48 protein-coding genes and 2 pseudogenes (1 of these 50 running past the window's edge) are annotated in these 57,671 nt (G+C 65.6%); 29 read left to right on the top strand and 21 right to left on the bottom strand.

What is annotated here, in order from left to right:
- Positions 1-220, bottom strand: the start of a protein-coding gene (locus ACLBYB_RS20975) for an ABC transporter permease (protein ID WP_447699941.1). Its footprint begins 740 nt before the window's first position; only the first 220 of its 960 coding nucleotides appear in the window; the start codon lies at positions 218-220; the stop codon falls past the left edge of the window.
- 16 nt (positions 221-236) lie between these two features.
- Complete coding sequence (locus ACLBYB_RS20970) at positions 237-2,027, bottom strand: peptide ABC transporter substrate-binding protein (protein ID WP_331298048.1); 1,791 nt, start codon at positions 2,025-2,027, stop codon at positions 237-239.
- 321 nt (positions 2,028-2,348) lie between these two features.
- Between ACLBYB_RS20970 and ACLBYB_RS20965 the strand changes: the two genes are divergently transcribed.
- Positions 2,349-3,770 carry a M20 family metallopeptidase gene (locus ACLBYB_RS20965; protein WP_447681950.1) on the top strand — a complete coding sequence of 474 codons (1,422 nt, stop codon included), beginning with the start codon at positions 2,349-2,351 and terminating at the stop codon, positions 3,768-3,770.
- Between the two features lie 12 nt (positions 3,771-3,782).
- Here the strand turns inward: ACLBYB_RS20965 and phnE (ACLBYB_RS20960) are convergent, their stop codons facing one another.
- The 6 genes from phnE (ACLBYB_RS20960) to ACLBYB_RS20935 form a co-directional block, all read right to left on the bottom strand.
- Positions 3,783-4,598: a phosphonate ABC transporter, permease protein PhnE gene (gene phnE, locus ACLBYB_RS20960; protein ID WP_020091220.1), complete on the bottom strand. Its 816-nt coding sequence runs from the start codon at positions 4,596-4,598 to the stop codon at positions 3,783-3,785.
- The gene (gene phnE, locus ACLBYB_RS20955; protein ID WP_447699940.1) at positions 4,595-5,413 is read right to left on the bottom strand and encodes a phosphonate ABC transporter, permease protein PhnE; all 819 of its coding nucleotides are present in this window, start codon (positions 5,411-5,413) and stop codon (positions 4,595-4,597) included. The genes phnE (ACLBYB_RS20960) and phnE (ACLBYB_RS20955) overlap by 4 nt, the downstream gene beginning before the upstream one ends.
- The gene (phnC, locus tag ACLBYB_RS20950; RefSeq protein ID WP_447699986.1) at positions 5,410-6,204 is read right to left on the bottom strand and encodes a phosphonate ABC transporter ATP-binding protein; all 795 of its coding nucleotides are present in this window, start codon (positions 6,202-6,204) and stop codon (positions 5,410-5,412) included. The genes phnE (ACLBYB_RS20955) and phnC overlap by 4 nt, the downstream gene beginning before the upstream one ends.
- A gap of 35 nt (positions 6,205-6,239) precedes the next feature.
- Positions 6,240-7,262, bottom strand: coding sequence for a phosphate/phosphite/phosphonate ABC transporter substrate-binding protein (gene phnD / locus ACLBYB_RS20945; protein WP_427508526.1), 1,023 nt, complete (start codon positions 7,260-7,262; stop codon positions 6,240-6,242).
- 202 nt (positions 7,263-7,464) lie between these two features.
- Entirely contained in the window at positions 7,465-7,977 is a 513-nt protein-coding gene (locus ACLBYB_RS20940; protein ID WP_447699939.1) for a cytochrome P460 family protein, read from the bottom strand.
- 65 nt (positions 7,978-8,042) lie between these two features.
- Positions 8,043-9,092, bottom strand: coding sequence for an alpha/beta fold hydrolase (locus ACLBYB_RS20935; RefSeq protein ID WP_091927924.1), 1,050 nt, complete (start codon positions 9,090-9,092; stop codon positions 8,043-8,045).
- 203 nt (positions 9,093-9,295) lie between these two features.
- Between ACLBYB_RS20935 and ACLBYB_RS20930 the strand changes: the two genes are divergently transcribed.
- Positions 9,296-10,873: a winged helix-turn-helix domain-containing protein gene (locus ACLBYB_RS20930; RefSeq protein WP_447699938.1), complete on the top strand. Its 1,578-nt coding sequence runs from the start codon at positions 9,296-9,298 to the stop codon at positions 10,871-10,873.
- Between the two features lie 12 nt (positions 10,874-10,885).
- Here ACLBYB_RS20930 and ACLBYB_RS20925 read toward each other — a convergent pair whose 3' ends face one another.
- A complete protein-coding gene (locus ACLBYB_RS20925) occupies positions 10,886-11,782 on the bottom strand; it encodes a LysR family transcriptional regulator (protein WP_447699937.1) in 897 nt (298 codons plus the stop codon).
- Positions 11,783-11,899: 117 nt separating this feature from the next.
- On the opposite strand from ACLBYB_RS20925, the gene ACLBYB_RS20920 reads away from it, so the two are divergent.
- From ACLBYB_RS20920 to ACLBYB_RS20890, 7 genes are all read left to right on the top strand, one after another.
- Positions 11,900-12,850, top strand: a complete 951-nt coding sequence (locus tag ACLBYB_RS20920; protein ID WP_447699936.1) for an ABC transporter substrate-binding protein — start codon at positions 11,900-11,902, stop codon at positions 12,848-12,850.
- The gene (locus ACLBYB_RS20915) at positions 12,847-13,707 is read left to right on the top strand and encodes an ABC transporter permease (RefSeq protein ID WP_447699935.1); all 861 of its coding nucleotides are present in this window, start codon (positions 12,847-12,849) and stop codon (positions 13,705-13,707) included. The genes ACLBYB_RS20920 and ACLBYB_RS20915 overlap by 4 nt, the downstream gene beginning before the upstream one ends.
- Positions 13,700-14,482 carry an ABC transporter ATP-binding protein gene (locus ACLBYB_RS20910; protein WP_091979593.1) on the top strand — a complete coding sequence of 261 codons (783 nt, stop codon included), beginning with the start codon at positions 13,700-13,702 and terminating at the stop codon, positions 14,480-14,482. Before ACLBYB_RS20915 ends, ACLBYB_RS20910 begins: the two co-directional genes overlap by 8 nt.
- Entirely contained in the window at positions 14,482-15,396 is a 915-nt protein-coding gene (locus ACLBYB_RS20905; RefSeq protein ID WP_447699934.1) for a polysaccharide deacetylase family protein, read from the top strand. The genes ACLBYB_RS20910 and ACLBYB_RS20905 overlap by 1 nt, the downstream gene beginning before the upstream one ends.
- A gap of 15 nt (positions 15,397-15,411) precedes the next feature.
- A complete protein-coding gene (gene atzF, locus ACLBYB_RS20900) occupies positions 15,412-17,220 on the top strand; it encodes an allophanate hydrolase (RefSeq protein ID WP_447699933.1) in 1,809 nt (602 codons plus the stop codon).
- Between the two features lie 115 nt (positions 17,221-17,335).
- Entirely contained in the window at positions 17,336-18,343 is a 1,008-nt protein-coding gene (locus tag ACLBYB_RS20895) for a dienelactone hydrolase family protein (RefSeq protein ID WP_447699932.1), read from the top strand.
- A 696-nt stretch (positions 18,344-19,039) separates the two neighbouring features.
- Entirely contained in the window at positions 19,040-19,540 is a 501-nt protein-coding gene (locus ACLBYB_RS20890) for a hypothetical protein (protein ID WP_427508533.1), read from the top strand.
- Between the two features lie 247 nt (positions 19,541-19,787).
- Here ACLBYB_RS20890 and ACLBYB_RS20885 read toward each other — a convergent pair whose 3' ends face one another.
- From ACLBYB_RS20885 to ACLBYB_RS20875, 3 genes are all read right to left on the bottom strand, one after another.
- A complete protein-coding gene (locus tag ACLBYB_RS20885) occupies positions 19,788-20,300 on the bottom strand; it encodes a hypothetical protein (protein WP_139215721.1) in 513 nt (170 codons plus the stop codon).
- A 1,134-nt stretch (positions 20,301-21,434) separates the two neighbouring features.
- Positions 21,435-21,659 (bottom strand): hypothetical protein, encoded by a 225-nt coding sequence (locus ACLBYB_RS20880; protein ID WP_447699931.1) that lies wholly within the window; start codon positions 21,657-21,659, stop codon positions 21,435-21,437.
- A gap of 156 nt (positions 21,660-21,815) precedes the next feature.
- Complete coding sequence (locus ACLBYB_RS20875; protein WP_020091236.1) at positions 21,816-22,574, bottom strand: sugar transferase; 759 nt, start codon at positions 22,572-22,574, stop codon at positions 21,816-21,818.
- Positions 22,575-23,766: 1,192 nt separating this feature from the next.
- Here ACLBYB_RS20875 and ACLBYB_RS20870 point away from each other — a divergent pair.
- A complete protein-coding gene (locus ACLBYB_RS20870; protein ID WP_020091237.1) occupies positions 23,767-24,912 on the top strand; it encodes a glycosyltransferase in 1,146 nt (381 codons plus the stop codon).
- A gap of 118 nt (positions 24,913-25,030) precedes the next feature.
- On the opposite strand, the gene ACLBYB_RS20865 is transcribed toward ACLBYB_RS20870, so the two are convergent.
- From ACLBYB_RS20865 to ACLBYB_RS20840, 6 genes are all read right to left on the bottom strand, one after another.
- The gene (locus ACLBYB_RS20865; RefSeq protein ID WP_447699930.1) at positions 25,031-26,374 is read right to left on the bottom strand and encodes an FAD-dependent oxidoreductase; all 1,344 of its coding nucleotides are present in this window, start codon (positions 26,372-26,374) and stop codon (positions 25,031-25,033) included.
- Positions 26,375-26,941: 567 nt separating this feature from the next.
- Positions 26,942-28,417 carry a hypothetical protein gene (locus tag ACLBYB_RS20860; RefSeq protein ID WP_447699929.1) on the bottom strand — a complete coding sequence of 492 codons (1,476 nt, stop codon included), beginning with the start codon at positions 28,415-28,417 and terminating at the stop codon, positions 26,942-26,944.
- Between the two features lie 148 nt (positions 28,418-28,565).
- Positions 28,566-29,924: a polysaccharide biosynthesis/export family protein gene (locus tag ACLBYB_RS20855; protein ID WP_447699928.1), complete on the bottom strand. Its 1,359-nt coding sequence runs from the start codon at positions 29,922-29,924 to the stop codon at positions 28,566-28,568.
- Positions 29,925-30,204: 280 nt separating this feature from the next.
- Positions 30,205-31,620, bottom strand: coding sequence for a lipopolysaccharide biosynthesis protein (locus ACLBYB_RS20850; RefSeq protein ID WP_447699927.1), 1,416 nt, complete (start codon positions 31,618-31,620; stop codon positions 30,205-30,207).
- Positions 31,621-31,864: 244 nt separating this feature from the next.
- Complete coding sequence (locus tag ACLBYB_RS20845) at positions 31,865-32,926, bottom strand: glycosyltransferase family 4 protein (RefSeq protein ID WP_447699926.1); 1,062 nt, start codon at positions 32,924-32,926, stop codon at positions 31,865-31,867.
- A gap of 182 nt (positions 32,927-33,108) precedes the next feature.
- Complete coding sequence (locus ACLBYB_RS20840; protein WP_447699925.1) at positions 33,109-34,131, bottom strand: glycosyltransferase family 2 protein; 1,023 nt, start codon at positions 34,129-34,131, stop codon at positions 33,109-33,111.
- A gap of 624 nt (positions 34,132-34,755) precedes the next feature.
- Between ACLBYB_RS20840 and ACLBYB_RS20835 the strand changes: the two genes are divergently transcribed.
- The 6 genes from ACLBYB_RS20835 to ACLBYB_RS20810 all read left to right on the top strand — a co-directional run bounded on the left by ACLBYB_RS20835 (position 34,756) and on the right by ACLBYB_RS20810 (position 42,986).
- Positions 34,756-35,601: an HAD family hydrolase gene (locus tag ACLBYB_RS20835; protein ID WP_447699924.1), complete on the top strand. Its 846-nt coding sequence runs from the start codon at positions 34,756-34,758 to the stop codon at positions 35,599-35,601.
- Entirely contained in the window at positions 35,598-36,905 is a 1,308-nt protein-coding gene (locus tag ACLBYB_RS20830) for a glycosyltransferase (protein WP_447699923.1), read from the top strand. The genes ACLBYB_RS20835 and ACLBYB_RS20830 overlap by 4 nt, the downstream gene beginning before the upstream one ends.
- Before the next feature lie 269 nt (positions 36,906-37,174).
- Positions 37,175-39,205: a glycosyltransferase gene (locus ACLBYB_RS20825; RefSeq protein WP_447699922.1), complete on the top strand. Its 2,031-nt coding sequence runs from the start codon at positions 37,175-37,177 to the stop codon at positions 39,203-39,205.
- 1 nt (position 39,206) lies between these two features.
- Positions 39,207-40,871, top strand: a complete 1,665-nt coding sequence (locus tag ACLBYB_RS20820; RefSeq protein ID WP_447699921.1) for a Wzz/FepE/Etk N-terminal domain-containing protein — start codon at positions 39,207-39,209, stop codon at positions 40,869-40,871.
- 71 nt (positions 40,872-40,942) lie between these two features.
- Positions 40,943-42,055 carry a glycosyltransferase gene (locus tag ACLBYB_RS20815; protein ID WP_447699985.1) on the top strand — a complete coding sequence of 371 codons (1,113 nt, stop codon included), beginning with the start codon at positions 40,943-40,945 and terminating at the stop codon, positions 42,053-42,055.
- Between the two features lie 238 nt (positions 42,056-42,293).
- The gene (locus ACLBYB_RS20810) at positions 42,294-42,986 is read left to right on the top strand and encodes a class I SAM-dependent methyltransferase (RefSeq protein ID WP_447699920.1); all 693 of its coding nucleotides are present in this window, start codon (positions 42,294-42,296) and stop codon (positions 42,984-42,986) included.
- A gap of 300 nt (positions 42,987-43,286) precedes the next feature.
- On the opposite strand, the pseudogene ACLBYB_RS20805 reads toward ACLBYB_RS20810, so the two are convergent.
- Positions 43,287-43,897 (bottom strand): annotated as a pseudogene (locus tag ACLBYB_RS20805) (IS5 family transposase); the annotation flags it as partial.
- A 29-nt stretch (positions 43,898-43,926) separates the two neighbouring features.
- Entirely contained in the window at positions 43,927-44,871 is a 945-nt protein-coding gene (locus tag ACLBYB_RS20800; protein ID WP_447699919.1) for a glycoside hydrolase family 16 protein, read from the bottom strand.
- 433 nt (positions 44,872-45,304) lie between these two features.
- Here ACLBYB_RS20800 and ACLBYB_RS20795 point away from each other — a divergent pair, with 433 nt between their 5' ends.
- From ACLBYB_RS20795 to ACLBYB_RS20735, 13 genes and pseudogenes are all read left to right on the top strand, one after another.
- The gene (locus tag ACLBYB_RS20795; protein WP_447699918.1) at positions 45,305-45,619 is read left to right on the top strand and encodes an ATP-binding protein; all 315 of its coding nucleotides are present in this window, start codon (positions 45,305-45,307) and stop codon (positions 45,617-45,619) included.
- A gap of 316 nt (positions 45,620-45,935) precedes the next feature.
- Positions 45,936-46,988, top strand: a complete 1,053-nt coding sequence (locus ACLBYB_RS20790; RefSeq protein ID WP_447699917.1) for a glycosyltransferase family 2 protein — start codon at positions 45,936-45,938, stop codon at positions 46,986-46,988.
- 82 nt (positions 46,989-47,070) lie between these two features.
- Positions 47,071-47,873: pseudogene (locus ACLBYB_RS20785) on the top strand (IS5 family transposase).
- Between the two features lie 299 nt (positions 47,874-48,172).
- Positions 48,173-48,613, top strand: coding sequence for a hypothetical protein (locus ACLBYB_RS20780; protein WP_447699916.1), 441 nt, complete (start codon positions 48,173-48,175; stop codon positions 48,611-48,613).
- The gene (locus ACLBYB_RS20775) at positions 48,610-49,884 is read left to right on the top strand and encodes a relaxase/mobilization nuclease domain-containing protein (protein WP_447699915.1); all 1,275 of its coding nucleotides are present in this window, start codon (positions 48,610-48,612) and stop codon (positions 49,882-49,884) included. The genes ACLBYB_RS20780 and ACLBYB_RS20775 overlap by 4 nt, the downstream gene beginning before the upstream one ends.
- Before the next feature lie 23 nt (positions 49,885-49,907).
- Positions 49,908-50,441: a hypothetical protein gene (locus ACLBYB_RS20770; RefSeq protein WP_447699914.1), complete on the top strand. Its 534-nt coding sequence runs from the start codon at positions 49,908-49,910 to the stop codon at positions 50,439-50,441.
- Positions 50,438-50,668, top strand: coding sequence for a hypothetical protein (locus ACLBYB_RS20765; protein WP_447699913.1), 231 nt, complete (start codon positions 50,438-50,440; stop codon positions 50,666-50,668). Before ACLBYB_RS20770 ends, ACLBYB_RS20765 begins: the two co-directional genes overlap by 4 nt.
- The gene (locus ACLBYB_RS20760; protein ID WP_447699912.1) at positions 50,665-52,026 is read left to right on the top strand and encodes a type IV secretory system conjugative DNA transfer family protein; all 1,362 of its coding nucleotides are present in this window, start codon (positions 50,665-50,667) and stop codon (positions 52,024-52,026) included. The genes ACLBYB_RS20765 and ACLBYB_RS20760 overlap by 4 nt, the downstream gene beginning before the upstream one ends.
- Positions 52,027-52,208: 182 nt before the next feature.
- Positions 52,209-53,180, top strand: a complete 972-nt coding sequence (locus tag ACLBYB_RS20755) for an ABC-three component system protein (RefSeq protein WP_447699911.1) — start codon at positions 52,209-52,211, stop codon at positions 53,178-53,180.
- Positions 53,177-53,668, top strand: coding sequence for an ABC-three component system middle component 2 (locus ACLBYB_RS20750; protein WP_447699910.1), 492 nt, complete (start codon positions 53,177-53,179; stop codon positions 53,666-53,668). The genes ACLBYB_RS20755 and ACLBYB_RS20750 overlap by 4 nt, the downstream gene beginning before the upstream one ends.
- Entirely contained in the window at positions 53,665-55,500 is a 1,836-nt protein-coding gene (locus tag ACLBYB_RS20745) for a hypothetical protein (RefSeq protein ID WP_447699909.1), read from the top strand. Before ACLBYB_RS20750 ends, ACLBYB_RS20745 begins: the two co-directional genes overlap by 4 nt.
- Positions 55,501-55,561: 61 nt before the next feature.
- Positions 55,562-56,515 (top strand): hypothetical protein, encoded by a 954-nt coding sequence (locus tag ACLBYB_RS20740; RefSeq protein WP_447699908.1) that lies wholly within the window; start codon positions 55,562-55,564, stop codon positions 56,513-56,515.
- Positions 56,508-56,984 (top strand): hypothetical protein, encoded by a 477-nt coding sequence (locus ACLBYB_RS20735; protein ID WP_447699907.1) that lies wholly within the window; start codon positions 56,508-56,510, stop codon positions 56,982-56,984. Before ACLBYB_RS20740 ends, ACLBYB_RS20735 begins: the two co-directional genes overlap by 8 nt.
- Positions 56,985-57,557: 573 nt before the next feature.
- On the opposite strand, the gene ACLBYB_RS20730 is transcribed toward ACLBYB_RS20735, so the two are convergent.
- The coding region (locus ACLBYB_RS20730) for a transposase domain-containing protein (RefSeq protein ID WP_447699984.1) at positions 57,558-57,671 on the bottom strand (114 nt) is incomplete at its 5' end.

Here is a 57,671-nt window from a genome sequence, read left to right as displayed (position 1 = left end):
GCATGGCGGTGAGCCAGTGCAGGTAGCGGGTGAGGATCGGGTCATCGAGGCCGAACTTGACGCGCAGAGCCGCCCGCACCTCCGGCGGCACGTTCGGGTTGCTGGCGAGTTCGCCGAACGGGTCGCCCGGCGCGAGCGCCAGGACGGTGAACAGGATCAGGCTGATGCCGAGGAGGCTCGGAATCGCGATCAGGAGGCGTCGCAGGATGTAGGCGCCCATGGCGCGACGCTCCCGCTCAGGCCTCCCTGTACCAGTCGGGCAGGAACGACAGGTCGTTGTCCCAGCCGCTGCGGGGCGCCGTCAGCGTCGCGCCCACCGCCGAGACCTCGGCGCGGTGGATCAGCGGCAGCACGTTCTCGGAGACCGCGAGGTCGTTGCAGGTGATCAGCAGCGCCGCGCGCTTGACCGGGTCGAGCTCGCTCTGGGCGGCGTTGTAGGCCTTGTCGTAGGCGTCGTTGCGCCAGCGCACGACGTTGCGGCCCTGCCACTTGTTGGCCTTCTGGGCCACCTCCCAGGAGGCGTACATGAGCAGCCAGATCGCCGGATCGGCCTGGGTCATGCTGTAGGCGTACATCTCCATGTCGGCGTAGAAATGCGTGCAGGTGTCGGGGTTGGCCGGGTCGGAGGAGAAGAACACCGAGCCGGTCACCGATTTCAGCTCGATCTCGATGCCGGCCTTGGCGGCCGCCTGCTTGATGATCGCCTGCGTCTTCTGGCGCGGCGCGTTGATCGAGGTCTGGAAGACCAGCTTGAGCTTCTTGCCGTCCTTGGCGCGGATGCCGTCGGAACCCTTCTTCCAGCCGGCCTCGTCGAGGAGCGCGTTGGCCTTAGCCGGGTCGAAGGCGAAGCTCGTGTTCTTGGAGACGAAGCGCTCCGGGCCGTTGACCGTGTTGGCGGTGGGCTTGCCGGTGCGGCCGTAGATGTAGGTCTGGATCGACTTGCGGTCGACCAAGAGGTTCATCGCCTGGCACACCTTCGGGTCGGAGAAGGCGGGGTGCTTGGTGGTGATCGAGGCGCGCTCGCCGTCGACCTCGACGTTCGGGTCGGCGGCGTTGAGGAGCAGGAACTCGAGCTTGCCGCCGTAGACCACGTCGACCCGGCCCTTGCCGCCGGTCTCCAGGCGCTTCAGCACCTCGTCCTCGATCAGCATGTTCCAGGCGTAGTCGTACTCGCCGGTCTGGAGCACGGCTCGGGCGGCCGAGACCGCGTCGCCGCCGCCCTTCATCTCGACCGTGTCGAAGTACGGGCGGTTCGGCAGGTGGTAGTCGGGATTGCGCTCGCCGCGGACGATGTCGCCGGGCCGGAACTCCACGAACCGGTACGGGCCGGTGCCCACCGGGGCGAGGTTCTGGGGCGCGTCCCGGGACTTGGCGCCGCTGTAGGGTCCGAACAGGTGCTTCGGCAGCACCATCCCGACGATGCCCACGTAGGCGTCGCACCAGTAGGGCGTGGGCTTGTCGAACAGAACCCGGACGCTGAGGTCGTCGACTTTCTCGACCTTGCAATCCTTGTAGGACCCGGCCGTCACCGCCGCGGTGGCGGGGTCGCGGGCGTATTCCCAGGTGAAGACGAGGTCGTCGGCGGTGAGCGGCTTGCCGTCGTGCCACTTCACGCCGGGCTTGAGCGTCCAGACCACCGAGCGGCCGTCGGCGGCGAGCGCCCCGTTCTCCTTCGAGGGGATCGAGGCGGCGAGCACCGGCACGAGGTTGCCGTCCGCGTCCCAGGCGGCGAGCGGCTCGTAGAAGATCCGCGAGGCGTCCTGGTCCTTGGTGCCGACGGCGAAATGCGGGTTGATCAGCGTCGGCGCCTGCCACCAGAGCAGCTTGAGCGCGCCGCCGCCGCCGGCCTTGGTCGGCTTGTAGCCGGCCCGGATATCGGCCGCCATCGCGACCCCGTTCCCGGCCAGCATCAGCCCGGCCATGGGCGCGGTGAGGCCCACAGCCACCATCCGCTGCACGAAAGCGCGCCGCGACAGGCGGCCGTCCTTCACCTGCCCGATGAGGCCGCGCAGATCCCGTTCGTCCATGTACGCTTTCCCGTTTACCGCCGTGACAGGCACAGCAACATTCCGGCAGCGGCCTTGGCAAGGGGCGGGCCAGTGACGGTTCAATCGGAACGTGTTGACGGACGCTTGGTTCGGGCAGGAGCATGGCCTGAGCGGTGCATGCGGTCAGGCAGCAGCAGGGCTCGCGCCGTGTCCGTCCTTGCGAGCGGAGCGAAGCAATCCAGCGGCGCCACGCTTCCCGAGGGCGCGCAACCCTGGGTCGCTTCGCTGCGCTCGCGAAGACGGCGCGGAGCCCGCTATGGTGGCGCGACCTCGACGCGCAGCTTTCCCGGAGTGGACCCGATGGACAACCGCAACGCCGTGTGGCGCCATGTCGACGCGCAATCGGAACGGCTGATCGCCCTGTCCGAGCGGGTCTGGGGCATGCCGGAGGTCTGCTACACGGAGAGCCGCTCCTGCGCCGAGCACGTCGCCGAGCTGCGCCACCAGGGCTTCCGCGTGACCGAGGCGGTCGCCGGCATCCCGACCGCCGTGATGGGCGAGGCCGGGGACGGCGGGCCGGTCATCGCGTTCCTCGGCGAGTACGACGCCCTGCCGGGCCTGTCGCAGGAGGCCGGCGTCGCCGAGCACCGGCCGGTGGAGGCGGGCGGGCACGGCCACGGCTGCGGCCACAACCTCCTCGGCTCGGCGGCTCTGCTCGCCGCCACCGCGCTGAAGGACTGGCTCGCCGAGACCGGGACGCCCGGCCGCGTGCGCTACTACGGCTGCCCGGCGGAGGAAGGCGGCGCCGCCAAGGCCTTCATGGTCCGCGCCGGCGCCTTCGCGGACGCCGACATCGCGATCACCTGGCATCCGGGCAGCTTCTGGGAGGTGGCACCGCCGGTCGCCCTCGCCAACACCCGGGCCGACTTCGTCTTCACCGGCCGCACCGCCCACGCGGCGGCCGCGCCCCATCTCGGGCGGTCGGCGCTCGACGCCGTCGAGCTGATGAGCGTCGGCGTGAACTACATGCGCGAGCACATGCCGTCCGACGCGCGGGTCCACTACGCCTATCTCGACGCCGGCGGCATCGCCCCGAACGTCGTCCAGGCCGGCGCGACGGTGCGCTACTCGATCCGGGCCCGCGACCTCCCCGGCATGCTGGCGCTGGTCGAGCGGGTGAAGAAGATCGCGCAGGGCGCCGCCCTGATGACCGAGACCGCCGTCGAGGTGCGGATCGTCAGCGCGGTGTCGAACCTGCTGGGCAACGATCCCCTGGAGCGGGCGCTGCACGGCGTCATGGAGGAGCTCGGGCCGCCGCATTTCGACGAGGCCGACCGGGACTTCGCCGGCAAGATCCGGGCGACGCTCACCGACGGCGACATCGACGCTGTGTTCCGCGCCATCGGGATGCCGCGCACCGAGGCGCCGCTCGCCGACTTCCTCGTGCCCCTCGACGCGCCGCGCAACCCGGCGGTGGGGTCCACCGACGTCGGCGACGTCAGCTGGGTGGTGCCGACCGTCCAGGCCCACGCGCCCACGGTGGCCATCGGCACGCCGTTCCACACCTGGCAGGTGGTGGCGCAGGGCAAGACCCCGGCGGCCCACAAGGCGATGGTGCAGGTCGCCAAGGCGATGGCCGCCACCGGGGCCCGGGCGGTGACCGACGCGGCCCTCCGCGACGCCGCCAAGGCGGACCTCGCCCGCCGGGTCGGCGCGGCGGGCTACGTCTCGCCGCTGCCGCCGGAAGTCGAGCCGCCGCTCGGCATGTCGCTGGGGCGCTGACCGGGGCCCGTCTCAGAGCGTCCGGGCGCGGAGCGCCGTCACGACGATCTCGGCCAGGATGACGACGCCGAAGATCGCGGCGAGCACCACGGCGACCTGGTCCCAGTAGAGCAGGTTCAGGGCGGTATCGAGCGCGACGCCGATGCCGCCCGCGCCGACCAGCCCCAGCACGGCGGATTCGCGGATGTTGATGTCCCAGCGGAACAGCGCGATCGACCAGAAGGCCGGTTTCACCTGCGGCCAGTAGCCGAGCAGCAAAGTCGACATCCGGCCGGCACCCGCGGCCTGCAGGGCCTCGATCGAGCCGCGATTGGCCTCCTCCAGCGCCTCGGCGAACAGCTTGCCGGTGAAGCCGACGGAGCGGAGCGCGATCGCCAGGGTCCCGGCCAGCGGCCCCGGGCCGAACACCGCCACGAACAGCAGCGCCCAGACCAGGGAGTTCACCGAGCGCGAGGTCACGAACACGAACTTGGCGAAGAGATTCAGCGCGCGGTTGGGCGTGACGTTGCGGGCCGCCATCAGCCCGATCGGCACCGCGATCGCGATGGCGATCAGGGTGCCGAGCGTCGCGATGTGGAGCGTCTCCACCAGCGCCCGCAGGGTCGGCCCGACATAGCCGGCATCCATCGGCCACATCCGGCCGAACAGGTCGGCCAGCTGGTCGGGGGCGTCGTAGAGGAATTCCGGGATCACCTCGATGGTGCGCAGGCTCGCCACGAAGGCCGCCACCGCGCACAGCGTGAAGGCGAGCCGCGCCAGCCGCTTCCACAGGGGGAAGCGCTGCCAGCGGCGCGGGTCGGCGGACGCGGGCGCGAGGGCGACGCTCACTGGAACACCTTGCGGGCCCAGCCGGAGACGATCTCGGCCACCATGATCAGGGCGACGATGACGATCAGGATCGCCAGCACCACGTCGAAGTCGAAGCGCTGGTAGGCGGTGAACAGCGTCGCGCCGATGCCGCCGCCGCCGACGATGCCCACCATGGTCGAGTTCCGCAGGTTGGAATCGAGCTGGTAGGTGGCGAAGCCGATGAAGCGCGGCAGCACCTGCGGCTGCACGCCCATGATCAGGGTCGACAAGAAGCCGGCGCCGGTCGCCCGCACGGCCTCGACCTGCTTCAGGGAGATCTCCTCGATCGCCTCGGCGAACAGCTTGGCGATGAAGCCCACCGAGGCGACGATCAGCGCCATGACGCCGGCGAGCGCCCCGAAGCCGATCGCCTTCACGAACAGGATCGCCACGATGATCGGGTGGAACGACCGGCAGAGCGCGATCAGGATCCGGGTCGGCCACGTCACCCAGGGCGGCATCAGGTTGCGGGCCGCCAGGAATCCGATCGGCAGGGCGACCGCGATGCCGACCACCGTCGCGATCACGGCGATCTGCAGGCTCTCGACGATCCCCGACTGGATCAGCTCCCAGCGGGAGAAGTTCGGCGGGAACATCCGGGCCAGGAACTGCTGCCCATGGGCGAGGCCGCCGGCGAAGCGCTCGGGCGAGAAGCCGAGCTGGGTCGCCGCGTAGACCGCGTAGACGGCGAGGAGCGCCCAGCCGGCGCGGGCGGTCCAGTTGGGCCGGAACGCGACGCGGTCGGCGGCGTCTGGGGAGGCGTCGGAGGAAGCGGGGCGGGCGGGCGCGCTCATTCGAGCCAGTTCTCGCCGCCGTAGATGCCGCGCAGGTCGGCCTCGCTCAGCCGGTCCGGCGGCCCGTCATAGACCACGTGCCCGCCCGACATGCCGACGATCCGCGCGGCGAAGCGCTGGGCGAGCGCCACGTTGTGGATGTTGACCACCACCGGCACGCCGCGCTCGGCCGCGAGCCGGGACAGGATCTCCATGATCTCGACGGAACTCTTCGGGTCGAGGGACGAGGTCGGCTCGTCGGCGAGCACGATCTCGGGCTCCTGCATGATCGCCCGGGCGATGCCGACGCGCTGGCGCTGCCCGCCCGACAGGGCGTCGGCCCGGCGGGTGGCGAAGCCCGACAGGCCGACCGCGTCGAGGAGGTCGAAGGCGCGGGCGATGTCCGCCTCGGGGAAGCGTCGCAGCCACGCGCGCCAGGCCGGCACGTAGCCGAGGCGGCCGCAGAGCAGGTTCTCCATCACCGAGAGGCGCTCGACCAGGTTGTACTCCTGGAACACCATCCCGATCCGGCGCCGCGCCCGGCGCAGGGCGGGGCCGGAGAGCCGGGCGAGGTCCTCGCCCCGGAACAGGATCTCCCCCGAGGTCGGCTGGACCAGCCGGTTGATGCAGCGGATCAGGGTGCTCTTGCCGGTACCGGACGGCCCGATGATCGCCGTGAGCCCGGTGCCCGGCACCACGAGGTCGATGCCCTTCAGGACCGGCTGGCCGGCCCGGTACGCCTTGGTCAGCCCGCGAATCACCAGCGCGCGCGGATCCTCCGCCCGGGGATCGCCCTCGGCTCCGGCCGCCACCGCGCGCGCCGCGCTCCCCGCCGTCACGGCCTGCGTCACGGCTTGGGCGCGCCCGCGGCCTTCTTGCGCGCCGCCTCGGCCTCCCGGGCGGCCTCGCGCTCGTAGGCGACCTTGTTGTACGGCGTGCCCGATTCCTCCGCGACCTTGCGGACGATCGCCCAGTCCTTGAGGTAGGTGATCGGCGCGAACCGGTCGTCGCCCTCGAAATCCTTCACCATGTCGGGCGGGAAGCGGAAATCGTAGAAGCACTGCTTCAGCTTCTCGGCGAGTTCCGGCTTGAGATCGTGGGCGTAGGCGAAACCCGAGGTCGGGAACTTCTCGCTCGTGTAGATCACCCGGTAATCGTCGCCCTTGATCGTCCCGCGGGCGACCATCCGGTAGAACACGTCCGAGGCCACCGGGGCGGCGTCGTAGTCGCCGGTGCCGACGCCCAGCGCCGACTTGTCGTGGCCGCCCGAGTAGATGAGCTTGTAGTCCTCGCCGGGCTTCAGTCCCTGCTCGGGGAACAGCGCCTTGGGCGCGAGGTTGCCGGAATTCGACGACGGCGCCGTGTGGGCCACGCGCTTGCCCTTGAGGTCGGCCAGCGTCTTGTACGGGCTGCTCGCCTTCACCACGACGATCAGGTTGTAGCCCTCGGCGCCCTTCTCGGTGCCCTTGGCGGCGAACGGGATCGCGCCGGCCATGTTCACCGCGAAGCCGAGGGGCCCGGTCGAGAAGCCCGCCACCGTGAGCCGGCCGGATCGCATCGCCTCGATCTCGGCGGAGTTCGACTGGACCGGGTAGTAGACGACGCGCTTGCCCGTGCACTGGCTCAGGTAGGTCGTGAACGGCTTGAACGAGTTCTCGTAGACCGCGGGATCCTCCACCGGCGTGTAGGCGAAGACGATCACACTCGGGTCGCGGGTCTTGGACGGGACGTCGGCGACGAGGTCCTTGTTGGCGTCGCAGTAGGCGTCGTCGAGTTGGCCGCGGTTGGGGCACTCGTCGGCCCTGAGGGGCGAGAGGGAACCGAAGCCGCAGAGCAGCGCCAGGGCTGCGCCGTATCGGGCGATCGTCACGCGCTATCCTCCCTGCGGGGCCGTGCCTCGGGCCGGCGCCGTCATGTCTCGCCCGGTCCGGGCCGAGCTTGAGCCGGCAAAGGTGTAGGCGCCGGCTGACGGGAGACGCAAGGCGCGACAGCGAGCGGACGTTGAGGGAAGCCGCGCGCTGACAGGGGCGTCGTGGCGTCCGTCCGGGCGTCCGTACGGGCGGCGGCCGGCCTCAGGGCGCGAGCCGCGTGAACACGTAGTCGTGGTCCCGGACATTCGCGCTGTGGCAGGCGAAGCAGGTCTCGTGCTGGGCCGCGTCCGCGGGCTTGCCGTCGACGAAGCGCCCGAACCCCCAGCCCCCCGTCGCCGCGTAGCGCCGCGAATCCTTCACTATGACCTGAACCGTCGTGGCGCCGCCGGGCACGAAGGCCGGGGCGAACTCCGCGGACGGCACCCGCGTCCAGGCGCGCTTCACCAGCACCGTCCCGTCCGGGAACGGCAGGGTGCCCGACCGGTAGGCGTCCAGCGCCCGCGCGTTGCCGACCACGGCGCGCAGCTCGTCGAGGGCCCCGGTCTCCTGCGCGACGCCGACGAGCTGCCAGTCGCGGTACCCGTCCGGGACGGTGACGCCGTAGATCGGCGAGGCCGCCGGGGAAGTCCCGGCATCCACGGCGCGCACCGCAGAGCCTCCCAAAATCAGGCCCGCAGCGAGCAGGGCCGGCAGCGCGACAGCCAGGAACCGCATGGCAACCTCCGTCATCGTCTCGGGATGATCGTGTGTCCGGGGATGATCCGGCCGCGCCGGCGCGGTCAGGCCGCGGCCGCGTCGATCACGGCCTGCGCGAAGGCGCGCGGGGCCTCCTGCGGGAGGTTGTGGCCGATCCCGCCGGTGATCAGCCGGTGCGCGTAGCGTCCGGTGAACTTGGCCGCGTAGCTGGCGGGGTCGGGATGCGGGGCGCCGTTCGCGTCGCCCTCCAGGGTGATGGTCGGCACGCCGATCGTGGGCGCCTGCGCGAGGCGGCTCTCCAGCGCGTCGTACCGGCGCTCGCCATCGGCGAGGCCCATCCGCCAGCGGTAATTGTGGATGACGATGCTGACGTGATCCGGGTTGTCGAGGGCCGGGGCGCTCCGCGCGAAGGTTGCGTCGTCGAAGCGCCAGCGCGGCGAGGCGGTCTGCCAGATCAGCTTGGCGAAGTCGGCACGGTAGGCCTCGTAGCCGGCCCGCCCCCGGCTGGTGGCGAAGTAGAACTGGTACCACCAGGACAGCTCGGCCCGCGGCGGCAGCGGCTTCTTGCCGGCCTCCTGGTTGCCGATCAGGTAGCCGCTGACCGCCACCAGCGCCCGGCACCGCTCCGGCCACAGCGCCGCGACGATGTCGGCCGTCCGCGCGCCCCAGTCGAAGCCGCCCAGGACGGCCTGGGGGATCTTCAGGGCGTCCATCAGGGCGATGACGTCCACCGCGAGTGCCGCCTGCTCGCCGTTCCGGACCGTGTCCGACGCCAGGAAACGGGTGGTGCCGTAGCCGCGCAGGTACGGCACGATCACCCGGTGCCCGGCCGCCGTGAGGATCGGAACGACCTCCGCGAAGGCGTGGATGTCGTAGGGCCAGCCGTGCAGCAGGATGACCGCCGGCCCGTCGGCGGGACCGGCATCGACGTAGCCGACGTCGAGCACGCCGGCCTCGACCTGCTTCAGGACGCCCGGCACGGCGCCGGGGACCGGGGCGCCGGGGGCCGAGCCGCCCTGCGCCCGCGCGGTCCGGCCGAGGCCGAGCTCGGCGAGGGCGGCGGTGGCTACCGCGCTCTTCAGGAGGCGGCGGCGGCTCCAGGCGGATGTGTCGGGATCGGTCTCGCGGGCCATGGACAGCTCCCTCGTCGGAAAGTCTTCGATGGAGCGAAATCTATCCCGATGCTCGACACCGCGCTTTGAGAGGACCTTGAGGACACCTTCAGAGGCCCATGATTTATGCCCGCCCGGGCCCGTGCTAGAGCGCCCTCCGCCGCGGAGACCGGTTCGGTGAGCAGGGCGCGGAACGAGGACATGGCCCCGCCCAGGAACGCCCCGTGATCTACCGGTTCGGATCCTTCACCCTCGATTCTGCCCGGCGCGAGCTCAGCCGGGACGGCGCCGAGATCGCCGTCGAGCCGCAGGTCTTCGACCTCCTGCGGGTGCTGATCGAGCGGCGCGACCGGGTGGTAAGCCGCGACGACCTGCTGGAGGCGGTCTGGAGCGGGCGCATCGTCTCCGAGGCGACCCTCGGCAGCCGGATCAACGCGGCCCGGACCGCGATCGGCGACACCGGAACCGAGCAGCGCTGGATCCGGACGCTCCCGCGCAAGGGCGTGCGCTTCGTCGGCGCCGTTCGGGAGGCCGCATCGGAGGTCTCGCCCGGGATCGCTCCGGAAGACGCGGCGGAGGCGAGCGTCACGTGGCGCACCGGGCCGCGCCTGCCCGCGGTGGCGGTCCTGCCCTTCACCAACATGAGCGCGGATCCGGATCAGGACTACTTTGCCGACGGGATCACCGAGGAGATCATCACGGCGCTGTCCCGCGTCAGCGGCCTGTTCGTGATCGCGCGCAACTCGACCTTCACCTACCGGGGCGCGGCGATCGACGTGCGCCGGGTCGGGCAGGAGCTCGGCGTCGGCTACGTGGTCGCCGGCAGCGTGCGCCGCGGCGGGTCGCGCCTGCGGATCACCGGCCAGCTGGTCGATGCCGGGACCGGCGCCCATCTCTGGGCCGACAGCTTCGACGGCGGGCTCGACGACGTCTTCGCCCTGCAGGAGCGGGTCGCCGCGCGCGCCGCCGCCGCGATCGAGCCCACCCTCCAGCTGGCGGAGATCGGCCGGCTCGGCCGCGACGCGCCGGCCCATCCGGACGCCTACGACCGGCTGCTCCGGGCCAATGCCCGGCTCGCCGACTTCACCGCCGCCGGCATGGCGGCGGCGCTCGATCACCTGGACGAGGCCCTGGCGCTCGACCCGGGCTACGCACCGGCGATGGCCGCGGCGGCCTATTGCCGGGCGCAGTGCCATTTCCAGGGCTGGATCGCGCAGGGCGAGGCGGAGCGCGCGGCGGCCGTGCGGCTGGCCTGGGGCGCGGTCGAGCGCGCGCCCGGGGACGCGCAGGTGCTGTGGATGGCGGCCTTCGCGGTCTGGAACATGTCGGAGACCGGGCGGGACCGGGCGCGCGACCTGTTCGGCCGCGCGCTGCTCGTCAACCCGAACTCCGCCCTGGCGCTCACCCTCGCGGGCTGGATCGAGACCATGTGCGGCCGCGCGGAGGCGGGACGCGCCATGGTCGAGCGGGCGCTGCAGCTCAACCCGCGGGATCCGCGCGGCTGGCTGATGTCGGGCGTGATGGCGGTCGCGGCGGTCAGCGAGGCCGACTATCCCGAGGCGATCCGGTGGGCCGAGCGGGCGCTGGCGCAGAACCGACGCTTCGCCGTCGCCCTGCGGGCGCTCGCCGTGGCCCATGTCGGGCTCGGCCAGCCGGAGCGCGCCCGGCAGGCGGTCGCCGAGCTCCTGGCGATCGAGCCCGGATTGACGGTCTCGGGCTTCCTGGCGCGGATCCCCTTCCCGGTCGCCGCCCTGGGGCAGCGATACGCCGAGGCCCTGGCCGAAGCCGGCCTGCCCGCCTGAGCGGGACGCCGGTCAGGCCCCTTCCCGGTTCAGCCGGACGACGAGCTGATCGGCGAACTTGGCGGCGGCCACCGACAGCGAGCGCCCGCGCAGCTGCGCCAGGACCAGCGTCATCGGGGTGAGGTCGCGGGTGTCGATCGGCCGGCTGTGCAGGCGCGGATCCTCCGGGATGCCGCTGGGCACCTGCAGGCTCACCACGTCCTCCCGCAGGGTGAGATTGCGCAGGAACTCCAGCGAGCCCGACTCCACCACGGGCCGCAGCTCGACGCCCCGCCGGGCCAGCGCGTGCTCGATGTGGTGGCGGATGGCGAGCGATCGGTCGGGCAGCGCCAGGGCGTGCGCGAGACAGTCGCGCAGCCGCACCGGCCCGCTCTCCGCCGCCAGCGCGTGGCCTCTGCGCATCAGCGCGCACAAGGTCTGATGGCCGGAATAGAGCGGGTGCAGCTCCGCCGAGGGCGGCGGCTGCAGGATCAGGGCGAGGTCGGCCTCGAATTCCGCCAGGGCTGTCACCGCCTGGGCGTGGTCGCGGACCTGCACGGTGAAGCCGACCTGCGGAAAGCGGGCGCGGTAGGTCTCGACCTCCTCGGGCACCACCTGGGTGACGAAGGCCTGGCTACAGGCGAGCGCCACGTGACCCCGCCGCACGCCCGACAGGTCGGCGATCTGCGAGCGGACCCGGTCGAGATCGGCGGCCTGGTCGCGGATGTGCCGGGCGAAGAGCTCGCCGGCCGCGTTGAGCCGCATCCCCTGCGGCAGGCGCTCGAAGATCGGCGTGCCGAGCTCGTATTCGAGATCCTGGATCTGCCGGGTCAGGGCCGAGGGCGTGAGGTTCAAGCGCTCCGCGGCGCGCCGGATCGAGCCGGCGCGGGCGACCTCGGCGACGTAGGTGACGGTGCGCAGGTGCTTCACGCGCGCACCCTGCCCGGCTGTTGCGTTTATGGCAACGGCACGCTCAGAAAATAGCACTTCCACGCAACAGGTGGTGCCCGTAGCGTCGGCACATCGGGACCCTGCAGGAGCCGTTCGATGATCCGCCGCCGCACCCTCCTGGCCGGTCTCGGGGCCGGCCTCGCCCTCGGACCCCTGGCCCGGGCCCGCGCCCAGGGCGCGCCCGTCACGATCCGGATGGGCTCCCTCAAGCTGATCCACTCGATCGCGCCGAGTTTCTACGCGCGCTTCACCCCGCCCGGGGTGAACGTGGAGGTTGTGCCCTTCGAGAGCCCGACCGAGTGCAAGAACGCCGTGGTCACCAAGTCGGTGGATTTCGGCACCTTCGGGATCGCCGCCGCGACGCTGGGCGCCGCCGCCGGCGAGCCGCTCGTGGTCATCGCCTCCACCTGCAACCGCGGGATGGCGGTGATCGCCAAGAAGGGCTCCGACATCCACGCCATCAAGGACCTGCGCGGCAAGCGCGTCGCGATCTGGCCCGGCAGCACCCAGGAGGTCTTCGTCCTGGAGCGGATGCGCATGGAGGGGCTCTCGGTGAAGGACATCACCCCCGTGCGCGTCTCCTTCTCGGAGATGCACATCGCCCTCGCCCGCGGCGACGTCGACGCCTATGTCGGCGCCGAGCCGGGCCCCGGCGTCAGCCTCGCCTCGGGCGTCGGCCAGCTCGTCGAGTACCCCTACGGCACCGAGATGGGCGCGCTGAACATGGTGTTCGGCGCCCACCGCGACACGCTGGCCGAGCGGCCGGACCTCGTCCGGACCATGCTGGAGATCCACCGCAAGGCGACGGACTTCGCGGCCAGCGACCGCGACGCGATGATCGCCATGGCGGTGGCGAAGCTCGGCCAGAAGCGCGAGGCGCTCGAGCTCTCGGCCCCGAACGTCGAGCTGACCTGGCGCCTCGGGCCGAACGAGATCCGGCAGGCCGATGCCTACGCGCAGCACATGCTCGCGCTCAAGCAGATCAAGCGGCTGCCGGAGCCCGGCTTCATCGACACCCGCTTCGTCGACGCGCTGGGGCGGGCGTGAGCACCGGGATCGAGGCCGGCGCCCTGCCGGCGGCGGTGACGCCGGCGCCCGCCCGCCGGGCCGGATCCGGGCCCGGACTCGCCCACCTGCGCCGGCTGGCGCTCGCCTGCGTGGTGCCGGCCGCGCTCGTCGCGGTCTGGCAGGTCACCACCGCGGGCCGGCCCTACAGCCTGATCCCGCCCCCCGCGGAGGTCTGGGCCGAGATGCGGGATCTCGCGGTCGGCGGCGTCAACGACGACGCGTTCAGCGGCACGCTCTGGACCCATCTCGCGGCGTCGCTGAGCCGGGTCTACGGCGGCTTCGCGCTGGCGGCCGTCGCCGCCCTGCCGCTCGGCCTGCTGATCGGCCGCGTGCCGCTGATCCGGGCGCTGCTCGATCCCGTCCTGCAAGTCCTGCGCCCCGTTCCGGTCACCGCGTGGCTGCCCTTGGCGATGATCCTGTTCGGCCTCGGGCCGCGCTCGGCCTTCTTCCTCGTGTTCCTCGGGGCGTTCTACCCGATCCTGGTCAACACCGTGTTCGGGGTCCGCTCGGTGGAGCCGCGCCTGTTCGAGGCGGCCGCGATGCTGGGCTGTACCGGTCCGGCGCAGTTCGCCCGGGTGGTGCTGCCGGCGGCGCTGCCGTCGATCTTCACCGGACTGCGGCTGGGGCTGGGCTTCGCCTGGGTGGTAATCGTGGTCGGCGAGATGACCGGCGTCCAGACCGGCCTCGGGGCGATCATCATGGAGGCGCGCCAGCTCTCGCGCACCGAGATCGTGATCTGCGGCATGGCGGTGATCGGGGTCGCGGGCTTCGTCTCCGACTGGCTGGTCATGCAGCTCGGCCGCCGGCTGCTCGCCTGGAGCCCCAATCATGGCTGATCCGACGATCCCGATCCTCGACATGCGGGCGGTCTCCAAGACCTACGCGGCGGGCGGCCGCCGGACCGAGGCCCTGCGCGAGGCGAACCTCACGGTGTCCCGCGGCGAGTTCGTCTGCCTGCTCGGCGCCTCGGGCTGCGGGAAGTCGACGCTGCTGCGGGTCGCCGCCGGCTTCGAGGCCCCGACCGCCGGGCAGGCCCTGATGTGGGGCAAGCCGATCGCCGGGCCGGGGCCGAGCCGCGGCATGGTCTTCCAGGATTACGGCCTGTTCCCGTGGCTCACGGTGCGGGACAATATCGGCTTCGGCCCGAAGGCCCGCGGGCGGCCCGCCGCCGAGGTGCGCGACACCGCCGAGCGCTACATCGCCCTCGTCGGCCTCCAGGCCTTCGCCGACGCTTACCCGCACCAGCTCTCGGGCGGGATGAAGCAGCGGGTCGCCATCGCCCGGGTGCTCGCCAACGAGGCCGAGGTGGTGCTGATGGACGAGCCCTTCGGGGCGCTCGACGCCATGACCCGCGAGCGACTGCAGGACGAGCTGCTCGACCTGTGGTCGCGGACGGGGCTGACGATCCTGTTCGTCACCCACGCCATCGAGGAGGCGATCTTCCTCGCGGACCGCATCGTGATGATGTCGCCCGGCCCCGGCCGGATCGAGGCGATCCACCCGGTCGAGTTGCCGCGGCGGCGCGACGTGTCGAGCCCGGCCTTCAACGACCTGCGCCGGATGCTGGCGGCCCAGCTCCACAGCCACCACGCCCCGCGGGCCGCCGCCTGATGGACACCGCGCCCGACGATCCCCGCCGGCCCGAGAACCGCCTCGCCTACCGCGCCGCCGTCGACCGGCCGCGCCTGACGCTGCCGGGCGGCAAGCACGTCGCGGTCTGGCCGGTGGTCAACGTCGAGCACTGGCTGATCGACAACCCGATGCCGCGCCAGATCCTGGTGCCGCCGACCGCCGCGAGCCTGCTTCCGGATATCCCCAACTGGGCGTGGCACGAGTACGGGATGCGGGTCGGCTTCTGGCGCTTCCTCGAGGCCTTCGCCAACCGCGGAATCCGCCCGACGCTCTCGATCAACGGCTCGGTCTGCACGGCCTATCCCCGCGTGGCCGAGGCCGCTCACGCGGCCGGCTGGGAGTTCATGGCCCACGGCTTCCACCAGGTCCCGACGCACCGGATCCCGGACCAGCCGGCGATGATCGCCCGCACCGTCGCGGCGATCACCCAGACCACGGGGCGCCCGCCGCGCGGCTGGCTGGGACCGGGCCTCACCGAGACCCTCGACACGCCCGACCACCTGCGCGCGGCCGGCCTCGAGTACGTCGGCGACTTCGTGGTCGACGACCGCCCCTGCCGGGTGGCGACGTGCACGGGCGACCTCGTCGCCCTCCCCTACTCCGTCGAGCTCAACGACATCCCGCTGCTGGCCATCCAGCACCACCGGGCCGACGAGTTCGTGGAGCGGGCGCTCGCCCATCTCGACCGGCTCGCGGCCGAGGCCGCCGGCTCCGGCCCCCTCGGCGGGGCCAAGGTGATGGGCTTCGCGATCCACCCCTACATCACCGGCGTGCCGCACCGGATCGGCCTGCTGGAGCGGCTGCTCGACGCCGTCCTGGCGCGCAGTGACGCGGTGTTCATGCAGGGGGGCGAGATCCTCGACTGGTACCGCGCCACCGGCGACGAATCCTGAGCCTCGCTGCGAGGAATGACCGTGCCCCCCTTCCCGACCATCCCGCTCCTGCACGCGGCCTACGCCGAAGGCCTCGACCCGCGCGCCGTCGTGGCCGAGGCCTACCGGCGGCTCGCCGCGGTGGACGATCCCGGCATCTTCCTCGCGCTCGTCCCGGAGGCGGATGCTCGCGAAGCCGCGGCGGCGCTCCCGCCCTTCGACCCCGCGGCGATGCCGCTCTGGGGCGTGCCCTTCGCCGTCAAGGACAACATCGACGTCGCCGGGCTGCCGACCACTGCCGCCTGCCCGGACTTCGCCCATACCCCCGCCGAGACCGCGCCCGCGGTGGCGCGTCTCCTCGCGGCCGGCGCGATCCTGATCGGCAAGACCAACCTCGACCAGTTCGCCACCGGGCTCGTCGGCCTGCGCACCCCCTACCCGGCCCCGCGCAACGCGATCGATCCGGCCTACGTGCCCGGCGGGTCCAGCAGCGGCTCGGCCGTGGCGGTGGCCCACGGGATCGTCGCCTTCGCGCTCGGCACCGACACGGCGGGGTCGGGCCGGGTGCCGGCGGCGCTCAACAACGTCGTCGGGCTGAAGCCCTCCCTCGGGGCGATCTCCAGCCGCGGGATGCTGCCGGCCTGCCGGACCCTCGACACGCTCTCGGTCTTCGCCGGCACCGTGGCCGACGCCGACGCGGCCTTCCGGGTCATGCTGGGTACGGATGCCGCCGATCCCTGGTCGCGGGCCCTGCCGGTGCCGGCCGCCCCCGCCGCCCTCCCGCCGGGCCTGCGCCTCGGGCTCCCGGACGCGGCGAGCCTCCGCTTCGGCGGCGACGGGCTCTCGGAGGCGGCCTTCGCGGCGACGGTCGCCGATCTCGAAGCCCTCGCCGGGGCGGCGCCGGTCGATCTCGCGCCGATGTTCGCCGTCGCGGCCCTGCTCTACGACGGCCCGTGGGTCGCCGAGCGCTACGCGGCGATCCGCCCGGTGATGGAGACGCGCCCCGACATCCTCCACCCGACGACGCGGGCGGTCATCGCCTCCGCCGAGCGCCACAGCGCGGCCGACGCCTTCGCGGGCCTCTACCGCCTCGCGGCGCTGCGCCGGGCCGCGGACGCGGTCTGGGACCGGATCGACGTCCTCGCCGTGCCGACCTACCCCCGCCCGCAGACCTGCGCGGCGGTCGCGGCCGACCCGATCGGGCCGAACAGCGAGCTCGGCACCTACACCAACTTCGTCAACCTGCTGGACTGGTGCGCCCTGGCGGTGCCGGGCCGGCCCCGCGCCGACGGCTTCCCCGCCGGGATCACCCTGCTGGCGCCGCGCGGCTCGGACGGGCTCCTCGCCGCCCTCGGGGCACGCCTGCACGCGGCCTCGGCGCCGCGGATCGGCGCGGGCACGATGCCGGTGCCGGTCGTGGAGCCGGGGCCGGCCACGGCCGGACCGGACGCGATCGAGCTGGCGGTCGTCGGGGCGCATCTCTCGGGATTGCCGCTGAACCGCGAGCTGGCCGGCTGCGGCGGGCGCTTCCTGCGCGCCGTGCCGACAGCCCGGGACTATCGCCTCTACGCCCTGCCGGGCGGCCCGCCGCAGCGCCCGGGGCTGCTCCGGGTGGCGGCCGGGGACGGCGCCCCCATCGAAACCGAGGTGTGGGCCCTGCCGCCCGCCGCGTTCGGACGCTTCGTCGGCGCCATCCCGGCACCGCTCGGCATCGGCACGCTGCGACTCGCCGACGGCACGGCGCCCAAGGGCTTCCTGGTCGAGCAAGCCGGCCTCGACGGGGCGGCCGACATCACGCGCTTCGGCGGCTGGCGCGCCTACCTGGCCGACCGCGCGGCCGCGTAGCCCTCGCCCCCGGGGCCTGACATCGGGCAGCGAGAGGAAACCGGTTCCGCTCCCTCCCGCGGCGACAGGCCACCCGCGCCGCTGCTAGGCTGCCGCCCGGTGGCGGAGCGTTCCGATGCGGCGATCGATCCTGTTCCTGGCGGCCTGTCTGCTGGCCGGCATCACGCCGGCGGCCTCCGCCGGGCCCGCAGCGGACGGCGTCGCCGATCTCGGCAGCTACGCCGCCCGCGTGGAGGTTCACCCGTTCGAGAGCCTGACGCTGACCGACCGGCAGTTCCTCACCGGCACGTCCGCGGGAGCGAAGCCGGTCACGGTCGCGGGGATCCTGCGCATCGCCAAGGCGGGGACCGAGCGCCTGCCGACCGTGATCCTGATGCACGGCTCCGGGGGCCTGGGCGGCAACATCGAGTTCTGGCAGCGGGCGCTGGCGGCGCGCGGGATCTCGACCTTCGCGATCGACGGCTTCACCGGGCGCGGCCTGACCAGCGTCAACACCGACCAGAGCCTCCTGGCGCGCACGAACCTGATCCTCGACATCTACCGGGCGCTGGGCGTGCTGGCGAAGCATCCGCGGGTCGACCCGGCGCGGATCGCCGTAATGGGCTTCTCGCGCGGCGGGCAGGCCGCGCTCTACGCCAGCCTCAAGCGCTTCGACGCGGCCTGGAACCGCTCCGGCGTGATCCCCGCGCTCTACCTGCCGGTCTACCCGGACTGCTCCATCCGCTTCCGGGACGACACGACCGTGGCGGATCGGCCGATCCGGATCTTCGGTGGCGGCGGCGACGACTACAATCCCGCCGCCACCTGCGCGGCCTACGCGGAGCGGCTGAGGGCGGCCGGCGCCGATGTCGACCTGACCGTCTTTCCCGGAGCGCAGCACGTCTTCGACAACCCGACCGGGCCGACCCAGCCCGTGGTGGCCCGGGGCGCGCAGACCGTCCGCGCCTGCGCGATAAGCGAGGCGGCGGACGGCGCCCTCGTGGCGGGCCCGGACGCCACGCCGTTCACCTACGCGGACCCGTGCGTGCAGCGCGACCCGCATATCGGCTCCGACGCCGCCGCCCGCGCCGGGATCCTGGCGCGTGTCTCGCACGCGCTGGACGCCGCGTTCCGGGGACGGTGACCGACGGAGCGCGGTGCGGATCTGCGCGGCCCCTGCCTGCCCGCCGCGCGCTCGCGCGGCGGCCGACTCGGTCAATTGACGTCGTCGGCTTGCCCCGCACCGCCCGGGCCGCCCCCAACCTGCGTGTCGCGTGGCGTTCTACCTCCAGGCAGCGTCATGAATGCTCACAGATCGAACGTGCTCGGCCGAACTGTGGCGATCTCGTGCCCAACTGGGCCAGTAGGCGCAGCCTCTTCGACGGCGAGGACAATCTATCGGGGCTCTCTTTAACTGCCCGGAGACCCGCGACCCCGCTCTCGCGGGCACGGACACCTTCCGACCCTAACACCGCAACCAACCTCGCATTAAGAACAGGGACAACCGAGAGCGTAGCTGTGCGCTTCAATCGACAAATCTACTGCGTTAGATACATCATCGAAATTCGATTTGTCTTAGATGCACGGAAATCGAAGCTGTTCATATCAGGGCCGAAAGTCACTTGTCGCGAGACGGAGCCCATCGCCGAGATCCGCCGGCAAGAATGGCCACTGAGCCCCTATACTACTTTTGGTCATTGCGTACTTCGGAGATCGCTGTAGCCAGTTTATAGGGGTTGGACTCACCCCGCCCAACACTGGTATGTCATGTGCAAGCTTGGCTAGAATGGCCCGGCGCAGCGCGAGGGCGACCATGGCTTTCAGACGAATCGGAACGCTCGTGGCGGTGCTCACTCTAGGCGCGTGCTCCCACGCGCCGCTGATGCCGACTGCCTACAGCGCCTTGCCGCCCCCGACCGCGATGCCTGCGGCAACCGCGTCGACGGGCCCGCTCGTGGGCGCCGCGGCACCGCGTGCTGAGCGCGATATCGATCCGCTCCCCGTCGTCATTCCCGGCACTCTGAAGCTCACGGACGCGCAGATCGGCCAGAACGGTGTGAACCCTCTGGCGGTTCTCGATTCCTCGATGCGCAACCGCATGAGCTGGAAGAGTCTCCGTCCGGAGAATCTGACGAAGCCGCCGATCTATTCCGGCCTGTCCCGCATGTCGAACGGTGCCGGCGTCGGAGAAGCCTCGGCCACACAGAAAGACAACATTCCCGGCTTCGATAAGGATCTCGCCACCAAGAGGATCATGTCGGAGTACAATCGCGAAGCGGCGATGGCGGCGCTCCTGAAGGGCGGACACGCCGCCGCGAAGAGCGTATGCTCAGGATGCTGACGTCGCTCTTCGACGCGGCTCGAGAGTGAACGGCGAGTTCTCCGTATCGACCGGCACGCCTCGGTGCGTTCTCACCCGCCACGCCGGTCCCGACTACGGCCCCCAAGCCGGCGAAGCGGCCATCGCTTTCGCCGTGCGCTCCGTCAGCCGACGCCGCGCAGAAGTCCGTTCGCGGACTCCTTCCGGGAGGATCCCGACGATGCGCCGCACCCATCCTCTCCGCCTGCTTCACACCTGCGGCCAAGCGTCAGTAGCGCGGCGAGAAATTCATCCCCGTCACGACGGTGAAGACCGGCGGCGTGCGGTCAGCAAGCTCGATGCGTGCCGGATCCTGCGAGCGCTCTGTCTGAACTGAGGGGCAGAAAACGGTGGAGGGCACCTCGACCGTCGGTGAGAGCACCCGCTCCAGAGGCGTCGGCCTCGTCATCGCGGGCTTCGGGTCCAGCCAAGTTCCGGGCACCACCTGCTGCCCACAATTGCTGACAACCGCTTCATGTATCGTCCCATCGATTGCGGCAGAAACCACACAATTGGCGGGATGGTACACCAACTCGTACTGAAACTTCCTGTTCTCATCGGATTCGGTTTTGAACCGTTTGTCCAAAATCACGGCCGTGTGCGGGCGATCGGTCGTCCCGACAACATAGAGCCGACCGGTGGCGATGGCAGCGACCGTGATATCGGAGGCCGCCGATGCGGGCATGCTGAAGACAAGCGCCAGCACTCCGGAGAGCGTCGCAGTCGAAACCAAGCCGCGCATCCTGCCCTCACCCTCACCCGCAACCTGTTCAGACCCGGCTCGATTGTATCGTCAGCCGTGATCGCGCCCTGAACAGCGGGTCCCACAGCCATTCTACCGAGCAATGGCCAGCGTCCATCACCCGATAGAGGTACTCAGATCTCTCATCCACCGGGATATCGCGCTGGACGGACCGCATACCAACGCTCGAGCGCCGGCCCACCCGTGATCGCCGAGCCAGGGGCCTGGGTCCGGGACAGGAGCGTGCACGAACCTGACAGCCGGCGCATCGACGTGATCGCCATCCGATACCGGGAACGTGCCACCTTTCCTGACCAGGGACCTATACGTCCCAGACTTGGAATCGATGGCGCGGCATCGCGCACCGAATCCTGGGAATGCCGCTTGCGCCGTTCCGCTCCGATCGGTGAGCCTTCCGACCGCTCCACAATCCGACGTCGGCGATGACGCGAAAGCCGAGCGACGAAGGACCGTCAACATCTCTATGATACAACACCGAAGAGTCTCAACATAAAATAGATTGCGCCGAACAGCGTCACACCTGCAGCAACCCAGATAAAGACCAGCAACCATCGATCAAAATATGCGACATCGCAGTCGGCGTATTCTGTGGCGCAGGGAACGCAGTATGCGTTGGAGATCTCCACCTTCGCCCCGCACGTTTGGCAGGCACCGACCGAGAGGGAGCGCTCGCTGGCAGTCATCCTGCGCGTGCGCGGCGGCCAGCCAAAGTGCCAGCGCCGAATGGCAGCCCCTGCCTCCGAGAACCTCATACAAGCACTCGCCACTCGATATGGGCAAATGACATCTGATCCCGTTCGGGATCCATCACGTCTATCAATTTTCAGAATGGTCAATAGCGCTACTTCATAGCGTTAATATTGTCAATCTCGACCTGATGAAGCTCCCACAACCGGCGCCGCGGCTCCGAGTTCGGTATGCTCCGGACATAACCGGGCTGCGTGCCCGAGAGGTGGGCGGTGAACGGACGCTCAGATGCGCGTTCAGTGTGGCATCACGCTCACCGGAGCTCGGACGGCTGGAGGCCGCGTCGCGGGTCCGTCGGCGGATGACGTATCACGACAGGCCGCTCGAGCCCGGCGGATGCTTCACTGTGACGATGCTGCGCTCGGCTCAGAGCCGCTTCGCAGCGGTGGTCCGATCGCGCAGGATCGAGCGCGCGGCCCGGCACCACAGTCGAGTCGGTAGCCAGTACAGCGCTCGCACCGCACCGAGAGTCGCCATGATCGGCACGAACGCGTGCGCCAGCAGATCGAGGATCACGCCAGGCGGCTCATCCGCCTCGATCCGATCGTACCAGATCGGATCCTCGTGGCGGTACGGGTCTCGTTCGGTCATCGCTGGCACCCGCCACAATCCGATCCGGCCCTCATCTGTAGGACCAGCAAAGTGCTGCCCCGAACCGGATCTGGGAGCGCGGTTCGTGCTGCGCCGTCGCGCAGGGCCAGAGCACGCCGTGCCCCGGCGCGGGGCGGCTCGGGGACCACCCGCGCCTCATCGGCTCCCGCGCTGCGCCAGAACCGCGGGAACCGTGCGCAGCATGATGGCGAGATCCCGGTGCAAGGTCCACCGGGTGGCATAGTCCAGATCCAGCGCGACGCGCTCGGCATAGGTCGTGTCGGAGCGGCCCGAGACCTGCCACAGCCCCGTCACGCCCGGCGGCACGGCGAAACAGGTGGGGAATGCCCGCCCGTAGCGGGCGACTTCGGCCGGCACGATCGGGCGCGGACCGACCAAGCTCATCTCGCCGCGCAGCACATTCCAGAGCTGCGGCAGCTCGTCGAGCGAGGTCTTGCGCAGTACGTAGCCGACGGCGGTGACGCGCGGGTCGTCGCTGAGCTTGTGCGTCGCCGCCCACTCGGCCCGGGCCAGAGGATTGGCGGCCAGATGCGCCGCCAGAACAGCGTCGCCATTCGTCACCATGGAGCGGAACTTCAGGCACCCGAAGCGGCGACCGTCCCGGCCCACCCGCATGTGGCGGAAGATCGGCGCCTTACGATCACCGGCATACACGAGAGCGGCGATCAGGATCAGCAACGGCAGCAAGAGGAAGAGGGCCGTGGCCGCCACCGTGATGTCGAGCCCGCGCTTGGCCGCCCAGCCCAACCGCAGACCGCGCGCCACGAACGGCGCCGTTGGCAGAACGGCCTCCGCGACAGCCTCCGCGGCATCGCCCACTTGGTCCGCCAGTTCGACACCGTACTGCGGCGCACGCAAGGCAGGCTGAAGCGGTGGGCCGACGTCGCGCAGCATGTTCTGGCTCCTCGTGACGGCAGGTGGCCGCCAGGCGCAGCAACGGTTAATCAATTGTTACCGATCGGATATCAAATCATCGCGCCTGTTTCAAGCTTAACCGTACCCTAAATGCCAGTATATTTTCCGCCCAAAAATGCAAGAATAGATTTCGATCCCGCAGGATGAAGCACAGTGGCACCGGGCCTCTGCCTCTCGACCCGGCCACGAATCCGCCTCGATGCCGCAATCCAAGCAATGTCACGAGACACCGACCTTGGCCGGATGCTCACCCATCATTGTGCACTGCGTTCGTCCGGCCCGAGGAATGCCGCGCGTTCCCACGGTTGATGGTCGAGAGCTGAGCCACTTGCAGCTCTGTGCTTCTCCCGCGCGCGCGGGCCACCCGTCCGGACCGGGACGCTCGCGCATGGGATCGCGGCGCAATGTCCAGACGTCCCGCCGCAGGCATTCCGGGAGGTCGCTGCGGCGGCGATCACCGGGATGTTGCTGAATGGCGCGACGAAATCAATTTCGCGCCGAGGGCGATCATGACAACGTGCGGGGCGCGCTCTATGGATGGACTTCCGATACAGTACCTCAGGCGCGGTCAGCGGGATGAGACGCGTGCCGGATCGGTGGCATCGGCCGCCGCGCCGCGACGGACCGTGCGTGCGTGGCCCTATTGCGATGCCGCGGGACTAATCCCTATGGCGGCGGGTTCCGCAGCGTGACCCGGATGGGCGAACTCAGTATCCTGCGGATGGCTAAGCGGCATCCAACGTGCAGGAGCGGCCACAATGCCGGAGCCAGTACGGATTGGGGCCACTCATGATGCATGCGCCGAGAGAGAACAGAGTGCCGGGTGGCGCGGCACGCCGGGTGGTCTGCGCCTGTTCGGCCGACGGGTGGGAGCGCGGAGCCTGATGCGGCCCCGGAGCATACCCGCCAAGTCGGCCAGGCCTGCCTGCAACGTCCATCCGCAGCGGATGGCGTGAGACCCGTCGATCCCGTCTGAAAGTCATCAATCCCCGCGGCTCCCGAGGCTCGAACCACACAGGTCCAGCCGAAGGCGCACGTTTCCGATCAAGACTGAGAATAGCGCAATCATGGTCCCTTGCCTGTGGAGCAGCTGCCTGCCAGCGACCGATCGGACATCCACCGGGCGACTCGGTGAGAGCTGCGCGGCGATCGGGGAAGCAGGTTCCGAGCGATGAGAGTCGCGATCGTCCATTACTGGCTCATCGGGATGCGCGGCGGCGAGAAGGTCGTCGAGGCGCTCTGCGACCTCTATCCGGAAGCCGACATCTTCACGCACGCCTACGCCCCGCAATCCATGTCGCCGACCATCAGGGCGCACCGGGTCAGGACCTCGTTCATCGGCCGATTGCCGTTCGCGACCAGCCGATACAAATCCTATCTACCCCTGATGCCGATGGCCCTCGAGCAGCTCGATCTGCGGGGATACGATCTGATCATCAGCAGCGAATCGGGTCCGGCGAAGGGGATCATCCCGCCATCCGACGCGCTTCATATCTGTTACTGTCACTCACCGATGCGGTACGTCTGGAACATGTACCACGATTATCGCGAGCGGACGGGGCTGCTCACGCGCCTGCTGATGCCGCCGGTGGCCCATTACGTGCGCAACTGGGACGCGGTCTCGGCGGGCCGGGTCCACGAGTTCATCGCCAACTCGGACACGGTCGCGCGACGCATCGAGACCTACTATCGACGCCAAGCCAAGGTCATCCATCCGCCTGTGGACACGGCGGCCTTCGAGATCGCTCCGGATGGCCAGCGCGGTGACTACCATCTGATGGTCGGCGAAATGGTCCGCTACAAGCGGCCGGAACTGGCGATCCAGGCCTTCAACCGGTTGGGGCAGCCCCTCGTGGTGATCGGCGGCGGCGAGATGCTGCGTGAACTGCGCAGCATGGCCGGTCCGCACATCAAGATCCTCGGTCCGCAGCCCTTCGAGGTCCTGAAACACCACTACGCACGGTGCCAAGCCCTGATCTTCCCCGGAGAAGAGGATTTCGGCATCGTCCCGGTCGAGGCCATGGCGAGCGGCCGGCCGGTCGTCGCGTTCGGCAAGGGTGGTGTCACCGAGACGGTCATCGACGGCGTGACCGGCACCTTCTTCCACGAGCAGTCCGTCGACGCGCTGATCGATGCCGTCCAGCGCTGTCGGGCGATCGGGGTGGAGCCAGAGCGCCTCGTCCGCCGCGCTGCCGACTTCGGTGTCGGCCGCTTCGCGGACGAGATCAGCCGTTTCGTCGACGGGGTCCTCGCGCGCGAGCGCTTGGCGGCCCCTCGTCCTCCGCGTGAGCCGAGCCGCGCCTATCTGGTCCAGTGAGACGGCCCCGCGCCGGCGGCCCCGGCCTCCTCGCCGAACCGCCGAGGTCACGACCGACGCGGGGGAGGCCCCGGTCTCAGAGGGCGGCGCGCGGCGCCCGCCCGCCGAATCGACTCGACTAAGCGTCCGATGTCCTTGTCGGCATCAGGTGAGCCGCCGCGTTGAGCGTCGAAACACGGGCGGTCGGCTGGTAGTCGAAACCGCCCTGTCGTCCGAACGACTCGATCCCGAGGTCGGCGAGTTGGGCGAGCGCGCGCGACACCCGCTGATGGGCCTGCCCGGTGTAGATGGGATAGGCACAGGGCACCACTTGGCTGCCCTCACAAACCAGATCACCGGCGAAGAGCCCGTTCTTGGCGACATGTGCCCGAAAATCCTGCTCGGCGATCGTCACGGAATCGTTCGCGTGGCCAGCGATGACCTCGACTCCAAAATACTCGCGCCCCTCCACCCGACCGTAGAAATCGGAATACATCGTGAGCCGCTTCCAAGCGCCGTCATGCGCGAAGTTGTAGAGGATCGAACAGTCGAAGCCGCGATTCCCGTCGAAGCTGAAATACAGGCTGATCAGCGTTACCGACGCGAGACCGGGATCTTCTCGGACTCCGCAGAGGGCCAACGCCCGCGCAATGGGGATCGTCGAGATGAGTCGCTGGGCGGTCAAACGGCGGCCACCGGTGCGGACATCGAATTGCGTCCCGCGCCGTGTGATCGATTCGATCCGCTCGCCCAGATGAAAGACCGAACCGCGCTGCCGCAGGGTCCGGGCGGCCACTTCGTAGAGGGCATTGAAGCCTTCGCGGGGTCGCGCCAACTGCCTGTTGGTCGGACCCGGCGCGCGATGCCGGCGGACATAGCGCAACAAGACGCGCGGGCTGGCGTGCTCCTTGATCCAGAGCATCCGCTTCTCGGCAAATTCCAGATCGACCCAGTCGGCCGGAACGCCGAAGAACCGCTTCATGTAGCTCTCGAGGCCGGACCTTCTGAGCAGATAATCACCGATCCAGTAACGAGCAAACTCCCGCGCATTCCCGATTCTGCGCCGCGCCACGCGCGAGAAAGCGGCCGATAGCACGATCCTGAAGATGCCCCATGGACCGGCCCGGACGATGTCGTCCCGGATCGACAGCGGGTACGAAGTGACGAAAGCCTGGGGTGTCAGCTTTCCCCACGTCGGCTTGATCGGAACGTAATGTTCCAGCAACTCCGGAAAATACTTCAGCAGCGGCGAATCGTCCTGAAATATTAGACTTCCGATGTCGAATGTATATCCATTGATGGATCGGTCGATATGATTGCCGCCGATATTTTCAAATTCGTCGATGACGGCAATATTTCGACAGCCGAGATCGTGAAGAATTGAAGCCGATACGAGGCCTGTAATACCGGCCCCTAATACGATCGCATCGAAAATCTCGTCTCCCGAGTGCCCATGACGATCGAAGGCTGAAGAAACGGTCATGATTCGCTTTGCATCGGCCACGGCGTCAGGCGATGGAGGATGATGCCGGAGCATGATGGTCGGCCGCGCGGAGCACGGTGAACATCGCCGACACCTCGAATCTCATCGAGATTTACGGATCGATACCATAGGCTCCTTGCGAAACCCAGTCACTACTATCGTTAACTGAGCAGAATTTGCAAACACACTATGGCGCGCGGACCGAAACACCGCCTGACGGTCGAACTACGCATCTGCAACACGCCTTGGACCGGCAGACGGGAGCTTCCAGCCATTCGGCTGACAGAGGCAGCAATGGCAGCCCTTCAGCAGGGTAAAGTCAACAACGAAAACGGCAGATGCCTATGAACCATTTGATCAATGCATTCGATGCAACGGATGCACCCAGCATATCTCGAGCGCTCCCCACGGACCCCGGGGCCATTTCCGTACCGCTCGCACGGTTGTCGCGGCGCGATGGCGCGGACCGCGGTTTTCTCCCAGAGCGGGCGCGGAACAGCAGCTTCCGGTGCCGGACGGCAGCAACGCCCCGCCGCCGGGCCGGGCCGGCGGTATCCAGGGCCGCCCTCACGTGCCGAGTGATGCGTTCTGGGCCGACTGGCAAGCTGGTTCAGCGAACCGCGACCGTATCGCGGCTGCGGCCGGATCGACCGGGGCCGCGGAAACACCGATACGGCTGACCGGCTGACTCGCAGGATAGGCGCACGCGGTGGCAGCGAAGATATAGAACATCAAGCCCTGATCGACCGTCGGACCTGCGATGATGCTGCCGGAGAGCAGGCAGAGGCAGGCGACGCGGCCGGCAGCACGGATATCGCTCGCGTAGGTGCGCGGCGCCCCGCGCCGGAAGCCGAACACCGAAGCCAGGAACAGCGCGTAGAAGACGGCGCCGGGGATCCCGACATTCGACAGCACCGCGAGGGGAAAGCTCGACGTGCGATTGGTCCCGAGGCCGACGCCCAAGCCGCTGGAGTCGACGAAGTTCCTCCAAGCGTAGGCGTTCCAGGCCGAGCGCTGAACACCCGAACTTGTCTCGGCTTTGCTCAGGACGAGCGTATCGACGTAATCGTAGACGTGCTCTGCCACACCGCTGACGGAGAGGGCCAGGAGCACGAGGACGCAGAACACCAGTGGCCCTGCGACCACCAGACCGGCACTGAAACGGTCCTGCCGATGCGTGCTGCACCGCAGCATCGCGATCGTGTAGAGGAGGGCGATTACCACCCCGGCGCCGACCAGACCGGTCGAGGACGTCGACAGGATCACGAACAGCAGCGAGATCAGCGCCAGGGGTCCCGTGACCGAGGGCTTGCGGCCGCAGAGCCAGAGCATGCCGGTGAACCCGCAACTTCCCAGTGTCATTCCCGCGAAGGCGGACGCTTCCGGCCAAGCTCCGATGATTCGCCGCATACTGCCGACACTCTCCTCATCGTGGAACGTGTACTGAGCGTTGCGAATGAATTGCAGGGCGTCCTGAGTGCCCGTGGCCGCGGTCACCACGTCGATGATGCCGAAGCATATGTTGGCGGCCGCGTAGAGGATGAGCGCCTTCGCGAGCGTTTCGAGCCCGTTCCTCGTGAAACCGAACGCGGTGATGATACTGAAACAAGCCAGATCACCGATGAGATAGACCGGCTGCGTGAAATTGCTGGATACTGGTCCCAGGGGAACGACACCGTCGCTCGTGATCAGGTGTGACGACGTTCCCAGCGGCACGATATAGGTCTCACCCGCGAAGAGCCGCGGCAGGATATAGCTGCTGGCCACCCCGTAGAGAGTGAGACAGAGAAGCCAGAAACCCGGTTCAGGCAGGCGGAACGAACTCAGGACCCGTGTCGAGATGTTGCGATGAAACAGTGTCGCGATCATCAGGAACAGGAGGAAGAGATGGGCCGGCTGTACATTGGCGCCGCCCAGCAGAATTGCCGCGGCCGATCCCAGATTGCAGATGACCACGAACGCGATCACGACCAATTCCCGGCCGAACAGCAGACAGAACAGGCCCACGACGACCGTGATGGCACCAATCGGTTCGAAGCTCATGTCAGGCTGGTCCAGGCATGATCGGCGGCGGATCGGTATCGGCGCTCAGGCCACGCATCGCCAGCCAGACGATCATGCCGGGCCTGTGTCAGGCGACAGCGTGCCCGACCGCCGCCCGGATCGATGCGACGCGCCCGCACGGGCGATCTCAGCGTTTGGCGCTGTCGGTCGGCCGGTGCGGGCCATCCGACGCGGCCGGACCGCGGCTCACCGGAGTGTCCGCCGATCCGGGGCGCTGAGTCGGGGACTGCCGCGTCTCACCGGATCTGTCGGCCGGCTGACGCACGAGCGTCACGCGCACGACGTCGCCGGGCTCGACGACGGCCTCCTCCGAGGCGAGCCATGTGGCCGCCTTCACCCCCTGCTTCCGGGTAATCTCGTAGCGCGCACTCAGGGTTTCAGACGCGTCATCGGTGTTGCCGACCATCTGGGATTCGGCATCGGCCGAGAGACGCTCGGCCGTGCGCGCCTTCTCGTCGATCGAGGCGAGCCTCTGACGGACATCTGCGGCCTCCGACAGCGCTTCGCGGCGAAAACGGGCCTTGAGGTCGATCATGTCGCGCTCGGCGCGTGTGAGGCTTTGCTGAGCGCGCAGCATGGCAACCTGCACGTCGAGCCGGCTGCTCTCGAACGAGGCCTGACTCTGCTCGGCAGCGAGCTTCCGCGGCGCGATCGTGAGTCCTTTCGAGACCAGATCGTTGATGAGGCCGAGTTCGCCGCGGCTGAGCTCGATCTGGCGGTCCAGCGTCTTGGACTTATTATCCAGTGTACTCATCTCATTCTGGAAAATGATTATCGACTGTTCAATCGCCTTGATCTCGGCCTTCAGCGCGTTCCGGCGTGTATCGAACAGGAGCTGCTCACCGCGAACGGCCTGCTCCGCATACGTCTTGTCCACTGTGCCTTTGACATCACCCCCGAACGCGATCGTCTCCGCGCCCCCGATCTCTGCCTCCAGACGGGCCAACTTGGCGGCCAGAGCGACCCGCTCCGCGGCCAGATTTCGCAACTCGCCGCGCGACGTGACCGCATCGCGCTGAATGCCGCGTGGGTCAGTGCCGCGCATCAGGCCCTGAGCCGTGCTGACGGCCTGCAGTACGGTCAGGCCAGGTTGATACTCGTACTTGCCAGGCTGCTGGACCGCACCGATGATGTAGAATGGACGGTAGGTTGCGACTTCGACCGATGCCGCTGGCTTCTCAGCGAGATCGGCGACCTGCTTCAGCGCGACACCGATGGCGTTCGCGAGGTCGATCGGCGTGCCGCCCGCGGCCTTGATCTGGCCGATCAGCGGCATGGATACAGTTCCGTCCGCCGCCACGACGAACTGACCGTTCAGTGCCGTCCACGAGTACGCTTCGCCGGTGTTGCGACGCAGATCGTAGACGCGGATCGTCAGATGATCCTGTGGGCCGAGCACGTATCGACCGGCTTCGTCGGCAACCGCATGCGCGAGCGGGCTGCCGAACAGCAAAACACAGGCCGCCGCAATGAGACGCAGACGCATCAAATTCTCCTCGACCAGATCCAAATCTTGAGTACAAATTTGCGCGCCGCGATCTGCCCACGGTACCTGCACCACAGAGTCCCGAGAGCCGCATTTAATCGTAGCAGACGCAGCCAGCCTGGCCAAGATTTATAGATCTCAGATCTGCCGCGCGGCCGCCCCCCCTGCCGAGACATCGGAGCGCGGGCCGATTCAAGTTCAGCGCGGGCGGTCTCATGTATCAGACCAATGACACTGATGCGCTCATCGTTATTCGCCGGCCAGCACTTCGAGATCGGCCTCAAGGACGCAGGGTCTGCAGGCGAAACCCGAGCAGGAGCATGCTCGCGCTGTAGGCCGCCGCGCCGCTGAAGACCGTGGCGATCAATAGGCCGACCAACCCGATATCGGCGCGGCTCAAGACGGTCTGCAGCGCGAGGACGGCGGCCGCCATCACCGCGCAGGAGAGGGCAATCTGCCAGAGATTACGGATCTGCCCCGCCACACCGGCATCGACGAGACGCCGCGCGTAGATCGCGCTGATCAGGAAGTGAAACAGGGCCGTGGCAAGGCGCGCGTAGATCATCATCATCACGCCGCCGATATAAAATCCTATTGCCATGCTCGAGACCTTCACCACCGACTCGAGGAGCGTGATCTTGAGCATCACGTTCGGCTCGTCCATCGCGAGGCAGAGCGTCGAGACAGGTTGGTAATAGGCGGTGAACATGATGGCCAGCGACAGCCATCGCAGATAGGGCGCCGCGGAAATCCATTGCGCACCGAGGATGACGCTCACGATCTGGTCGGCGGTCAGTGCGATGCCCACGCCGGCCGGGAGCGCGATGATCATCGTGAGTCGAGCCGCCTTCAGGAAGGCGGCTCGTAAGCGGAGGCGGTCATCGGCCATCGTCGCGAACGCGGCCATGACCGGCCGCATAGCCGGACCGATGACGCTCTGAGTCGGGAGGACGGAGAAATCGCTCGCCACCCCGTAGCGGCCGAGTACGGCCTTGTCGACGTGGTAACCGAGGAACATGCGATCGAACTGCCAACTGAAGGCAGCGAGGATCTGTGAGGATGTGAACCAGCCTGTGAACGCCGAAAAGGCACTCAGCCGCGCCAGGGAGAGCCTCGGTCGGTAAGGTGCGAGCACGTAGGACAGGATGGTCGGCAGGATCGCGGATGCAGCCGGATTGATCACCAGGGCCCAGTAGCCGGCTCCCAAGTAGAGAGACCCGATCGAGATCAGGGCCGCGGCCACTTTGCCGGAAAAATCCGCGAGAAACGACGCACGGAAGTCGATCTTGCGGAACAGGTGTACCATGGCCGGGCTGTAGAGGCTTCGCGCGATCGGGGCCGACGCGAGCGCGAGCGTGATGGGGATCAGTCGGACGTCGTCGTAGATGTGGGCGACCGGCCAAGCGGCGGCCATCATCAGAACGGCGATGACTCCGCCCCGAAGAAGGCCCAGCGTGAATGCAGTATCCAGATGCGACTTCTCGATCTTCTGCAGACGCAACAGGGCCTGAACCAGCGGGATCTCGAGGATCATCTCGACGATCGAGATCAGGGACGCGGCGATGGCCGTCAGGCCGAAATCGGCGGGCGACAGGATCCGTGCGAGGACGAGCAGCGTGCCGAGATCGATCGCGCGCGCGGAGATCCGCGCGGCGACACTCCATCCGGCGCCGCGCAGCGTCTTAGAGGCGAGCATGAACGTGTCCCACGGAGGACTGACCGGCGCCACACCGGCCCGGAACGACGTCGTGCCTCGTGGTCACGACATGGATCCGGATCTGAGCAACATGGCGATTCCGATCCTGACACGCTCTGCAAGGCAGTCCTGAACCAGCATCCGGCGGCGGCATCAATCTAGCTAATTTGGTTAGCTTGCGATCGAGCCGCGCCCGCGGTGCGTTGTGGGAGCCGTGTCCGGCTTCCGCGCACCGGGACGCGCATCACCCCGCGAGGCCGGCAGCGCGCCGATAGACGGTCAAGGTCTCGTCGGCCACCCGTGCGATCCGCAGGTGATCCAGGTTGATCTGGCTCTTCGCTCTCAAAGCGCCCAGGGCGCTCGGATCGGTCGTGAGCGTGATCAGCGCCTGCGCAAGCTTGTCCGGATCGTTTGCCGGGACCAGAATGCCCGCCCTTCCCCCGTCGAGCAGCTCGGGAATCCCGTCGACGTCGGTGCCCACGATCGCGCAGCCCGCCTCCCGGGCCTCGGAGAGCACGAGCGGTGCCGGATCGGCGTGGGACGGGAGCACGAAGATGTCGGCGCCCAGCATCCAGCGGTACGGATCGTCCCGCGGCCCGGCGAAGGTAATGGCATCCGCGCAGGCCAGCGCGCGCGCGGTCTGCTCATAGGCGTCCCGGTGAGGACCGCCGCCGACGACGTAGAGCCGCATGGCGCGATTGTGGGGGAACGCCTTGTCGAAGGCCTGCAGCAGATCGGGCAATCCCTTCCGGGGATGCAGGCCTCCGACGAAGACGATGGCGGGATGATCCAGAGTCTGCGGTTCCTCGGACCGACCGCGCATGCGGGCTGAGCCGATGGTCCCGTTGAGCACGACGTCGATGCGGGAAGCCGCGATGCCGCGCTTCCGCATTGCCGCAGCGACCGCGCCGCTCACAGCGATGACCCTGGTCCCAAGGCCCATGAGGACGGCACCCTTCTCGAACTCATTGTGGACGGTCGTCACGAGGGGAACGCGCAGCAGCTTGCAGGTCGGCCAAGCCAGCACGGCGCTGGTCATCATATGGGCGTGGACGACATCGGGACGCCAACGCCGGAGCACACCGCCACATCCGAGGAACGACGTCAGGATCCGGGCCGGCGTGCGCGCGTGGCTCGCGAAGATCGACTCGACGCCGTTGGACCGGAGCAGCGCATCGAAATCCCCACCCTGACTGGCTATCGCGACCCGGTGTCCGGCCTGCGCCTGTTGGCACGCGAGATCGACGGCCGCGTGGACATGGCCGTTCAGTCGGCGCGTGTGATTCAGCAGATGGAGAATACGCATGACTTACGAGCGCTCGTGTCGGATCCGAGCCCCGGCCTGCGCTGGACTCCATGCAAGCCGCGGCGCCGATTAGGCGGGAGATACGACCCTGGCCGAACAGGAGAGCCGCCACATATTCCGGAGCCATCTAGGTGTAAAAGCGCGACCGGGCGCAACAGAAAAATCCGGCGCACTACTGATTTTCAACAATGCCCCGCACCGATCGTGGCGCGCAGGATCTGTCGGACCGGCCGGCGCTTGGGCGAGAAGCGGAAGGCGAGCAACGCCTGCGCACACCGAACGGGCGCGAGAAACGTCGCGACTACGAAGAGCGCATTCGCCATTTTCCACTTCAGGGAACGCGGCTCGATCAGGACGGATCTGATCAGGCCCAGGAACGGCCTGCCACCGTACCGGACACCCCGGAGGATCGCCAGGCAGAACTCGAGGAACTGAAAATAGTATGTCTGCTCTGGCTCGACGAGGGAGACTCCGGGACGCCAGTCGTGAAGAAGACCGCGCAGATGCCTCAGACGTGACTGGAAACGCTGGAGGTCCCGCTCGACGGTGGCCGCCTGCGGGACGCGGCCCAGACCCGAGTCATTGCGGCCATGGACACGGTAGAGCCCAAGACTTTCAGAAAGACTGACGATCTCGCCCATGAACGGGGCAGCCAACAGAATCACGCCATCGACAGCTTGGTCGTACGCGCATTGATGGAGCAGATCGCAGACATCGCGGCGGAAGACATTCCCGGACGTGGGCGGCGTCTGATAGACGCCTGAGCGCAGGATGTCGTTGACAGTCCTGTCCTGCCCGCGGAACGCGCCGAGAGCGGGGTATGGGTCCGCCAGGATCGTCCCAGTCGAGTCGATGCACCTCAGACAGAACTGAAGTTTGGCGACAGTCGGATCTAGTTCCGCGAGAATACGGTCGAGAGCACCCGGCAGAAGCTCGTCGTCCGCGTCGAGAAAGAGCAGAAACGGGGCCCGGGCCTTGGCCAATCCGTACAGGCAAGCCGCCCTCTGACCGCCGTTCGGGATCCGGAACGCCGCGACACCGGACCGCTGGATAATCGACCACGAGTCATCCGTCGATCCATCGTCTATCACGACGATCTCACAAGAGTCATTGCCTTGCCCAACAACGCTTTGAATTGCTCGACCGACAAAATTTTCGTAGTTGTAACAGGTAATGATGACTGCGAGCTTGGGATCCGTGACCACGACAAATGTCTTTCACGCTCGTCGTTCAGCGCGCCCGTATCTCACGGTCTGCAGCGCCCGACAGGATGTGGCTAGCACGGTATCCCGCCGAAATCCACAATCGACATCTGAAGCCGCAGCAAAAATCCAAGTCCAATTGGTAGTTTAATCGCTGACGCTCTGCGCACTTCACGTTGGCTCGGAGACAAAAATCAACACTCCGTGATCGGGAATTGATCGATGATCGTCACCTTCCGGCCCGACTCGGAGCTCTGGGGACGTGTTGAGCCTCGCATGAGGCGCGAGATCAAGGTGACATCCAGGCACGTTGAGCCTGTCGGTCGATCCGTCGCGGCCTACGGCGCCGGCCCGCCCTCCCAGCGCGGGCGGTCGTACCTTTGATCCCCCGGACCTACTCCGAACGGCGGTCTTGTTGGGCGCCGCCAAGCTCCACTAAGGCCCCCTTTCCTGGAGATTCCCCCTCGGTCGGGCCGATCAACCCGCCTTTTCGGGGGTGCGCGGTCGCCTCGTCAATGCTTATGGCCGTAGCAGCACGCCTTCATTGATGTCGGACGGGACAGATTGTTGCTATACTCGTTGGAGGATGGACATCGCGCGCAGCGTGGTGCCGATACGGCACCGTCATTGCAGAAGGGATCCGCCGGGCGCGGCCCGGCGGGCAGACATCAGGTTCGATCGCCATCGATCGGGAGAGATCTAGCCATCATGCACCTACCCGAGACGGCAGCCCGTATCGTATCCTGCGACGTCTTCGACACGCTGCTCCTGCGCGATCACCGGTCCGAGCGCTGCCGCTTCCACGAGATCGCGGCCGTCGCGTCGCAGCTGCTCGCGGCGGAGGATGGCGTGGTGCGCCGACCGGGCGCGATCTACGCCGCGCGCCTGGAGGTGCAGCGAGCGGCCTACCGGGCGCTCGACTTGGCCAATCCCTCGGGCGACGTGCGCTTCGCCGACATGCTCGCGGCCATGACGCGCGTCCTCGGTCTCGATGATCGGGCCGCGGATATCCTGTATCGGGCCGAGATCACGGTCGAACGCGCGCAGTTGCGCGCGAACACCCGGCTGATGACGTGGCTCAGGGGCCGGGCGCGGGCCGGGGGCAGGATCATCGCGGTGAGCGATACGTACCACCGCGGCGAGACCATCGCGCAGCTGCTGAATGCGCTGGCTCCCGACCATCCCATCGCGCGCATCTACACCAGTGCCGACCACGACGCGACCAAGCGGACACGGGCGCTCTTCGATGTCGTTCTCCGGAGCGAGAAAGTGCCCCCCGCCGAGATCCTCCACCTCGGCGATGACACGCTGGCGGACGTGACGATGGCCGCCGCCGCGGGCCTGAGGACGGCACAACTGCTCCGGCCGCGCCACGTGGTGCTGCGTCGCCGCCTCGATGCCGTCCGCGCTCGCGTGATGCACCGGCACTGGATCGGTGCCGCCCGGAGCGGGGCCAGGAGGATCGGGCCGTGAGCGCGACCGACGCCGCACGCGGCCCCGCGGGCGACGACGCGGTCGCGTTCGGCCAGCGCGTGCTGGGCCCGATCCTCGCCGAGTTCTGCCTACGCCTCTGGCTCGCGGAACGCTTCCTCGCGCCGGACAGGACCGTCCTCCTGTTCTGCGCCCGGGGCGGCCTGCGCCTGCAACTCGTCTACGAGCGCTTCCTCCAGCGAACCAGCCTGCCGCAGAACCTCCCGCGCGCGGCCCTGATGGTCTCGCGCCTCGTGGCCGCCCGCACCGCCTTCGATCCGCCGAGCCCCGGCATGCTCTCCGAACTCGGTCGGGAATTCAGCGGCCGGTCGATGGCGGAGATCGCGGCGGCGCTGGCGCAACGCGACGATCTGGCCCTTCCGGCGTCCTGGGATGAGCCCTTCGAGGAGGGGGCATTCACCGCGCTGCTGTCCGGCAACCAGCCCAGCGTGGCCCGCCTTCACGCCGCGGTCGCCCAACAGGATGCCCGTTTCCGCGCGCATCTCGAGGCCTGCGCGGGCCCGGCGCGCCACTGCGTGCTGGTCGATACCGGGCTCTACGGCAGCACGGTCCGCATGCTTCAGGAGGGCCTGCCGGAGCGGACGTGGTCAGGGCTCCAGCTCGCCCGCTGCAACTACAAGCGCCTCGCCACACCGCATTTCCGCCGCACGTTCGGCCTGAGTGTCGAGAGCGACTGGTACAAGCCCTGGGACGCGCGCACGTCGGTGCTGCGCTTCTGGCACCTGATCGAGGCCTGCCTGGAACCGGACCTGCCGAGCGTCCGCACCTTCGCCCAGGCCGTCCCGGGATCGCCGCCGCGGGCCAATCTTCAGGACGACGGCTGGGAGGCGCGGATCGCATCGACGCGGCCGGACCTCTTCACCGGCGTCCTGGCCCACATCGACGATCTTCGCTCCGAGAGCGTCGCGGCGATCCCCGACGACGCGGCGCGGGCGTGGGCGGCCCTGAAGAAGGCAATCATCTGGCCGGATGACCGGACCGTCTCGACCTTGAGTCTCGGCGGCAGATCCCGCGATTTCGGACGCGTCGAGCTGAGCGCGCAGTACGCCACACCGCGGCCGGCCCGACCCGCGCAGCAGATCCGCGACAGTCTCTGGCGCGAGGGCGCGCTTCTCCGCTTCTTCCCGCGGGCCGGCCGGTTCCTGCTTCCCGTGATCGAGGCCGTCTACGCGGGTCGCGCCCTTCGAAGGGAGGCCACGTCCCGTCTCGTCCGCCGCCGCGAGCCCGCGCCCGAGGCATGCGCGGAGCCGCCCCTGTGGCGCCGGCAGGCCTCTGGCGCGAACTGAGGTCTCTCCGTGTCGTCGAATGCAGCGTTCGGGCCTCGGCTACTGAACTTGGATTTTCCTGTCGAGAATCAGAATGCTGCCTATAAAATAATTAGCGTCCCGGATTTTTGCCTCTATTACGTACGCGAATTCTGCGCACGCGCGGGGTCATGCGCGATCCCGGTTCCTGGGATCGCGGGTCCGACCGCGCCGCTCACGCGAAAGGTGGAACACTCTTGTTCTCGTATTCGATCCGCGAATCGGGGCTCCGACAGGAGTAGAGCGACAGCATGACGGCAGTCGGATCGTTCGGAATCAACGGTCGGTTCCTCACCCAGCCGATGACCGGGGTTCAGCGCTACGCGATGAACGTCACCCGGGCGCTGAGCGCGGCCCTGGCCGCTCGGGGCGAGAGCGCCCCCTTGCTGTCCGTGCCGGACGCGCAGGATCCCCGTCTCGCAGGCACGCCGCTCCGCACCGTCGGACCGGCGGGTGGGCATGCCTGGGAGCAATTCGTCCTGCCGCGCGCCTGGCCCGGCCGATTGCTCAACCTCTGCAACACCGCCCCCGCGCTGAAGGCCGATCAAGTCGTCTGCATCCACGACGCGAACGTGTTCAACGCGCCGGAGAGCTACAGCGCGTCGTTCCGGACCTTCTACAGGACGCTCCAGCCGCTTCTGGCGCGCCGTGCCGCGCGGATCGCCACCGTCTCCAGCTTCTCGGCCGGACAGATCGCCAACCATCTCTCGGTGAGAGCCTCCGACATCGTCGTGCTCCCGAACGGGCACGAGCACGTGCACGCCTGGGATCCGCGACAGGCCGTCCGGGCGCCGGCGGCCCTGGACCGGGACGCCGACGGCCTGGAGCGCCCCTTCGTGCTGGCCCTCGGGTCCCGCGCCCGCCACAAGAACCTCGATCTGCTGCTCAAACTGGCGCCCGCCTTGGGCGAACTCGGGCTCGACCTCGTGGTGGCAGGCGGCCAAGCGACCATCTACGCCGCCGAGGACCTGCGGCGCGGCGAGAATGTCCGCCACCTCGGCTTCGTCACCGACCACGACCTCGCCTACCTGATGGAGCGCGCCCTGTGCCTGGCCTTCCCCTCCCTCACGGAGGGGTTCGGGCTTCCGGCGCTGGAGGCGATGGCACGCGGCTGCCCCGTCGTCTCGACCGACCGCGCGAGTTTGCCGGAGATCTGCGGGTCGGCGGCCCTGCTCGCTCCGCCGGACCGGCCGGAACGCTGGCTCGACCAGATCCGCGCCCTGGCCGCGAGCCCGGACCTGCGATCGGACCTGATCGGCCGCGGTCGCGATCAGGCCGCCCTCTTCTCGTGGGAGGCTTCGGCGCAGGGCTACCTCGATCTCATGCGGGCGCCGAAGGTGCGGCAGGCCGCGCGCCCTGCCGCGCGCCCTGCCGCGCGATCCGCGGCACAGCCAACCCCGCCCAGCATCGCCGTCGCCATCGCGACGCTGGGCCGTCCCGAGGTGGTGACCGGCACGCTGCGGCGGATCCTGGATCGGCAGACCCTGAAGCCCGCCGCCATCCTGATCTCCTGCGTCACCCCGGACGATGCCGGCGAGGCGGCCGCGTGGCCCGGCGTGACGGTGGTCACGGGGCGTCCCGGCCTCGCCACTCAGAGAAATGCCGCCCTCGCCGCGCTGCCCGAGGCGATCGATATCGTGGTCTTCTTCGACGATGACTTCGTCCCCGAGGCCGGCTGGCTCGCGGCAGCCGCGCAGCGCTTCGAAGACGAGCCGGACATCGTCGGCCTGACGGGCGACGTCGTCGCGGACGGCATCAAGGGGCCCGGACTGCGCTTCACCGAGGTCGACCGGATGCTCGCCGCGCTGGCTCCGGTCGAGCCGGCGGCGCCCATCGAGGCCTTCAGCCCGTACGGCTGCAACATGGCGTTCCGCCGCTCGGCCATCGGCACGCTGCGCTTCGACGAGCGGCTCGTCCTGTACGGCTGGCTCGAGGACCGCGATTTCGGCGCGGCCCTGGCGGCCCGAGGCGGCCGGCTCGTCAAATGCATGGAGGCCCGCGGCGTCCATATGGGTGTGAAAGGCGGCCGCATCTCCGGCGATCGGCTCGGCTATTCGCAGATTGTCAACCCGCTATACATGCTGCGCAAGGGCACGATGACCCTGTCTCAAGTCTTCGGCCAGATTACCCGCAACGTTCTCAGCAACGTGACGCGCTTCGCGGCCCCCGAGCCGTTCATCGACCGGCGCGGCCGGCTGCGCGGCAATCTGCGCGGCGCCGCGGACGTGCTCCTGGGACGGCTGGAGCCCGAGCGGGCCCTGAAGATCCGACGGAAAGTGTGAGATGAACATCCACAACACCAACCGGATCCCGCCGGACCAGTCCCAATCGGTCTCCCATTTTCCGGAGACGACCTCCATCGGCGTGCAGGACGGCCCGCTGGCCGTCATCTCGGCGGCCCTCAAGGCGGCCCGCCGGCACAAACTGGCGGTGGCCGTCTGGGTGGTCTTCTGCATCGGCTGCGCGGCGCTCTACACGGTGACCGCGACCCCCTTCTACACGGCGACCGCTGTGCTGCTGCTCGAGCCGCGGCGCCCGGTGGGCTCGGGCTCCTCCGATGGCGCCCTGATGCCGAGCCTCGATGTGGGCCGGGCCGAGAGTGAGCTCCAGGTCCTCCGCTCGGAACGGCTGCTGGCGAACGTGTTCAACAGTCTCCAGCTGGCGAACAATCCGGAATTCGGTCCTCCGGAAGCCGAGAGCCCGAAGGAGCCGGGCCCGGGCGCGTCCGAATTGTCGGGGCTGCGGACCGCCCCGCCGTCGACGGCAGCCATCCTGCAGCAGAGGAAGTTCGAGAATTTCGCCGAGCGATTTACCGTCAGGCGGGTCGGACAGTCGTACGTTGTCGAGGTCTCGTACACGTCCAGAGACCCGAACCTGGCGCGGCGCGTCGCGAACGCGGCCGTCTCGGCCTATCTCCTGCAATCCATCGCTGCCAAGGCCGATGCGGCCAAGAACGGCGCCGAGTTCCTCCAGGGTCGCGTCAATGCCCTCGCCTCCCAGGCGCGGTCCGCCGCGGCGGCCGTCACCGAGGGCACGCTGCCGGACGCGCCGACGCCCGATGCCGACGCGCGGGTGATCGGCGCGGCGCTGCAGCCCCTCAAACCCTCGGCCCCGCGGAAGACCCTGATCCTCGGCCTCGGCGCGATGATCGGCCTCGTCGGCGGCTTCCTGGCCGTGGCGCTGCTGCAGGCCTTCGACCGCCGGATCCGGACGCCGCAGGATCTCGTCCAGAGGGCCGGCATCCCCTGCCTCGCCGTGATGCCCGAGGTCCTGCGCAAGACGGCCGAGGGGCGCCGCGAGACCGTGGATCTGCGCAACGTCAACGCGCCGTGGTTCCTCAACGTCAAATTCTCCACGGGCGTCCGCGACCTTCGGACGTCGATCCAGCTGGCCCTCTCCGCGCGCGGCCACGAGTCCGACTGTGTCATCGCCCTGGTCGGCTGCACCCCGCGCACCGGCACGACCCTGATCGGCCTGAGCTTGGCGCGCCTGCTGCAGGAAGGTGGCCGGACCGCCCGGCTGATCGACACGAATATCCACGGCGCCGGAACCTTCTTCCTGACCCCGGACTCCAAGGCCGGGGTCGGCGCGAGTCTCGCCGACCTGATCATCAATCCGAGCCATCTGGCCCTCGCCAAGTTCGTGGATTTCGGGGGCGTCTCGGTCCTGCCGTCGCGGTCGCCGTACACGGCGGTCGGCACCGGCATCTCCCTCAGCTCCTCGGTCTTCCAGAGCGTCATCGACCAGATGCGCCGGGGGGGCTACGTCATCCTCGACCTGCCGCCGCTCTCCGTCTCGGCCGAGTCCCGGGTCGCGGCCCGTCGAGCGGATGTCGTGGTGATCGTCGCCGAGGCCGGGCGGACGACCGTCGACGAGCTGTCGGACGCGGTGAACGGCCTGATCGGTGCCGGCGCGAACGTGATCGGCGCCGTTCTCAATCGCGCGTGAGCCGTGCCCTCGCATCGTCGGCAAATCCGCGCTCGACGCTCAGAATCAATCGTGAAATGGGACCTGCGTCGATGCGATCTGAGGACAGGGGCAAATTTCAGGTCCTGTATATCCAGCCGAGGACACCCGTCTTCGCAGGGATCGAGCGTGTCGTCGATACGATCTGCACTGAGCTTGCCACACGGTTCAGGGCAGAGTTTGACGTCGATGTCCTGAGGCTTTCGCAGCATGAGAACCATCCGCCAGAGCCACGGGTTTACCGGAGCGTCTTTCGGCCGGTGAACTCGCGGCTCAATCTCCTTCGAACCTTCAGGTCTGTTATCCAGGAGAAGCGCTACGATCTGGTGATCGTTCCGCAGATCGAGCCGACCGTCATTTTCTGGTTCGCGCGCCTGGGAATCCAGCAGCGCGTTGCCATGCACCTCCATGGCAATCCTAGACGGGAAGCCGCGAATTTTAAATCAGCAATGTACTTCTTCCTTCTCAATCATCTGGTCCTTCGCCGCATCAGATCGGTCTTCGGGACTTCTCCAAGACAACTTGAAGCGTTCAAACAGGATTTCAATTGCACCCGCCCGATGTACTGGGTGCCGAACCCGGTTCGACGCTTTGAACCGTCAAGCACCGATATGCGGCGAAATTCGACTCTCGTAACCTTCGTGAATGTCGGGCGTTACGACTTTCAGAAGGGCCAGGATATCCTGATTAGGGCGTTTGCGAAGCTGTACGCTCGCCGAAAAGATGTCAGCCTCAATCTGGTCGGTCATGGCTCCGATAAGGCGGCCCTCACCGCGCAGATCCAGGCACTCAACATGTCGAACGTTATCAAACTCGCGCACCATCCCGAGAACCCCCAGCAAGCACTGGATACCAGTGATGTGTTTGTTGCCACGTCGCGCTGGGAGGGCTGGTCGCTCGCCATATGCGAAGCGCTCCGGTGCGGGCTGCCCGTCATATCTACCGATTGCGAATTCGGTCCGAGCGACATCTTGGTCGATCAACGCCTCGGGCGTCTCGTGCCTCCAGATGACGAGGACGCATTGGTCAGAGCGATGATTCACTACTGCGAGAATTTAGATTTTGAAAAATCCTTCTCCTCCTTCAGAAAAAAACATATTGATCGCTTCAGTCCCGAGAACGTGGTCCACGTTCACGCCGACGCAATCCGAGAATCCGTTCTCTGATTGATCAAGACACACCAGGATTCCGCATCGCGCTTTGCGCCATTTTCCGAGACCTTCATGTCCCTTTTACGCCGAACCCCGCTTCTCGATGGTGATAAGGTGCGATCCCTTTCGTAGCATGCTCGCATCATTTTCGATTCTACGATCGCGAATATTCAGCGGATCGGCGAGTTATCCCGACTGAGGGCGTCCGAGGAAAGTTACGATACGCCTGCCATGGCCTAGTGGAGTAACCGCCGTGCTTGAGATCTATAAAAACTCGATTTACGCTGAAAATAATCCCGACTGGCACGAAGCGGACGCACCGTGGAAGGCGGCGCAGATTGGGAACATAATCAGAAAAAACGGAATCCGCTTTGAGAATATCTGCGAAGTCGGGTGCGGGACCGGCGACGTCATCTTAAATCTTGAGCATATGTTCGATCACTCGCGAGGGTACGGATACGAGATTTCGCCGCACGCGTACTGGCGCGCCAAGGATAAGGAAACGGCGCGCACGAAATTTTACCTGGACGACGTCTTCGACGCACCTGGCGCGCCCTTCGATGTACTGCTTGCTATCGACGTCATCGAGCATGTCGAGGATTACATCAGCTTCGCGAAGCAGCTCCGACCGCTCGCAAAGGTCAAGATTTTCCATATTCCCCTCGATCTTTCGGTCCAATCACTGCTCCGCAGCAACCCGATCTTGCACCTCCGGTCCAGCGTCGGTCACCTCCATTATTTCTTCAAGGACACCGCACTCGCCACTCTGCGTGACTGCGGATACAATGTGATTGATTATTGTTATACGGCAAGTCGCATCGAACTTCCGAATCAAGCTTTGTCTAGCCGTCTGATGAGTGTTCCGCGTCGGGCGCTGTTCGCATTGAGCAAGGATCTGACCGTCAGAGTGCTCGGAGGTTACTCACTCCTGGTGCTTGCCGAATAATCTCGAGCACGTTCCGAGAAGCCGTGCACGCGGTCGCTTAGTCCCACGCTGTCCACGATCCACTGTTGCTCGAATCGGCTCTCGCGGCGAAGCGTTGGAGAGGCGTTGTCTCCCCTTCTCCGCCGAACCCGGATGGACAGGCGAGGCAGCAGCCAGGCCGACTGCTCTGCTCTTCCCGGCCTGCGGGCCAGGAGACGGGACAGGCCTATCACGTCGCAACGCGGCACGATCGCCTCGATGCCCGCACGCGTCCTCGCCTGCATCACCAGCGTGACGTGCGCCTCTAGAATCTGAACTCGATCAGCACCGGAACGCGACGACGGCGGCCAAAGCCAGGGTTGAAGCGTAGGCGCGGGCGAGCTTGTCGTTGCGGGTGGCGATGCGACGAAAGTCATTGAGTCAGTTGAAAGCTGCCTCGATGCGCCAGCGGTCTTGATAGCGGGGCTTGTCATGACGGATCCGGCGCATGCGACCGCGTTTAGCCGGAATGACGGGCGTGATGCCGTTCCCGCGCAGGTCGGTGCGCAGCCAATCAGCATCGTGGCCCTTGTCGGCACTCAGGCGGCGGATCCGGCCGGGCGCCTCGGCCAACACCGCTAGGGCGGCTGTTACGTCACTAGCGTTGCCCGGCGTCAGCAGGCGAACGCCGGGCCGACCGAGGACAACGGTGAGCGCGTGGATCTTGGTCGTCTGACCGCCGCGCGACGGGCCGATGGCCTGTGCCCTCGCCCCTCCTTCCCACCATGGGCAGACCGGTGAGCCCGGACGTAGCTGCTGTCGAGCGCGGCTGCATCGCCGGACCACCCGGCCTTGGCCAACGCGGCCAGCATCGCCCTCCGGAAGCCGCGCCGCGACCAGCGATTGAAGCGGTTGTAGACCGTGGTGCGTGGGCCATTCGCAGCCGGGCAGTCGCGCCCCGGCGCGGGGACATGATGTCAAACTAACTGTAGACGCGGAAATAATCGACCTGCATATGGACCAGCTTCTGAGCTTCGGTCAGCTGCGGCACCTGAACGTCTGTCCGCAGAGCGAGTGTGAGCAGCGGCCAGAAGACATCCCCCGTCTTCGCCATCTCGGAGGCGCGCGTCAATGTCCAGATGTTGACCTGTTTGGTTGCTGGATTGATGACAGGCTTGCGTTCAAAGTAGGGGATGCATTTTCCATCCTGAATCAGGACCCCGTAGCGGCAATATTGCTGAGTCATATCAACCGGTGTCGGAACACCGCTGCCCTCATTATGCTCGTCAGGCTGGCCCCACTCATGCAGATAAACGCCGTAGAGATTGGGCTCGAAACCCTTCTGCTCGACAATATCGACCTCTATACTTCTATTTTTATTTGATATACCGTCCCGATTGAGCAACCAGAACGCGGGCCAAGTCAGAGGGTGTTTTGGAAATTTCATTCTGGCCTCGAAATAGCCTCGCGCCCATCCGACGGAGACAACCCCGCTCCGACTCCCGGCCTGCAGGTTTCCCGAGATCCATTGATAGTCGGATATATCGTTTCCGTAATAATTTATGACGGACATTTTCCGTCCGATATACTTTGCTGATATTTGAAGAGCAGTGCCACCCGTGGCCTCCGCGTCCTCGATGATCTCGTATGGTTTGAAACCTTCTGCTCCGGAGAGGGGCGCGAACGCGGAGCGGCCGTAGTATCCGGAAGGTCCGGTCGTCGCCTTCGGACCGCCGTTCCAGATCCGTCCGTTAATCTCCTTGAAGGGCTCATCGAAAACGAGCGTTCGCCCCTGTGTCGGGTCTGCAGTCACATTGGTCGCCGCGCTGGCGCGACCGATTCCGATCAGGGATGCCGTCGTCCAGACTGGCAGTTCTCGAAGACCGAGTTTCAGGAAATCTCGGCGGGCCCACTCGGACTTCATCATTTGCGGCGTTCCAAATCGCGAGGCGATTACTGATTTCTCATCCTACCCAAGAGATAGCCTTCGCCTCAAGGCTTTACCCCGAACAGCTCCGGACCCTCGATGTGGACGGCGGATCACGCGCGCGAAAGCCGAGCTCGAACGTCCGCCGGCCCAGCGGTCCGGGTTTGCAGCGCCAGAGTTTGTCCGTCACCACCATCGCCCTGCAGTTCAACGTCGACCGCAAGACGGCCCGTAAGGACATCGCCCACGGCCTCAAGCCACCAGCCTACAAACCGCGCCAACCCCGCGAGCATCATCCTGATCCCTTCGAGGCCTATCTGCGCGAGCGCGTTGCCGCCCATTCTACGCTGACTAGTTCCCGGCTCCGACGGGCGATCAGGGAGCGCGGCGCTCACCGGAGAACTTCACGGCCGTCGGTCGCCGCCCGCCGGAGGTGCCGGGCGGGCGCAATCTGTTCTTCCAACTCGTCAGCGCGCGCAACGAGCGCGGCGCGATGATTCAGATCTCGAACCGCGGCTTTGCCCGATGGGGCGAAGTGTTCGACGCCCCTGTCGCGGCCACCCCGCCCGTCGACCGTCTGCTGCATCATGTGTCGTGGCGCAACGAGTGGGCGAGCCACCCGCTGTGTCAGCATGGTGATCTGGCGCCTGACTACATGCGCTCGAGGCCGCCCATCACACCGCCACCAGCCTCGAAGCGACGAGGTCGACCGCTCTTGCGACGCGATCCTGAAGTTCGCCACAGCTGATCAGGCTGAAGTGGCTATTTTCCCTTCGGCGGATCTGCGGATGCTGCACCCGTCATTGACAAGACCGCGTCGGATCGCGAAAGTCACCCTGCGAAGCTCAGACTGGAACGACTCAGGTGGCCGCTTGAGCCTGGTTTCGACTGCGGAATAAATCGCCGCGCGAGACGTTTGAGGCAGTATCGGCCTCTCGCAGCACTTCACGGTCGACGCATCTCAGATTTGATCGGACAGAGACCTTACCTAGACGCTCAAGAAAGCTGCGAGGCCGGCAGATCATCGAAGCAATTAGCCACACTATACTCTCAGCGGGAAACTCATGTCCTCAATCTCGAAAGCTGAGAAGAGTATATCAGGCCCGACGTATCCCGTCCTGGCGATCATCATCAATTGCTTCAACTACGAAAGATACGTTCACTGTGCGATTCAGAGCGCCGTCTCACAGAACAATCGATCTTGCGAGATAGTCGTCGTCGATGACGGATCGACCGATCGGTCCTGGACGGTCATCCAGTCGAGCGGAGTGCGAGCCTTTCACAAAACGAACGGAGGACAGGTCAGCGCCTGCCTTCTGGGACTTGATAAAACTGTCGCCCCGTTCGTCTTATTCCTCGATGCGGACGATCAACTCTTGCCGAATTCGCTCGCGGTCATCATAAGCGCGCTCGATGCGGACATCGCGAAGCTGCAATTTCCTCTGACTCGGATCGACGAGGCCGGATCGATGATCGCACCCGCCTTCCCGTCCTTGCTGGAAGGACGGGAACGCGACCGCTTCAAGAAGTTCGTGAATGAAGCGGGAACCTATGTGTCCCCTCCCACCTCGGGAAACGTCTTCCGGAGGGATGTCTGCGAGTTGCTGCGGGAGGCCACTTACGACTCGGCCGTCGACGGGGTCATCCTGTCAGCAGCCCCCTTCTTCGGGGACATCGTCAGCCTGAAACGGCCGCTCGGATGCTATCGGATCCATGGGGAGAACAAATCCGGAGTCGGGAGCATGCTCTCGCTCTCTCTGCTGGAGCTACACAAACGGCGCTTCAGCGACCGCGTGCTGCATCTCAAATCGGCCTTGCGGCAGCGAGGTCTGGTCGACAGCGTCCAGCCTCCGAACCAGATGTACTTCCACAACATCTACGAGATCACTCACGACATCCTGTCCGGAAAGAGGGTGTCCGTGAAGAAGGCCTTATGTGCGGTTGGCCGGTTTCCATCTTGGTATAGCCCGCTCAGACGGGTGGCGACCGCTTCGGCGATCATGATGGCGATCGTTTTACCGAACACCATCAATGCGCGCTTCATCAACTCGTGGCGCTTTCACTTGGTCCGGCTGCTCGCGTCGCTGAAGCGACGTCCGGCGTCGGGCGTAGCGTAGCGTTCCGATGTCCGCCGGATCTTGACCTGACCGGCTGACTTTAGAGCCTCTAGCAAAACTGGGGTTGGCGCGTTGGGAGGAGATGGCGAGACCGCTCCTTCCCATGGCGTGCGGGCCGAGATCGCACCGCTGCTTCCGCCTGATCGGGCCAAGCCGAAGGGCTGTCGGCCTCGGACCTCTGACCGCGCGGCGCTGACGGGGATCCTGTTCGTGCTGCGCTCAGGTACGCCGTGGGAGTTGCTGCCTCGGGAGATGGCTGCAGTTCGGGCATGACCTGCTGGCGGCGTCTGCGGGATTGGAAGAGGGCCGGAGTGAGAGATCGCCTGCAACACGCCCTTCTCGACCGGCTCGGCCGCCAGAACGGCATCGACTTCAGTCGAGCTTCCCTCGACAACGCCTCGGTCGCCGCAAACGAAGGGGCGCGGCGACAGGCCCGAACCCGACCGATCGGGATAAGCCGGGCACAAAGCGCCACGTCCGCACCGACGCGAAGGGCATCCCCTCGCGCTGAAGCTGACGGGTGCCAACGTTCACGAGAGCCGACCTCTAGAGGCGGTCGTGGATGCCGTCCCGCCGATCTGTTCATACTGGGCACGGCCACGCAGGCGGCCATCGCAGCTGCACGCCGATAGGGCCTACGACCACCGCCGCTGTCGTCAGGCGCTGACCCGCCGCCGCATCCAGCGCCACATCGCCCGGCGCGGGATCGCGAGCAGCCAGCGGCTGAAACGTCGCAGGTGGGTCGTCGAGCGCACCCTGGCGTGGTTCGCCCAGTTCCGCCGCCTCGCCATCCGCTACGAGCGACGCAGCGGCATCCATCTCGCTTTCCCGACGCTGGCCGCTGCCCCCATCGTCTGGCGTTTCATCAAACGATGGTTTTGTTAGGCGCTTCAAGGACCGCCTTGGCGTTCATCGCAAGTCGTTGAAGTCTTTGGAGTACCGTCTGGACCGAGGATCGCCGCGCAGTACTCAAATTAACCTTCGCCGGCCAACCTCGTTACAGGCACGGCAAAGGATTTGGAACCGCAAACTGACCCTCCATTCAAGGTCTTAGCGAATGTTTATAGCGGTGAAATAGGAATGGCGCGCCCTGACGGCGGGTTTTCGAACGAATTGCTCGAAACGCTGGCCGAATGGAGCACCACCCTTGAGCACCGGAAGTCGCATGATTTGCCGGTGCCGCCATGTCCCTAAGCGGCGCGTTCGACACCCAGGCAGCGGCCAAGCTAACCACCAAGCGCAAGCGCGCGAAGCGGGAAAAGCCTCCTTCCCCGTTCAGCCTCCGGCTGAGTGCCGAGGAGCGCGCCCGCCTGGCTGCTGAGGCCGCGGGCGCTCCGCTCGGCACCTACGTCAAAGCCAAGCTGCTGGGGCAACCGGTCCCGGCGCGGGTACGAAAAAGCGGCATCTCGATCGCCGATAGAAGGGCGCTGGCGCAGCTGATTGCCCTACTCGGGCGCTCACGTGTGTTCAGCAATCTGAACCAGCTCGCCCATGCGGCGAACACCGGCTCGCTACCGGTGACGCCAGACACAGAGGCAGCGCTCGCCCAGGCACTCGCTGACCTCCACGAAATCCGTGCGCTGCTGCTCACCAGCCTCGGCCTCAAGCCGGAGGCGCAGCCATGATCCTCAAAGGCTCGCAGCGCGGCGGCGGACAGGACCTTGCCGCCCACCTTCTGCGTACCGACGACAACGAGCATGTGCGCGTCCACGAGTTGCGCGAGTTCGCATCTGACAATCTGCGCGGCGCGTTCAAGGAAGCCGAAGCGATCAGCCGCGGCACCAAATGCCGCCAGTATCTTTTCTCGTTGTCATTCAGTCCGCCCGAGAGCGCGCGGGTCAGTGAAGCGGAATTCGTCAAAGCGATTGACGAGGCTGAGAAGCGGCTAGGCTTGGATGGCCAGCCGCGGGCGGTTGTCTTCCACGAAAAGGAAGGGCGCTTGCACGCGCATGGCGTTTGGAGCCGGATCGACGCCGCGACAATGACGGCGCGCCCGGTGCCGTTCTTCAAGAACAAGCTCGTAGCCCTCTCCCGCGATCTCTATCTCGACCATGGCTGGGATATGCCGCGCGGGATCGCTCAGGCGGGGATGCGCGATCCCAAAAACTTCACGCTTGGCGAATGGCAGCAGGCGAAGCGCCACGGCAAGGACCCGCGCTGGCTCAAGGCGGCAGTACAATCCTGCTGGCAGGCATCTGATAGCGGAGCCGCATTCTCCAGCGCGCTTGAAGAGCATGGCTGCTTTCTCGCCCGTGGCGACCGACGTGGTCATGTCATCATCGATCATGACGGCGAGGTTCATTCGCTTTCGCGCGTCCTCGGCCTCAAGACCAAGGATCTGAAAGCTCGGCTCGGCGATGGGGAGGCGCTGCCGTCCGTCGAGGCGACGAGGCAGACGGTCGGCGAGCGAATGACGCCCGCGCTCAAGCGTCATGTCGCAGAGAGCCGCGAGAAGTTCGGGAAGCCATCGGCGCTGCTTGGCGATGCTAAGGCGCAGATGACGCTCCGCCACCGTGATGGACGCGGCAAGCTTGAGCACGATCAGAAGCTCACCTGGGATGCTGAAACGAAGGTCCGTGCAGCACGACTGCCAAAGGGCCTCGTCGGCATCTGGCACCGTATCACCGGCAAATATCAGGAAGTGCGTGCCCAGAACGAGGCCGAAGCCAAGGCCAGCCGCGAGCGGCAGGCCGAAGAGCGTCAGCGTCTGATCGATCGTCAGCGAGACGAGCGCGCCCGCCTCCAGGTGATGTTCAAAGAATTACGCAAGCGCCAAGCCGAAGAGCTGCTCGAACTGCGTCGCGAGCTTGGGCGCTTCTTCAAATTCTCCCGCGGCCTTGATTCGGGTCCAGCCCAAAAGCGCGAGATTTCACTCGGGCTGAGACTGAATCGCTAGCTATCCAATAACGGAGAGCGGTCATGCAAAACGACAAGGACAACGGAGCCATGCTTGGATTTGCTCTGATTATCACAATGGCAACCTTCTTGTTCGCCTTCGTCTTTGCAATCGTCACCTTTCTCTCGATCATCATGACCGGTGTTTGCCTACTGGCCTGGAACAAACCCGTCACGCTCTTCGGGCAAACTATCACGCCGCAGGAGGCTCACGAGTTTGTCGCGCGCGGCTTACTGGGCGCAGCCCTTGCTCCCTGCTTTGCGCTATTCGCCTCCGGTCTGTTCGGTTTTCAGATCAGGCAGGACTACTGGCTCTTCTTTGTTTTTGGCGGCTACGCGTTCGGGTCGCTCGTTGTCGGCTACCATATCGAGAAGGCCAAGGCAGAAGCCGCGCAGCAAGCCGCGGCGATGCAGGCGCTTCTGCCACCTAAGCAACCGGCACGGCCTGTTCGCACGATCGAGGCCCAACCTTCGGTCACGCCTGTGTCGGACGAGCAGCCTCAGCCCCAGCCGTTCCGCTTCGCAACCTGGGATGATGAGGAGGAGCTGCGCAAATGAGCGTGCGCCAGTTCATCGAATTTCACCAGTTCCTGTTCAGCCTTGAGTCCCAGGCGGCCCAGCGGCTCGCTTGGGAGGATGCTGAGCAGGCGCGGATCGCACGAGTGCGGGCGGAGGCAATCGCCGCTGCGCGCCTTCGCGCCATGCTCGATGCGAACCCGAGCGGTCAGCTCGGGGACGCGCGGCTCAATGATCTCGAAGCTCTCAAACGCTCGGGGCTACTATGACCCTGCCCGTTCCCGCCTACCGCCACATCCGCCGCGGCATCGAGCTTGGCTTCATCAATGGCTCGCCGCTCATCTATGACGGCACAGAGCCAGTCGCGATCGACGCACAGGCCGGTAAGGGCAAGCTGACGCGCTTCCTCGGTGTGAATCTGGTCTCGCCGAGGACCGATCACCTCACCAAGATCATCACCGATCCGAAGGATGGCGAGCTGGCCTGGGTGTCTTGGGTGACGCTCAAGCGCCAGGGCTATGAAGTGCGCTTCATTAACCCCGGCAAGCTGCACGGCTATCCGTCCGAGAGCTACAACATCAACACGCGCCTGCTGGAAACGGCAGCAAACCCCGCCCTGCGCGGCACCGTCGGTGAAGCGGCCTATGACGCGGCGAGCTTTCTCGTGCCGCAGGACCCGGAAGCGAAAAACCGCTGGGTCAGTCAGGGCGTACGGACCATGTTCACGCTCTACAACAAGGTGACTGCACTCTACGCGTCCGATCGCTGGTCCTGCTCACCCGGCGGCTTGTGGGATTTTTGGGGCCGTCCGCGCGGCGAGATCGCCGAGGACCTCATGCTGTGGGCCTCCGATCGGCGAATGGAGGATGAGGCTGGCATGTGCCGCCTGATCGCTGGACTCACAGTCTCGCCCGACCAGTGGAACGCCTATGCGTCCCTCATCATCGAGCGGCTGCAAGGCTTCCAGCCAGGCATGGCAGCGCGCGAAATCACGAGACGCAATTCCTTCGATCCTACCGATATGAAGCGCCAGCGTACCGCCCTCTTCGTCATCGGCTCGGCCCGTTCTGAGACAAGCCGCACCTTCGTCGGCGCGATGACCGCGGCTGTCATTGAGCGCTTCGCAGATGCGCAAGGGCCACTCCGCGCGCTCGTGGTCGGTGAGGAATGGGGGCAGCTCTATGTCTCGAATTTTTACGAGGTGCTGACGCTCTACCGGCAAGGCGGCATCAACTTCCTCGGCGTTTTCCAGAATGCCGCGGCGCAGATCGAAACGCGGTATGGGCGTGAGACAGCGCGTATCTGGAAGAAGGCTGTTGCCCACACGCTATATCGCGGGCTACCCGACAGTGACACGCTCAAAGAAATTGAGCATCGTTCAGGGAAAACGTCGATCATGGTTCGCGGCTTCAACGTGAACTCAAACCAGGTCAACGGCTCAGGCGATAACCTCGTCGAGCAAGCGCGCCCCCTTCTTCAGGTCGAGGATATCAGGCGCGCGACGGGCGAAGAAACGGCGCTGCTCGATGCGCGAGATCAGGGCTTTTTCGTCGTTGAGACGCCAGTGTTTTGGCGAAGGCGTGAGATCAACGGATTACTGAGAGACATCAGCAGCAGGGCGCCGTGAGTAGAACGGTTACGCGGAACCCAAATAAAAAACAAAGCTTTGCATGTCCAATAACGCAATGTCCGACCGAAAATACTCAACTACCTCACCGGTTGCATAATAGCCATGGGGTTGCTACCGTAAGTGGGGGGAGCATTGTCTAAATGGCAGGAGATGTCAGATACGACCGGTTGATACTCCTCATGGACGACGACGAACTTGAAATTTTTTGTCGCGCCTGGGTTGAGAAAAAATCAGGTTACATCGAGGTCAAACGTTTCGCCGGCACAGGCGATATGGGGCGTGATGTTGTTGGATTTGCCACAGACCAGCGGCATGATGGACCATGGGACAATTACCAATGCAAGCAATACCGAAAAGGCGTCAGCCGATCTCAGGGCTTACTCGCCATCGGTAAAGTTCTGTATTGGGCATCTCGGGGGAAATTTTCAGTACCAGGCAATTTTTACTTTGTTGCACCAAAAGGGCTAGCCCGCAAACTGGAACTATTGGTCGATAGCCCAAGTGAAATGAAGAAGGCCTTGATCGAAGAATGGCTTTCCGTCTGCGCAAACTCGATAACCAAGAAAATCACCGTCCCACTGGATGCTGCATTGATAGATATTATCGACTCCTTCGATTTCAGCAACGTCCGTGTCGTCACCATCGACGACATGATCGATGATCCTGCAGTTAAACCGCTCTTGATCGAGAAATTCGGCGCGGATCCGGGGAGCTATCCAGCCGCAGCTGTCCCCCAAGACGTTCAGGCTACTGAAATGCGCTACATCGTTGAGTTAGTTGAAGCATATGGGGAACGCGCCCAAGTTCCTTTTGTCGACCATACTGCAGTTCTCGCCCACGACGAGCACGGATCTGACCTACGGAGACAACGTGAGCGCTTCTTCGAGGCAGACGCTTTTCAGAAATTCTATCGAGACAACACTTCGGTTAACATTATTTCTGGCTTTCGCAAGGACGTCCGCTTCGGCGTCGTCGATCGATGGAAGGCGTCAGCGGCTGACACTTTATCGCGTGTCGATGCGGTGATGAACCACGCGGGTACGATTACATGCGCCGGTCCACTCGCAAAATACGCTCACGTTCCCGTGAAGCAAGGCATGTGTCACCATTTTGTTAATGACGGCGAAATGTCCTGGAAGAAAAAGCCATGACGCATGTTCTAGGCACCGAACTATTCAACAGCCCACTTGAGACAGGTGTGCGAAGCGTCGTGATACTAAACTCGGCATTTCCGCGTGCGTTTGACTTAAAAGAGCTGACTTGGCTTGACCATTTAGTGGTACACACTGGTGATATTTCTGGTCCGAGAAGCTTGCATCCAACCGTCCCTCATCGGGATGGCGAGTTACTCGTGCGCAGAGCCCTCGTGGAGCAAGGCCTAATGCTGATGCGGAGCCTTCACCTTATCGAGGCAAAATATGGCGAAGCAGGAATCGTCTATGCAGCTCTCGACCAAGCTGCTCCCTTCGTGAAACTCATACGTACGGAGTACGGGAAAACGCTGAAGAGTCGCGCCACCTGGCTCGTCGCATATCTTGAAGAACGAGGCGGAGAGCACTTGCATGAAGTCATCACTGAAAAGATTGGACGGTGGTCGGTAGAGTTCCAAGGCGAAGCGAAGCCCGGTAGTCGCGCATGACATACGGGAGATGGCATATTGAGCGGCTGAGGTTTACCGGCAGAAATAACAAGGAGAGCATCCTAGGATTCGACGATGGCCTTTCTCTTGTCTATGGCGCATCAAACACGGGAAAGTCGTTCGCACTGAAGGCCCTAGATTTTATGCTCGGCGGTCAACGCGAACTTCCCAGCATCAGGGAGCGGGATCCTTACAGTAAAGTTTGGCTCGACGTAGCATTCTCGCTCGATGATCGTGTCTCATTGGAGCGCGCCATCGCAGGCGGCGCATTCAAGCTCCATAGTGGTGATGTCGAGCGAGTTCTGGCGCCCAGGCACGACGCCAATAGTCCCAACAATATATCGTCATTCTTGTTGATGAAGATGGGAGCGTCTGGCCGTAAAGTCTCTCTGGATGCATCAGGCACACACGGAAATCTCACCTTTCGAGATATCGCTCCATTAGTACTCACAAATGAGATCTCCATCCAATCTGAAAATTCGCCAGCGGAATCCGGTGACCGCGGTGATCAGACCCGAGAGCGGAATGTACTCAAATTCCTCCTCACGGGAGAGGACGATGGGGCTATTGTGCCCGTCGTAAAGCCCAAAGATTTTAGAACGGGGCGGGCCGCAAAGGCAGCAGTGCTTCAAGACATGATAGATCAGCTGAACGCCGATATATCTGAGAAGTACAGAGATCCCGACGGATTGGGGGAGCAAGACACGAAGCTGACTGAGTCCTTGCAGGAGATTGAAACGGAGCTTTCTACTGCCCGTACCTCGATAAGATCACTTCTTGACGAAAAGCGGCGACTATCGAATGAAATTTCTTTGGCGGAACGGCGTGCTGTTGAGCTGTCTTTGAGCTTGGAAAGCTTCTCCCAGCTTAGAGAGGTATACGTTAGCGATGTATCTCGGCTTCAGGCAATTGAAGAGGCAGGATTTCTGCTTGGAATCAGCGGAAAGGATGAATGCCCAGTCTGCGGCGCTCCCGCTGCAGCGCAAAGCCACTCGCACGAGCTTGCTCACATTGAGGACGTGCGCCTTGCTGCAGAGGTCGAGATTCGGAAGATTGAGCAGCAGCGCGAAGAGCTCGAAAGGACTGTAGCTGATACAGAAATCGAAGGCGAAAGGCTTGCCAGGAGCATCCGTCAGCAACGCGACGAGCTGTCAGCGGTCGAACGTAAACTGGAAAACGCGACACCGGCTGCAGATATGCAACAGCGACGCTTGAGCGACATTCTTCCTGTGCGCGATTATGTCCGTCATGGGCTCAATTTAATTGACCAGCGCGACCGACTGGTCGCGCAGAAGGAGACCATAAGCGCGTCGCGTCCGCCAAAGCGCGATACAACTATCCAGTTTGGCCTGTCAACAGAAACAGCCAAAGATTTTTCCGATACTATTTCAGATGTTTTGCTTGCATGGGGCTTTCCTGGTCAGAAACACGTCGTTTTTGATCTTAATACATATGACCTGATCATCGATGGTAAGGAGCGGCGAAATAATGGAAAGGGCGTTCGCGCCATCACCCACGCCGCCTTCAAAGTCGCTCTGATGCTCTTCTGCCGTGAGCGAAGCCTACCACACCCAGGGTTCCTCGTACTTGATACTCCGTTGCTCACCTATCGTGACCCTATGAAGAAGGCTGGCGATAGCCTTGAGCTTGATGAGCAGGAGCTTCGAAATACCGACTTAAAAGAACGATTCTTCGACCACTTGGCTAGCTTGAAACAGCATGCGCAGGTCGTTGTATTTGAGAACGTAGATCCGCCGAAATCTCTCGGCGACGCTTTGCATATTGAGACGTTTACGAACGACCCTGATGAAGGAAGACAAGGGCTGCTATAGGGTCGTCATTTGAAGCATAAACGTGATACACGACAGGATATGACAAGGAGATTATCTTCTAATGCTTGCATCAACCAAAGATGAACGGAAAGCGGTAGAGGATTACTTCTTGGGGCAATCACCCGAGGCGTCCATCGATTTTCTTCAGAAAGTTTATTCGGAAACGGTGGCTGGTCATAAACATGATGTCTGGGATGTACATTCCAGCGATGGACGGTGGTGGATTATCACGAACCCCACTAATCTCTATTCTCAAACACAATTTCCAAACTTGGATTACGCGGTCACGTTTCACATGGGGTTATGTGTTCGGATTCCGCGCACGGAAGAGAAGAACAGATCAGATCGGCATGTCATCATTTTTTCCCCAGTGCTCAATGAGTTGCATCGCCTGGACGAGTCTCTGAGTCAGGCCAAAGCTCTTCCTGATTATCAAGGTATCGGGGTGCAATGCCGGGAACTATTGCTCTCATATGTCGCCGCGGCGCAGGATCTCATACTGTGGCCTGTAGAAACGCCGCCACAGAAAGCCAATTTCCGCGCTTGGATCGATGTGATATTTGACACTGTTTTAGGTGGGAAAGCCCAGCAAGAGCGCAGACGTCTCTTTAAGTCATTATTGAATGAGGCATGGACCTTTTCCAATTGGCTAACGCATGCGAAAAGCGCGACTTGGCACGACGCGGAGGCGGCGCAAACCACTGTGGATCACGCGATCGGTTTTGGAGTTTCCCTACTACTGCGGGTCAGCCGCTTGGTGCCAGAGGAATGTCCCAAGTGTGGATCGCCGCACCTATCGCCACAAGAGTCGCGGCCTGACGAGATGCCGGGGACAGTCTGGGAACGGCCAAGCTGTGATGACTGCGAATGGACAGGCCTTCCCGTTCGCGTCGACTTGAATTCACCCAAAGTAGAGCTCATCATCAGCGAAGGCGGCGATGACACTGGGGAATGCATCATCCCAGATGCTCCTCTCAGAAAACTCCAACGTCCTGGAGTTCAGACGGATGAGTGATCCTTATAAAGATGCAACTGATCTCGCCAGGGAATTCGGGCGGTATGAATATGCGCTCAAGCGTAGCGGATTTCTTCGCTCTAATCCCTCCGCCATGGCGGATTGGAATGCCTTTGCTCGTGAGCTTGGCTCCGACTTCTTTGACGTGGTTTGTGCTTCGGGCAAAGCGGATACGCTTATCCATGAACCGCCAAGGAAATTGATGAATCAGGGCCTCAAGTGGCTCCCCGAAAATCCTGAGCCGCTTAGGAATGTCGTGGAACTGTTCGAGATCGGCGTTTGCAGGGTTAGAAACAGTCTCGTCCATGGCGAAAAATTCACTGCCTCATGCGAGCAACAACGTCAGCGTGATGAGAGGTTGGTTTCGGAAGCGCTCTTTGTACTTCGTTTGAGTGGTCCGCGAATCATTCGCGTTAAAGAGATCATAGAATTGAACAGTTCTGGCGAGAGCGACATTTCATCAAAATAAAATGTCAGATTTATCTGGATGTCAGGTTTTTGAGCTCGTTAAATATCACAGTGCCGTTCGTAGTATAATTGCGGGAGCCAGATAATGGTTAGTGTGTCTTGGTCGATGGCCGATTGTACGTCGACAATGAGGCTCAGTGCCTATCGCGGCCATAGAAAATAAGCGGCCTTCTTCCAAAAACCGGCGGTTACGTTGGTGACGCGCCCCTCCAAGGCCAATCCCTTAGTTCGATCGAGAGTGGCCATCCCTTCGTCCCGACCACGTTACCACATGATCGCTGCGCACAGTCGAAGGCAAGGGCGGCGCAGCCGGGACCGGAGCCACGCACAGTCTGCTCGTAGCAGGCGAGCATGGCGAGGACCCACCCTTTGCCGGAGCGAGCACAGCGATCAAGCTGGCTTGGTCGGTCGGTAGGCGGGCCACCGCTCCGCTGGTACGCCGCATCCAACCCCGGCGCGAGGGTTGGCCTTCCGCGAGGATCAGGGTCCAGGGGCTCGAAGGCTCCTGGTCGCGTCCAGGTGCGATGAACCTGGTGCAAGGTTCCAAGGGCGGCACACGCCGTAAGCGTCGTTCTCAGGCCACGGCTTTGAGGGGCTGCGGGGCGTAGGCCCAGGGCAGCAAGTCGTCGATATGGCTCTGCGGATGGCCGGCGACGATGCGGGTGATGACGTCGGTCAGGTAGGCCTG

The organism is Methylobacterium sp. D54C, assembly GCF_053345595.1.
This window is presented reverse-complemented; position numbering and strand designations above follow the sequence as displayed.

Coding starts and splice junctions, on each gene's coding strand:
- ACLBYB_RS20895 (WP_447699932.1), top strand. CDS start 17,336: ATGCGGCGATCGATCCTGTTCCTGGCGGCCTGTCTGCTGGCCGGCATC.
- ACLBYB_RS20775 (WP_447699915.1), top strand. CDS start 48,610: ATGATCCTCAAAGGCTCGCAGCGCGGCGGCGGACAGGACCTTGCCGCC.
- ACLBYB_RS20940 (WP_447699939.1), bottom strand. CDS start 7,977: ATGCGGTTCCTGGCTGTCGCGCTGCCGGCCCTGCTCGCTGCGGGCCTG.
- ACLBYB_RS20735 (WP_447699907.1), top strand. CDS start 56,508: ATGAGTGATCCTTATAAAGATGCAACTGATCTCGCCAGGGAATTCGGG.
- ACLBYB_RS20755 (WP_447699911.1), top strand. CDS start 52,209: ATGGACGACGACGAACTTGAAATTTTTTGTCGCGCCTGGGTTGAGAAA.
- ACLBYB_RS20845 (WP_447699926.1), bottom strand. CDS start 32,926: ATGCGTATTCTCCATCTGCTGAATCACACGCGCCGACTGAACGGCCAT.
- ACLBYB_RS20815 (WP_447699985.1), top strand. CDS start 40,943: ATGCGATCTGAGGACAGGGGCAAATTTCAGGTCCTGTATATCCAGCCG.
- ACLBYB_RS20875 (WP_020091236.1), bottom strand. CDS start 22,574: ATGCTGCGCGACGTCGGCCCACCGCTTCAGCCTGCCTTGCGTGCGCCG.
- ACLBYB_RS20740 (WP_447699908.1), top strand. CDS start 55,562: ATGCTTGCATCAACCAAAGATGAACGGAAAGCGGTAGAGGATTACTTC.
- ACLBYB_RS20745 (WP_447699909.1), top strand. CDS start 53,665: ATGACATACGGGAGATGGCATATTGAGCGGCTGAGGTTTACCGGCAGA.
- ACLBYB_RS20885 (WP_139215721.1), bottom strand. CDS start 20,300: ATGCGCGGCTTGGTTTCGACTGCGACGCTCTCCGGAGTGCTGGCGCTT.
- ACLBYB_RS20865 (WP_447699930.1), bottom strand. CDS start 26,374: ATGACCGTTTCTTCAGCCTTCGATCGTCATGGGCACTCGGGAGACGAG.
- phnE (WP_447699940.1), bottom strand. CDS start 5,413: ATGAGCGCGCCCGCCCGCCCCGCTTCCTCCGACGCCTCCCCAGACGCC.
- ACLBYB_RS20910 (WP_091979593.1), top strand. CDS start 13,700: ATGGCTGATCCGACGATCCCGATCCTCGACATGCGGGCGGTCTCCAAG.
- ACLBYB_RS20800 (WP_447699919.1), bottom strand. CDS start 44,871: ATGATGAAGTCCGAGTGGGCCCGCCGAGATTTCCTGAAACTCGGTCTT.
- ACLBYB_RS20790 (WP_447699917.1), top strand. CDS start 45,936: ATGTCCTCAATCTCGAAAGCTGAGAAGAGTATATCAGGCCCGACGTAT.
- ACLBYB_RS20750 (WP_447699910.1), top strand. CDS start 53,177: ATGACGCATGTTCTAGGCACCGAACTATTCAACAGCCCACTTGAGACA.
- ACLBYB_RS20780 (WP_447699916.1), top strand. CDS start 48,173: ATGTCCCTAAGCGGCGCGTTCGACACCCAGGCAGCGGCCAAGCTAACC.
- ACLBYB_RS20920 (WP_447699936.1), top strand. CDS start 11,900: ATGATCCGCCGCCGCACCCTCCTGGCCGGTCTCGGGGCCGGCCTCGCC.
- ACLBYB_RS20770 (WP_447699914.1), top strand. CDS start 49,908: ATGCAAAACGACAAGGACAACGGAGCCATGCTTGGATTTGCTCTGATT.
- ACLBYB_RS20820 (WP_447699921.1), top strand. CDS start 39,207: ATGAACATCCACAACACCAACCGGATCCCGCCGGACCAGTCCCAATCG.
- ACLBYB_RS20860 (WP_447699929.1), bottom strand. CDS start 28,417: ATGAGCTTCGAACCGATTGGTGCCATCACGGTCGTCGTGGGCCTGTTC.
- ACLBYB_RS20850 (WP_447699927.1), bottom strand. CDS start 31,620: ATGCTCGCCTCTAAGACGCTGCGCGGCGCCGGATGGAGTGTCGCCGCG.
- ACLBYB_RS20935 (WP_091927924.1), bottom strand. CDS start 9,092: ATGGCCCGCGAGACCGATCCCGACACATCCGCCTGGAGCCGCCGCCGC.
- ACLBYB_RS20965 (WP_447681950.1), top strand. CDS start 2,349: ATGGACAACCGCAACGCCGTGTGGCGCCATGTCGACGCGCAATCGGAA.
- ACLBYB_RS20880 (WP_447699931.1), bottom strand. CDS start 21,659: ATGACCGAACGAGACCCGTACCGCCACGAGGATCCGATCTGGTACGAT.
- ACLBYB_RS20905 (WP_447699934.1), top strand. CDS start 14,482: ATGGACACCGCGCCCGACGATCCCCGCCGGCCCGAGAACCGCCTCGCC.
- ACLBYB_RS20870 (WP_020091237.1), top strand. CDS start 23,767: ATGAGAGTCGCGATCGTCCATTACTGGCTCATCGGGATGCGCGGCGGC.
- atzF (WP_447699933.1), top strand. CDS start 15,412: ATGACCGTGCCCCCCTTCCCGACCATCCCGCTCCTGCACGCGGCCTAC.
- ACLBYB_RS20855 (WP_447699928.1), bottom strand. CDS start 29,924: ATGCGTCTGCGTCTCATTGCGGCGGCCTGTGTTTTGCTGTTCGGCAGC.
- ACLBYB_RS20765 (WP_447699913.1), top strand. CDS start 50,438: ATGAGCGTGCGCCAGTTCATCGAATTTCACCAGTTCCTGTTCAGCCTT.
- ACLBYB_RS20760 (WP_447699912.1), top strand. CDS start 50,665: ATGACCCTGCCCGTTCCCGCCTACCGCCACATCCGCCGCGGCATCGAG.
- ACLBYB_RS20825 (WP_447699922.1), top strand. CDS start 37,175: ATGACGGCAGTCGGATCGTTCGGAATCAACGGTCGGTTCCTCACCCAG.
- ACLBYB_RS20970 (WP_331298048.1), bottom strand. CDS start 2,027: ATGGACGAACGGGATCTGCGCGGCCTCATCGGGCAGGTGAAGGACGGC.